Below are 57,122 nucleotides of genomic sequence, written 5' to 3' on the forward strand. Positions count from 1 at the left end.
CTAATTGTTTCTGCTGTTCGCGCACTAGTGCTTCGTCCCTCAAGCGAAGTTCTCTCAACTTTTTTAGGAAGGCCACCTCAGTTCGAAGACGTTCATTTTCCTCTTGAAGGCGCTCTAATTCCGTCATTTCTTCCCAGGTTTTCTTGCGTTTACGTCCCATCTTGCTCGGTCTCCCTCTTGTTTTTTCAAGAATAGTATACCCGTTTTTCTTGTATTGTGCTATCCAATTGGGAAGCATTCCTCGATTTGGCAAGGCATAGTCAAGGGAAACTGAGAATTGAGAACACCCATGAATCAAGACCTTATCCATTATTTCTTGCTTTAGTTCAGGTGAATAATACCTATTTTTACTTTTTTTAACGATTTCCACGCCATATCGATCCATGAGTTTTATCATGTAGGTGAGATTGGCAATAGTGACCTTGTATATCTGGCTAAGGTTGACCCACGACACGCCACTCTTTCTTAGCTCATATATTTCTAGTTTATCTTCATAACTTAATTTCATAAGAAAAACACCCCAATCGTTAGATTTTGTGTCTAACTTTTGGGGTGCAGTTCACAGCAAGCTCCTCTTTTTCTTGATTGTGTCCATCTTGGCCATGATTACCTACGATACGCGTCTGATTATTTTCATCGCCCTCTTTTCCCTCAGTCTTTTCAAGCTATCGGGCATTGATTACAGGAAGGTGTCTTTCGTTCTGATTTTCACGACCATTTTTGCCCTCCTGAATGCGACCATGGTCTATGTCTTTGCGCCTAAGTATGGGGTAGAACTCTATGGGGCGGAGACTGTCCTTTTCAAAGGTTTGGGGCAATACTCCGTGACTAGCCAGCAATTGTTTTACTTGCTGAATTTGTTGCTCAAGTACTTTTGTACAGTCCCCCTGGCCATTATCTTTTTGATGACAACCCACCCTAGTCAATTTGCCTCCAGCTTGAATATAATCGGGGTGCCCTATAAGGTTGCCTACGCTGTTAGTCTGACCATGCGCTACATACCAGATATTCAGGAAGAATTTTATGCCATTCGCATGTCTCAAGAGGCGCGTGGCCTGGAATTGTCCAAGAAAGCCAAATTGATGGACCGGATCAAGGGCAATCTGGCCTTGGTTATCCCTTTGATTTTCAGCTCACTTGGCCGGATTGATACCATTTCAACTGCCATGGAATTGCGCCGTTTCGGAAAAAATAAAAAGCGGACCTGGTATACCTACCAGCCCCTGAAAAAAATGGACTATCTGGTCCTATTCATCATCGCTCTACTGGTTCTAGTAACGATTAGCCTATTCTTTATCAATGATGGTAGGTTTTACAACCCTTGGGCATAAGATAAGAAAAAACGAGTTTCGATTGCGGAACTCGTTTTTGAAATTATATTCACAAGTAAGGTACATGTAGACAAGTGCTCAGGCACCGAGCTGTGAATGCCGGTTCTTATAGTGGTCGTTTATTGGGCATGCCTGCCTTGCGTGGAAACTTGTTTGGGGTTTCCTTTTTCTTTTCGACAATGGTTAGGGTACGCGGGTCGCCATTGGGCAGCTCATAATCATGATTCTCCAAGACCTTTGCGAACAAGAGGTTGAGAGCATTTTTGGCCTGGGCCAATTCGTCCTCGGCACTGGATGCTTTGAGGGCAATCAGCTTGCCATTGAGCTTGAGATAGGGGATGGTCAATTCTGATAGGATTTGCATGCGGGCTACTGCGCGAGCGGTCACGATATCAAATTGGGCACGGAATTGCTTGTCCTGGGCAAAATCCTCTGCTCGTCCATGGTAGAAATGGACCTTGTCCAAGCCCAGCTCCTCAGCCAGAAGGTTCAGGAAATTGATTCGTTTGTTGAGGGAGTCAATGATGGTGACTTCCAGTTCAGGATAGATAATTTTCATGGGCAGGCTAGGAAAACCTGCACCAGCCCCGATGTCCAAGAGTTTGAGTGTTTGATTTTGAATATGACCCTGCAGGATTGGTGCAATAGAATCATAAAAGTGCTTGAGATAAACGTCCTCTTCCTGGGTAATAGCTGTCAGGTTGATTTTTTCGTTCCATTCTACTAGGAGTTCAAAATAGCGGTGGAATTGGTTTTTCTGCTGTTCTGTTAATTGAATTCCTTGGTCTGCCAAGGTCTTATAAAATACTTCAGGTTTCATAGTCCTATCTTATCATAATTTTCAACAAAAGAAAAACCTTGGAAGGCGATAGTTGCCTTTCAAGGTTGAGTCTTACTGACCTTGTGAGTCAGCAGATGGAGTGGTTGGTTGTTCAGAAGAATTGCCTGTTTCGGAACCAGTTTCTGTTGATTGAGCATCGCTAGAATTTTCAGTACTCGTATCCTCACTAGTTGTAGGTTCCGTTGAGGACTCTTCGCTCGTCTCACTGGTTGTCCTGCTATAGCTATAGTAGTTATAAACTGGACCAGTATAGCCGTTTATGTAGACGTTGTTTCCATAACGGTAGAGACCGTCAGGTATTTCCCAATCTGCAGTTCCAACAGGATTTAGATAAGTCATCATATTCCGATAGACATCGGTTGCGACACGCATGCCACTATCCAATACTGGAATCTTACGATTGCTGTATCCTGTCCAGACAGCCATAGAGTATTTAGTAGAGAAGCCAACGAAGTTCTCGTCAGGAACAACTATACTACTATAACTTGCTCCAGGAGTAGAGGCAATGATTTCCTCCATCTCATCGTCTGGGTAGTTGGAAGTACCGGTTTTACCAGCTTGAGGAATGCCATAGATGGCAGCATTAGTACCTGGGCCAGATGTCAATACGCTCTTCAACATATCGACCATCATGTAGGCTGTTTCAGGGCTCATTGCACGACTGCCTTCAGGTTCAAACTCAGTAGTTGTTCCGTCGGTGTAGACAATCTTGTTGACATACTGTGGTTTGTAGTAGGTACCACCGTTAGCAAAGGCAGCAAAGGCTGCGGCCATTTTTTCACTACTAGCACCGTATTTTTTATCAGGATTGGTTGTGTTGCTGGAAATAGCATTAGAATAGAACATTTCTGGGTAGTCGATACCGAGCTTGTTCAAGAATTTTAATGAATTTTCAAAACCAACAGCCTGTAGTGCCTTGATGGCAGTGGTATTACGAGAAGATTGGATGGCTGTTTTGAGGGTCACATTGCCGAAGTAAGCATTATCCCAGTTATTGACTGGAGTAGTAGTGCCGGGATAATTATAAGGCGCATCCAATATAGTATCAGCAGTCGATTTATAAATACCCTCTTCAATAGCAGGTGCGTAGTCTGTAATTGGCTTCATGGTAGAACCAAAGTCGCGGTTGGTTTCAACGGCTTGGTTGGTACCGAATGAAGAATTACTGTTTTGATTACGCCCGCCGAGCTGGGCAACGACGTGTCCGTTGGTAACATCGATAACAGTTGAAGCTACCTGGAAGGTTGGATCTGGATAGGCCACGTACATGTCTGTGTTATAGATATTCCAGAGCTGTTGTTGGGCAGCTGAGTCAACGTTGGTGTAGACCTCCATACCTGTGGTTAAGAGATTGTAGCCGGTTTTTTCTTCGACTTCATTGATAACCTCTTTCAGGTAGTTGTCCATGTAGGCTGGATAGGCGGGTGCATTTGACAGGGGCTGGAGACCGTCTGTCACCGGTGATAGGACTGCCTGCTCGTGCTGTTCAGCCGTAATGTATTTTTCTTCTAACATTTCTCCTAGAACCAAGTCCCGACGTGCTTTTGCAGTTTCTGGCTGAGTGTAGGGGTCGTATTGGTTAGGAGCCTGGGGCATACCTGCCAGTAGAGCCAATTGAGGAAGGGTCAATTGATTGAGTTCTTTTCCGTAGAAGGTCTTGGCAGCCGTCTTCATACCATAGTTTCCGTTTGACATATACACTTTATTGATGTAGTACGTCAAAATTTCCTGCTTGGTATTTCGTCTTTCCAACTGTAGAGCCATCCAGGCTTCTTGGATTTTCCGCTTAATATTTTGGTCCTGGGCAGATGTTGAGAAGTAGGTCAACTTAATCAACTGCTGATCCAGTGTCGACCCCCCTTGAAGACGTCCTCCTCGTAGATTATTGAGGAAGGAGCCAGCGATACGAATGACGTCTACACCGCGGTGGTTGAAGTAACGCTGGTCTTCAATGGCTATGATAGCGTTGACCAAGTCGGTCGGAATTTCAGCAGTAGTAGCATTGGAACGTTTTTCTGCCCCCAAGTCCGCAATTAGAGCCCCGTCCTTGTCATAAATCTTACTCGACACGGTCGCAGTAAGAGAGTCTTCTGTCAGTTTAGGAGCTGTAAAGATAAAGAATAGGGTCACAAGACCACCGATAATTACCGTTGTTAAGAATGCGATAATTCCGATGTTTGTGATAAGCAAGAGTGCTTTCTTAAGGGTTGGATTTTTCAACTGAGTCACCACCTAATAGTTTTTCTTCGACAATGGTCAGATAGGGGACGCTGGGATGGGTCCCTAACTGAAAGGCATAGCCATGCTCGCGAACATAGTGCAAGGGCATGGATTTATTGCCCTGAACAGCTTGATAGTAATCTATCAGCTCTTTTGCCGGGAGTAAGTAAGATTCTTTTAATTCTGAAAAGTGTAGAAGGACAAAGCAGATACCGCCTTGCTTGACAACTTCCTGCATATGTTCCAACTGGTGGGCATGAAAGTTTTTCATGGGCATGGAGGTCTTCTGACGGGTTTCCTTGGCTTCAAAGTCAATGTAATGTCCCTTGAAAACGCCGGAATAGTCCGTTGTTGAGGCCTGTCTGAAATAAGCTTCGACAATTTTGGCCCGACTTCGTTTTGGGTAGTCTACCTTGACAATCTGGACAGGTGTTGGTTTCTTATGAATGACCGCAATTCCATGTGAAAGGTAGTAAGCATTGCTCTCATTGATAGCAGCTTCAAAGGACATCCCACGATTGGCAAAATTAACCGTTTCCTTTGCAGAATCTTTTTTTGTTCTAGTGATTTTCCTATTTATCTGATGAGGATAATTGACCATAGAACTCCTTACTGATAAAATAATATCAGCATATTATACCATAATTAGGGAAAAGAGTACAAGAAATGCACATCAAGAGCCTTTTAGTAACAGGCTATCGTCATACTGATTTGGGAATTTTTTCAGATAAGGATACAAAATTAGTCATCATCAAAGAGGCTATTCGCAGAGACCTGATCAAGTTTTTAGAAAATGATGGGGTAGAGTGGTTTATTCTGACTGGAAATCTGGGCTTTGAGTATTGGTGTTTGGAAGTTTTGTTGGATTTGAGGCAGGAAGGCTATGACTTTCAGATAGCTACCATTTTTTCCTTTGAAAGCCATGGAGAGAATTGGAACGAAGCTAACCAAGTCAAGCTAGCCCGATTTAAGCAGGTCGATTTTGTTAAATACCTCTATGTTCGCTATGAAAATCCTGGGCAATTTAAGCTGATTAACCAGTTCTTGTTGGACCATACGGAGGGAGGCTATTTATTCTATGATCCTGAAAATGAAACAAACTTGAAATATCTCTATACTTCAATCGTAAACAAAGAAGATTATACTGTTAAGGTACTGAGTTTTGATGATTTAAATGAAGTAGCGGAAAATTTTTCTAATTCTGAGTGATTTGGCTTGATTTTTCCTTATTTTTTTTAATATAATAGAAGTAGTGATGTTTAAAGAAAAGGATGAGACAGATGGCGAGTATTAAGTTGACGACAAAGGATATCTTTGAGCAGGATTTTAAGATTGGTTTTCGTGGTTATGATCAAGACGAGGTCAATGATTTTCTTGATGAAATCATGAAGGATTACGATGCCTATGAAGCCATTGTAAAGGAATTGAAGGGCGAGATCGCTAGGCTTAAAGCCCAGCTGGCAAATACTTCTCGTCAACCAGCCCCTGTTGCAGAGGAGCCAGAAGCTTTCCGTGCAGAGCGGATGAGTTCAGCCACAAACTTTGATATTCTCCGTCGCATCAATCGTCTGGAGAAAGAAGTCTTTGGTAAACAGATTGCCCAAGAGTAGTAGATAGACATGTGTAATTTTCGGATAATCGCGTGGTAGTAATCTACCATGAGGAAAGTCCATGCTAGCACCAGCTGCAATGCTGGTAGTGTTTGTGCTAGGCGAACCAATAAGCCTAGGGACGTCTTTGACGTTACGGCGGTTAAAATGGCTACGTCCTTGGATATGCCAGAGTAGGCCTGAAAGTGCCACAGTGACGAAGTTTTTATGGAAACGTAAAAAATGGAACGCGGTAAACCCCTCAAGCTAGCAACCCAAACTTTGGTCGGGGCATGGGATGGATGGAACGGTACTCCCAGAGTAGAACAGAAATCCTGACTGCGTAAGCGGTAGACAGATGATTATCGAAGGTGGTAGGACCTAGTACCACTGGAACAAAACATGGCTTATAGAAAATTGCATAATAGGTAGCTAGCTTTGCTAGCTTTTATTATAGAGGAAAAAGATGAAAAAACAATTTGAATTGATTGCGACAGCGGCGGCTGGTTTAGAGGCGGTCGTTGGTCGTGAAATTCGAGAACTGGGCTACGACTGTCAGGTTGAAAATGGGCGCGTGCGTTTCCAAGGTGATGTCAAATCTATCATTGAAACCAACCTTTGGTTGCGTTCGGCAGACCGGATTAAAATTATCGTGGGGAGTTTTCCCGCACGCACCTTTGAGGAACTCTTCCAGGGGGTCTTTGCCTTGGACTGGGAAAACTATCTACCCTTGGGCAGTAAATTTCCTATTTCAAAAGCCAAATGTGTCAAATCCAAGCTCCACAATGAGCCGAGTGTACAGGCCATTTCTAAAAAGGCTGTCGTGAAAAAGTTGCAAAAGCATTTTTCGCGTCCAGAAGGCGTTCCCTTGCAGGAAGTTGGGGCAGAGTTTAAGATTGAAGTCTCCATCCTGAAAGATGTGGCCACGGTATTGATTGACACGACGGGTTCCAGCCTCTTCAAACGTGGCTACCGCGTTGAAAAAGGTGGCGCGCCCATTAAGGAAAATATGGCGGCAGCCATTTTACAGCTGTCTAACTGGTACCCAGACAAGCCTTTGATTGATCCGACTTGTGGTTCGGGCACTTTCTGTATTGAGGCGGCCATGTTGGCTAAGAATATGGCTCCGGGGCTCAAACGCAGTTTTGCCTTTGAAGAATGGCCTTGGGTTGATGAGGAGCTGGTTGCACAAGCTCGCAAAAATGCGCAGGCAGCGGTCAAATCTGACCTAGTCTTGGACATTGCCGGTTCAGACATCGATGCCCGTATGGTCGAAATGGCCAAGAAAAATGCCTTTGCGGCCGAAGTAGACCAAGATATTGTCTTTAAACAAATGCGCCTGCAGGACTTGCATACAGACAAGATAAATGGTGTTATTATTTCAAACCCACCTTACGGTGAGCGTTTGTTGGATGATGAGGCCATTATCAAGCTCTACCAAGAAATGGGGCAGACCTTTGAGCCTTTGAAAACATGGTCTAAATTTATCTTGACCAGCGACGAGCAATTTGAACAGCGGTTTGGAAAACAAGCAGATAAAAAACGGAAATTATACAATGGTACGCTGAAGGTTGACTTGTATCAATTCTTTGGTCAACGAGTAAAACGTTCATAAAATAAAGTGAGGTAGATATGTCAAAGAAACATGAGAAGGCACAAGCAGAGCCAGTTAAGGACGAGCAGATTCTAGACTTTGAAGCAGCAAAAGATATGACCATCGGTCAGGCAGCACAAAAACAGCAGGAAATTGAGGCTGGCATTACCGATACGGATGGCCTTTTAGACCGCTACATCAAGCAACACCGAGATGAGATTGAATCTCAAAAATTTGAGACAAGAACAATCCCTGTCATCAAGGATTCGACTGTTATTCCGGTGGTTGAATCAGCTAGCTTGACTTCGGATGAGTTGGAAACGGCAGCTGCAGCTGTGGCAGCACATTCACAAGAAGAACCGAAGCCAGTTGAGTCAAGCCCTGTTGTTGAGCCTCTAAAAACTCCTGCAGAAGAAGTCGCTTATTTTGATTTGACAGATGGATCCGAAGAAAAGCCCAAGAAAAAAGGATTCTGGATTTTTGGAACCCTCTTGGCGGCATTGATTGCTATTTTGGCTTCCCTCTTTTTCTGGATGAACCAAAATAATGCAGGTCAGACAGCTTCTAGCACTTCGTCATCAAGTTCGACCAAACAGTCTTCTAGTACAACCTCATCAAGCTCAACTCCATCCGAGTTTACAGACTTTACCAAGCTGTACGAGAGCTTCTTTACGGATTCGAGCTTGTCTAAATTGAAGAATTCAGAATTTGGTAAATTAGAGGAATTAAAGGCACTCTTGGACAAGATTGATCCAGACAGTGATGCTTATAAGGAAGCCAAGGCCAACTATGATAAATTAGAAAAAGCTATCGCAGCTGTCAACGGCATCAATGAACAATTTGATAAGCCGATTCTTGTTGATGGCGAATTGGATACCACGGCGACTGTTAAGGCTGGAGCAACTCTAGAAGCGGTTGCGACTGGAATCAGCGGTGTTGATGCGACGATCACTTCAGCTGTTAACTTTGCTCGATCACAAGAGGAAAACCAACAGGCTGTTGCTGGATCGGTCGCACCGGCTGAACAAGCAGCGCCAGCTGCCCAGGCTGGAACCCAAGCACCAGCTCCCGCAGAATCAAATGCAGCATCAGCGCTTGCCAGCGCGTCAACAAGTCCTGCCGAAGTGCAAAATGCAGCATCCCAATTCGGGATTCCAGTTCCTCCTGGTGTGACCTTGCAACGTCACTTGAGCCGCGTGCCTTATAACCAAGCCATGATTGATGACGTTAACAATCCTGCTTGGACCTTTAACCCAGGTATTTTGGAAAAAATTGTCGAAACATCTCAAAAACGTGGCTATATCACAGGTAATCAGTATATCTTGGAGAAGGTCAATATCATCAATGGTAATGGCTACTACAATATGTTTAAACCAGATGGCACCTATCTCTTTTCTATCAATGCTAAGACCGGTTACTTTGTCGGAAATGCGCGTGGAAATGCGGATGCCTTAGATTATTAGGAACATAATAAAAAAGCGGGAGACCGCTTTTTTTGATGTTATGGTGTGGTTTCAATTTCATCTACAGACAAAACTGCCTGGCTGGAATGGACGAGATAGGTCGTTCCGTCTTCAAAGCGAATTTGCAATTGGTCGCCATCGCTGTAATCAGTCCACTCTTTGACCTTACCAATCTTGACGCTTCCATCGGGAAGTTTGACCTGGGCGTAATTGAAGGTGTAGTTGGTGTCAAAAACTGTCTTGTTACCGCAAGCTGACAGCATCATCAGGCTAGCCAGTGCCAGAGCAACAAGAAGGATTTTCTTCATACCAAGCTCCTTAAATGGGTTTTCGTTCAAAGGCATCTATCGAAATGCCCTGAGAAAGGATTAGTTTGGCCCATTCTTTGGCAGAATGGAGGCTGTGGTCCTTGTAGTTACCACAAGACTCGATGGTTGTCCCAGGAACATCTTCCCAGCTAATGCCGTCTGCGATTTCTTCCAAACTAGATTTAATGACTTCAGCGATTTGGACAGAATCTTGCTTGCCCCACATAATCATGTGAAAACCGGTTCGGCAACCGAAAGGTGAGCAGTCGATGAGTCCGTCAATCCGTTGGCGAATCAGCTTAGCCAGCAGGTGTTCAATGGTGTGCAACCCCGCTGTATCCATGGCGTTTTCATTGGGTTGGATGAGGCGAATATCAAAGTTGGTGATGACATCACCCTTTGGTCCAATTTCCTCAGAAATCAAGCGGATATACGGGGCTTTGACGATAGTGTGGTCCAGTTCAAAACTTTCTACAATAACTTCTTTGGTCATAATTTCCTCCATTTGGGTTGATGAAAACATTATACCATATTTGTCAATTTGCAATTGTGAAATCGTTTAAATTATGGTAAAATAGATTCAGATTTTGTGTAATGCAAAATAAAATTGAAAGAGGTAGGAAGATGGATATCATTACACTTGTAGTGACCTTGATTTCTGCTCTCATTGGTTTAGTAATTGGTTACTTTGCCATTTCTTTGAAGATGAAAGCTGCAAAAGAAACTGCAGAATTGACACTTTTGAATGCTGAACAAGAAGCAAGTAATGTTCGTGGTCGTGCGGAAGATCAAGCTGAAGCTATTTTAAAAACAGCTGAGCGTGATCGCCAAACCTTGAAAAAAGAATTACTCTTGGAGGCCAAGGAAGAGGCTCGTAAATATCGAGAAGAAGTAGCAAATGAATTTAAGTCAGAACGACAAGAATTAAAGCAAATTGAGTCACGATTGACTGAACGTGCTAGTAGCTTAGATCGTAAAGATGATAATTTAACAAACAAAGAGAAGGCTTTGGAGCAAAAAGAACAAAGCCTGACAGATAAAACTAAACATATTGATGAGCGTGAGCAAGAAGTCGCGAAATTAGAAGAGCAGAAAGCTCTTGAGTTGGAACGCGTTGCTTCGCTGAGCCAGGAAGAAGCCAAAGAGCAGATTCTTGCAGCGACTCGTGATAAATTGACCCACGAGATTGCAACCCGTATCAAGGAGGCTGAGCGAGAGGTCAAAGAGCGGTCTGATAAGATGGCCAAAGACCTTCTAGCGCAGGCCATGCAGCGAATTTCGGGTGAATATGTTGCGGAACAAACTATTACCTCGGTTCATCTGCCGGATGATGCCATGAAGGGCCGAATTATCGGTCGCGAAGGTCGCAACATCCGTACCTTTGAAAGCTTGACAGGGATTGACGTTATCATTGATGATACGCCTGAGGTAGTTGTCCTTTCCGGTTTTGACCCGATTCGCCGGGAGATCGCGCGGATGACCATGGAGACCCTGCTTCAGGACGGTCGTATCCACCCGGCTCGTATCGAGGAGTTGGTGGAGAAATACCGTGTTGAGATGGATAACCGCATCCGTGAATATGGTGAAGCGGCTGCCTATGAAGTAGGCGCTCCTAACCTGCATCCTGACTTGATTAAGATTATGGGACGTCTGCATTTCCGTACCTCCTACGGTCAGAATGTGCTCCGTCACTCGATTGAGGTGGCCAAGTTGTCAGGTATTTTGGCTGCAGAGTTGGGTGAGAATGTTAATTTGGCCCGCCGTGCTGGATTCTTGCATGACGTCGGTAAGGCGATTGACCGCGAGGTGGACGGTAGCCACGTTGAGATTGGTACAGAATTGACCAAGAAATACAAGGAAAATCCAGTGGTTGTCAATACGGTTGCCAGCCACCACGGTGATGTGGAAGCAACTAGCACTATTGCTGTGATTGTTGCAGCAGCGGATGCCTTGAGTGCAGCTCGTCCAGGTTCACGTCGTGAATCGATGGAGGCCTATATCAAGCGTCTCCAAGACCTGGAAGAAATTGCTAATAGCTTTGACGGCATCAAGCAGGCTTATGCCATCCAGGCAGGTCGTGAGATTCGGATTATCGTTCATCCAAATAGAATCAGTGATGATAAGATTACGATTCTGGCTCATGATGTCCGTGAGAAAATTGAAAATAATCTGGATTATCCAGGAAATATCAAGATTACGGTCATCCGTGAAACACGAGCAACTGACATTGCAAAATAAGACAGAAGGAGCTTCGGCTCTTTTTGTTGTTCTTCAAGAGCCGGAAAAATCTGGTTTCCAGATTTAAAATCAGTTGATATTTGCTGAGAATTTTGCTACACTAGAATGAAAGATTTAAAGGAGATAACATGCAGGAAAGAGGCTTACTCATCGTATTTTCCGGTCCTTCTGGTGTAGGGAAAGGAACAGTTCGGCAGGAAATTTTTAGCCATCCAGGTAATAAATTTGAGTATTCGGTGTCTATGACGACCCGGGCTCAGCGTCCAGGTGAGGTGGACGGGGTTGATTATCATTTCCGGAGCCGAGAGGAGTTTGAGGAGTTGATTCGTCAGGGACAAATGCTGGAATACGCTGAGTATGTTGGCAACTACTACGGTACACCCTTGACCTATGTCAATGAAACCCTGGACAAGGGAATCGATGTCTTTCTTGAGATTGAGGTCCAGGGTGCCCTCCAGGTCAAGAAAAAAGTGCCAGATGCAGTTTTTATTTTCCTAACTCCGCCAGATTTGGAAGAGCTCAAAGACCGTTTGGTCGGTCGTGGGACAGACTCGGAAGAGGTTATTGCCAAGCGGATTGAGCGTGCCAAGGAAGAGATTGCTCTCATGCGTGAGTATGACTATGCCATTGTCAATGATGAGGTGCCAAAGGCAGCGGAATTGGTCAAGCGCGCGATTGAGGCGGAACATTTCCGTGTGGACCGTGTGATTGGCAAGTACAACGACATGATTAAAAATATTTAAGTTAGAAAAGAGAATAAGTCCTATGATGTTAAAACCGTCTATTGATACCTTGTTGGACAAGGTACCATCTAAGTATTCATTGGTTATTTTGGAGGCTAAGCGTGCTCACGAATTGGAGGCAGGCGCTAAGCCAACGCAAGAATTTACTTCTGTAAAATCAACCCTCCGTGCCTTGGAAGAAATCGAGGCAGGCAATGTGGTCATCCATCCAGACCCAGAAGCGAAACGTGAGGCTGTTCGTCGCAAGGCTGAAGAAGCAAAACGCTTGGCTGAAGAAGAAGAGCGCAAAATCAAAGAACAAATCGCCAAAGAAAAAGAAGACGGCGAGAAAATCTAAATTCAAAACTCGGCTGGGGGACCATCCGGGTTTCTTTTCCATTTGATAGTCTTTTGAAGTATTTATTGAACCATTGATAAAAGAGTGAAACCTATCCAAACCATCACGAAAGGAGGATCTATGTACGCACAGATTATCGTAGACGTGCCGCTCATGCAGACGGACCAAGCCTATACCTATCTAGTGTCTGAAGAATTTGAGGCGGGAATTGTACCTGGTATCCGAGTCCATGTGCCCTTTGGAAAGGGTAATCGGCTGATTCAGGGCATCGTGGTCGGCTTGACTGAGGAATTGCCAGAGGGGACCCAGGACATCAAGCCCATTGTGGAAGTGCTGGACTATTCGCCAGTCCTCAACAAGGAGCAATTTTGGCTGGCAGACCAGATGCGCAAGACGGTATTCGCCTACAAAATCACCCTGCTCAAGGCCATGCTACCCAGCCTCCTCAACTCAACCTATGACAAAATTCTCCGTCCTGGGCTTGGTTTGGAAATAGCAGAGCAGGAAAGCCTGTTTGGCGGTAGGGACCAGGTCCGTTTTTCAGACCTGGATGTGTCTGAGCAGGCCCGCATCATGCGGCTTGCCCAGGCAGGCAAAATCTTGGTCGACTATGTGGCCAAGGACAAAAAGCAAATCAAGACTGAAAAATGGTACCGGGTAAATCGGGACCAGCTCATGCAAGCAGAGATACCCGCCCGTGCCAAGAAACGGCTGGCTTTGAAGGCCTACTTACTGGAACATTCTGATGAACAGCCTCTAGCCAGCTTGAAAAAGGACTTTTCAGCTGATACGCTCCGCTATTTCCAAGAAAATGCCTATATAGAAGTCTGGGAGGAGGAGGTCTCGCGGACCCAAGCTCTCTTTGATAAGGTAGGGGTCAGCCAGGCGCTTTCCCTCAATCCAGAGCAGGCCATAGCGGTCAAGGAAATCCTGTCCAAGGTCGGCCAGGAGAGCCAGACCTATCTGCTGCAGGGGGTGACAGGCTCTGGCAAGACAGAGGTCTATCTGCAGGTCATTGACCAGGTCCTCAAGATGGGTAAGACGGCTATCATGCTGGTGCCGGAGATTTCGCTGACGCCCCAGATGACCAATCGTTTTATCGCGCGTTTCGGCCAGCAGGTGGCCATCCTGCACTCAGGCCTGTCAGACGGGGAGAAGTACGACGAGTGGCGTAAGATTGAGCGGGGGGAGGCCCAGGTGGTGGTCGGTGCCAGGTCGGCGATTTTTGCTCCCTTAAAAAATCTAGGAGCCATTATCATCGATGAGGAGCATGAGGCGACCTATAAGCAGGACTCCAATCCTCGCTACCATGCCAGAGACGTGGCAAAGCTGCGGGCGGACTACAACCAGGCTGTCCTGGTTTTGGGGTCGGCTACGCCAAGCCTAGAAACTCGTGCCCGTGCCAGTCGCGGTCTTTACGGTAGGCTGGTCCTCAATCAGCGGGCCAATCCGCAGGCCAGGATACCAGAGGTCCAGGTCATTGATTTCAGAGATTATATCGGCCAGCATGAGGCTAGTAATTTTACGCCGGTTTTGATAGAAAAAATCCAGGAAAAGCTGGCTCGTAAGGAGCAGGTGGTCCTCATGCTCAATCGCCGTGGCTATTCTTCCTTTGTCATGTGTCGGGATTGTGGGACGGTGGACCAGTGTCCAAACTGTGATATTTCTTTGACCCTGCACATGGACAGCCGGTCTATGAATTGCCACTATTGCAATTTTCAAAAGCCCATTCCCCAGGTCTGTCCTAACTGTCAGAGTCGGGCCATTCGCTACTACGGTACGGGGACCCAGAAGGCCTATGATGAGTTGCAGGAATTGCTGCCGAATGCTCGTATCCTTCGGATGGATGTGGACACGACCAAGAAAAAAGGTGCCCATGAGGCCCTTTTGGAGAAATTTGGTCGACAGGAGGCAGATATCTTGCTGGGGACCCAGATGATTGCCAAGGGACTGGACTTTCCAAATGTGACCTTGGTAGGGGTGCTCAATGCGGATACGGCGCTGAATTTGCCAGACTTCAGGTCATCCGAGCGGACCTTCCAATTATTGACCCAGGTGGCTGGTCGAGCAGGTCGGGCAGACAAGGAGGGGGAGGTCATTATCCAGACCTATAATCCCAATCATTATGCCATTGCCTTTGCCAAGAACCAGGACTACGAGGGCTTCTATCAGTATGAGATGGGCATTCGGAAAAGTCTGGGCTATCCGCCTTACTATTTCACGGTGGGCTTGACCTTTTCTCATAAGTCGGAGGATCTTGTCATCAAAAAGGCCTATGAGACGGTGCAGCTCTTGCGGGAGAACTTGACGGAGCAGATTCAGATTTTGGGGCCGACGCCCAAGCCTATCGCCCGTACCCATAATCTTTACCATTATCAAATCATTCTCAAGTACCGGCGGGAGGAGCAGCTGGAGCAGGTCCTCAATCGGATTTTGGACTGGACCCAGGAGCGGGACAACCAGGACTTGCGCTTGGTGATTGATAATGAACCGCAAAATATGATGTGATACTCTTTGAACATCGACAGTATCCGTTCTTGAGTTACAATATATGAGGTTGGACAGGTGTGTCCAGCCTTTTTGCTATCTAGATTTCAAGTCCCAGTTAAGGCAATTATCCATAAAAATGGTATAATTAAGGGATACTAAATAGAGGATGAAGGAGCAGAGATGACAAAATTGATTTTTATGGGAACGCCTGAGTTTTCAGCGACTGTTTTGAAAGGTATTTTGGCAGAGGGCTCCTATGAGGTTTTGGCTGTGGTGACCCAGCCTGACCGAGCGGTTGGGCGCAAGAAAACCATCCAAATGACACCGGTCAAGCAGGTGGCCTTGGAGTACGACTTGCCTGTTTACCAGCCGGAAAAATTATCAGGCAGCCAGGAAATGGCGGACATTATGGAATTGGGAGCGGACGGAATTGTGACAGCGGCCTTTGGTCAATTTTTACCGATCAAGCTGCTGGACTCTGTTGACTTTGCGGTCAATGTCCATGCCTCGCTCTTGCCCAAGTACCGCGGTGGTGCGCCCATTCATTATGCCCTTATCAACGGAGATGAGCGAGTCGGAGTGACTATTATGGAAATGGTCAAGGAAATGGATGCGGGCGATATGATTTCAAGCGACAGCATTGCCATTGAAGAGACAGATAATGTCGGCACCCTTTTTGAAAAACTAGCGGTAGTCGGTCGTGACCTGCTATTGAAAACCTTGCCGGGTTATATGGCTGGCGACATCAAGCCGGTGGCACAAGACCCTGAACAGGTGACCTTCTCGCCCAATATTCAGCCTGAGGAGGAAGTTTTGGACTGGGCCAAGTCTGCGCGCCAGATTTTTAATCAGATTCGTGGTATGTATCCTTGGCCGGTTGCCCATACCTATTGGCAGGGAGGGCGCTTTAAAATTCAGGAGGCTTTGGAAGTGGAAGGGTCTGGCAGACCAGGTCAGGTCATTGAAAAGACTAAGAAAACACTGGTCATCGCCTGTGGCAGCTCTGCTATTTCCCTAAAAACCGTTCAGCCAGCGGGCAAGCCTAAGATGACTATTGCGGACTTTTTGAATGGGGCTGGCCGTGAGATTGAGGTAGGAGATGTCTTTGGTGAACAATAAGCAAACAGCGCGTGGACTGGCTCTGGAGGTCTTGACAGAGGTCTTTGAACAGGGAGCCTACTCCAATATCGCCCTCAACAAGGCCTTGGAAGGAACCAACCTGTCAGCCCAGGACAAGGGGCTGGCTACGGAATTGGTCTATGGTACGGTATCACGAAAAATTACGCTGGAATGGTATCTGGCCCACTTTATCGATGACCGGGACAAGCTGGACAACTGGGTTTATTACTTGCTCATGCTGAGCTTGTACCAGCTGCTTTACTTGGACAAATTGCCTGTCCATGCCGTGGTCAATGAGGCGGTAGAGTTAGCCAAGCGTAGCAAGGGAACGGACAAATTTGTCAATGCCATCTTGCGGAAAATCAGCCAGGCGGACCTGCCTGACCCAGCTAGTATTAAGCGGAAGAACAAGCGTTTGTCAGTTCAATATTCTGTCCCAGTCTGGCTGGTTCAGACCTTGGTTGCGGAATATGGTGATGAGAGGGCGGAGAAGATTTTTGCCAGCCTGCACCAGCGTAATAAGGCTAGTGTCCGTGTGACAGATACTAGCTGTCTGGATGATTTGCAGGCAGCATTGGGAGCGGAGCGGTCGCACTTGTCTCCTGTTGGCCTAGTCAAGTCCCATGGACATTTTGCTGGGACGGAGGCTTTCAAGTCCGGTCTTTTGACCATTCAGGACGAGACCAGCCAGCTGGTGGCTCCGACCTTGCAACTTGAGGGCCATGAAGTCGTACTGGATGCTTGTGCGGCACCTGGTGGTAAGACCTGCCACATGGCGTTTTACATGGATAGTGGGAAAGTGGTGGCCTTGGATCTATATGACCACAAGCTGGCTCTTATCCAGGAAAATGCGGACCGCCTGGGTCTTTCAGATAAGATTGAAACTCAAAAATTAGATGCCAGTCGGGTGCATGAAGTCTTTGGTCCAGATAGTTTTGACAAGATTTTGGTGGATGCTCCCTGCTCCGGCATCGGGCTTATCCGTCGTAAGCCAGACATTCGTTATAATAAAGCTGGTCAGGATTTTGAAGCATTGAAAAAAATCCAGCTGCAGATACTGGACAGCGTTTGCCAAACCATTAAAAAAGGTGGTATAATAACCTATAGCACATGTACCATTATTGCAAAAGAAAATCAGGAAGTTCTTCGAGAATTTTTAGACAGTCATCCTGATTTTGAACAAGTTGCATTAACACATCCAGAATCATCAATTGTGACAGAAGGAATGATACTGATTACCCCTGAACTTTTTCAGACAGATGGCTTTTTCATTGGTCAGCTGAGAAGACGATTCTAGAAAAGGAGGCTGTTGCTTAGCAACAAGAAACTTATGGAAATTGCATTACTTACAGATGTTGGACAAAAACGATCAAATAACCAGGATTATGTCAATCGTTATGTCAACCGAGCAGGAATTGATTTGATTATTCTAGCAGATGGACTAGGAGGTCATCGAGCAGGCCATATTGCTAGTGAAATGACAGCCACAGACCTTGGTGCTGCCTGGGTAGATACTCAAATTATGACCCTCAACGAAGTCCGTGAATGGATGGTTGACATCATTGAGCAGGAAAATCAAAAGATTTATCAATTGGGTCAGACCGAAGAATACAAGGGCATGGGAACAACTTTAGAAGCGGTTGTGGTTATTGACAATCAGATGATTTATGCCCATATCGGGGACTCTAGAATCGGTATCGTTCATAATGAAGAATATGAACGCTTGACCAGTGACCATTCCTTGGTTGGAGCTCTTATGCGAGCGGGTCAATTGACAGAAGAAGAGGCGCAGAACCATCCTCAGAAGAATATTGTGACCCAGTCCATTGGTCAGGCGGACCCGGTTGAACCAGATATTGCTTTGAAGACCTTGGAAGTTGGGGATTACGTGTTAATCAACAGTGATGGCTTGACCAATATGGTCTCGACAGAGGATATTCGCGATATCCTCTTGAGTGATGTTTCGCTGGAAAGCAAGGCAGAGACCCTGGTTCGTTTTGCTAATAATGCTGGCGGTTTGGACAATATCACGGTTGCCATCCTTCATATCACGGAGGAGGCTAACTAATGATCCAAATCGGTAAGATTTTTGCCGGTCGGTATCGGGTCATTCGGCAGATAGGCCGAGGAGGAATGGCTGATGTCTACCTGGCAAAGGATCTGATTTTGGATGGTGAGGAGGTTGCTGTAAAAGTTCTCCGGACCAATTACCAGACAGATCAAATTGCTGTTCAACGTTTTCAGCGTGAAGCCAGAGCTATGGCTGATCTCAATCACCCAAATATCGTACGGATTACGGATATTGGTGAGGAAGATGGTCAGCAATACCTGGCCATGGAATATGTTAATGGCCTGGACTTGAAGCGCTATATCCAGGAAAATTCACCCTTGGATAATGATGATGCGGTCCGTATCATGGGGCAAATCTTGCTAGCTATACGTATGGCTCACACCCGCGGTATTATCCACAGGGATTTGAAACCTCAGAACGTCCTTCTAACGCAAGATGGCGTGGCCAAGGTAACGGATTTCGGGATTGCGGTTGCCTTTGCAGAGACCAGTTTGACCCAGACAAATTCGATGTTGGGCTCGGTTCACTATCTCTCGCCAGAACAGGCGCGGGGGTCCAAGGCTACAGTGCAAAGCGATATTTATGCCATGGGGGTCATTCTCTTTGAGATGTTGACAGGACGAATTCCTTTTGATGGCGATAGCGCTGTAACCATTGCTCTCCAGCATTTTCAAAAGCCCATGCCATCTGTCCGCGAGGCCAATCCAAACGTACCGCAGGCTCTGGAAAATGTTGTCTTAAAAGCAACAGCCAAGAAATTGACAGACCGCTACAAGTCCATTGCGGAAATGTACACGGATATGGCTTCAGCCTTGTCCTACAATCGCCGCAATGAGCAGCGGGTGGTGTTGGATGAAAACAAGGTGGATTCAAAAACCCTGCCTAAATTATCCCAGGTTGCTTCAGAGAAAAAAGTAGATACACCAGTGGAGTCTTCACCAGCTCCAGTAGCAGTTGCTCCAAAAACTAAGCCGACGTCATCAGCCAAGAAGCCCAAGGCAAAAAAGAGGATTCGTACCCGCTATAAGGTGTTGATGATTGCTATTGGCCTTCTCTTGGCGGCCTTCTTCGCCATTCTTTTTAACACTCCAGCCACAGTGACAGTGCCGAATGTTGTGGGGCAAACCTTGGAAGTTGCGACGGAGGAGATTGAGACAGCCGGATTGCGCGTGGGTACGGTGACCAATGAAGCTTCGACGGAAGTCGCAGAAGGTCAAGTTATTCGGACAACACCTGCTGCTAATTCCAAGCGCAAAGAAGGTTCCCGTGTCAATATTGTCATTGCCATGGAAGAAGGTGTCAACATTCCTGATTTGTCTGGTGATGAATTGGCAAAAGCCCAGGAAAAACTAGAGGCTCTTGGCTTCAAAGTGGAAGTGGAAGAAGAGTATAGCGAGAAGGTTAAACAGGGCCGGGTGATTCGGACCAAGCCAGAATGGGAGACCAGTCAGCCAAAAGGTTCAACCGTTGTCTTGGTTGTTTCCAGAGGGGCTGAGCCAGTTGATGTACCGGATGTATCTGGACGTAGTGTGAATGATGCTACCCATGCCCTAGAAGCTGTCGGTTTGAAGGTTTCTTCGACCAAGGAAGAATACAGCGACTACTTAGAAGCTGGTCAGGTAATCGGAACAGACCCTGCAGCCAATACCAGTGTTTCTAAGGGTTCTAGCCTGGTTCTCATTGTTTCAAAAGGTCAACGACCACTCATGCCAGATTTTGGTATCTTGACGACTTCCTACTCAGATGCTAGAAAACAGCTGGAAGCTTTGGGAATTAAAAGTATTGAGCGCGTGGAAGATTCGAGTTATTCGACTAGTGAGCGAAATCTGGTCGTAGGACAAAGTCCTCTGCCAGGTCAACCTATTACTGACTCTGTCACAATTTATGTATCCATTCCTACTGTGACACCAGAGTCCAGCAGTAGCAGCACTAGCAGCACTAGCTCGACAGAAGAATCAACGACGACTAGTACGTCTTCATCAAATAATTCAGACTAAGAGGGGCATTGTCCTCTCTTTTTTCTTAAAATTCCTACCCGGGTAGGAGACAAATCCTGCTAAAATCTGTTAGAATATTGGGAGAGGATCCTTACATGAAAAAAATCCAATTTTTTATACTGATAGAGAGTATTTTGTTTACGCTGGCCTTTTTTGATACCCTAGCCAGTGAGACGGCACGGACTCTTCTCCTAATCGCAGTGATACTAATTCTATTCTGGTATATCACAGGCAGAAAGGGGCTTAATGCCCTACTAACAACGGCCCTTTCTCTCATATTTTTAGTCTTTTTCCTCAATATTTATTTCATTATCGGTGTTTTGCTGATGGTGGTCTATATTTTGGTTAATTTCTTTTCACGCTATGAGAAGCAGTACCAGTATTCCCAGATAGTTCTGGGGGATCAGCATATTCAATCCCAGCATCAAAAGTCCCAGTGGTTTGGTCATAAAGATCATTCCCAGGACCAGTATGGTTTTGAGGATATCAATATTATCCGCCTGTTTGGCAATGACGTTGTTGACCTGGATCAGACGGTTCTAATTGGTCGGGATAATGTGGTTGTTATCCGTAAGACTTTTGGTAAGACTAAAATTATCATTCCTATTGATGTCGAGCTATCCCTTTCTGCCTCTAGTCTGTATGGACGTGTCTATTTTTTAGGCGATGCACATTGGGATTTGCGAAATGAGAGTTTTTCGATTGCGACCCCTGACTATTCTTCTGCCAATAAGCGGGTCAAGGTTGTTATCAATAGCCTCTATGGCGATGTGGAGGTCGTGCGGGTATGATGAAGAAAGGAACGCTATTTTTTCTCATTTGGTATGCCGGGCTGATTGTTATCGTCATCCTTGCCTCAGTCCTTCCCTTGTTGGGCTATTCCTTATTTGACATGTCCTTTTGGACGGCCAATGACCAGCTCTATGTGACCTTGATTTCGCTCCTGGTACTCTTGACAATCTTTCTATCTATCTTGGTTCAGACGGTCAGTTTCCTATCCACGCAGACCATGAGAATGAAGATTAAGCAAATTAGCAATCACCAGCCCATTAGGGTTGATAGCGACGAGGACCAATTGCTCCTACACCTATCTGAGAAAATGCGCAGTTTGACCAGGCAGGTCCAATTGATTGACAACCAGGACCTAGTCAAACGGGAAGCAATTGTCGAGGGGGAGCGCAAGCGAATTGCCCGTGACCTGCATGATACGGTCAGCCAGGAACTCTTTGCGACCAGCATGATTTTATCAGGTCTGGCATCAAATCTGTCCACCATACCGAAAGAAACCCTGCAAGAGCAGCTGGTCTTGGTCAAGGACATGATTGAGTCGGCCCAGCGGGATTTGCGGATTTTGCTCCTGCACTTACGACCTAGTGAGCTGGAAGGTAAGACCCTGGTTGAAGGTTTTGATGTGATTCTGCGGGAAGTCAGCGACAAGAGTAGTATCCAGGTCCACTTCCAGCATGAAGTGGAAGAATTGCCTAAGCTGATAGAAGAGCACCTCTTCCGCATTGCCCAGGAGATTATTTCCAATACCTTGCGCCATGCCAAGGCCAAGCAACTGGATGTCTACTTGATTCAGAAGGAGACAGAATTACAGCTTAAAATGACAGATGATGGCATTGGTTTCCAGCAGGAAGATGATGGGGAGCTCAGCTATGGCCTCCAAAACATCCGCGAGCGGGTGGAAGATATGGCAGGGACTATCAAGATTCGGACGGCTCCCAACAAGGGGGTTGCCATTGATATTCGTATCCCACTACTGAAAGGAAAAGAAGATGAAGACGATTCGAGTGATGCTGGTTGATGACCACGAGATGGTCCGACTAGGATTGAAAAGTTATTTAAATTTACAGGCTGATGTGGAGGTTGTCGCAGAAGCCAGCGATGGCGAGGAAGGCTTGGCTAAGGCACTGGATTTGCGTCCAGATGTGGTTGTTATGGACCTGGTCATGCCCAAGATGACAGGGGTAGAGGCGACTCTGGCCCTCTTGAAGGAATGGTCGGATGTCAAGATTGTGATTTTGACTTCTTATTTGGACAATGAAAAAATCTATCCAGTTCTTGAGGCTGGTGCCAAGGGCTATATGCTTAAAACCTCTAGTGCAGACGAGATTCTCTCTGCCATTCGCAAGGTGGCGCGTGGGGAATTTGCCATTGAAACAGAAGTGGAGAAGAAGGTCGAGCACCACAAGCGTTATCCAGACCTGCATGATGATTTGACCGTACGTGAACGGGAGATTTTGGCCCTGCTTGCCAAGGGCTATGATAACCAGCGGATTGCGGATGAATCCTTCATTTCCCTCAAAACGGTGAAAACCCATGTTTCCAATATCCTGTCTAAACTAGCTGTCAGCGACCGGACCCAGGCTGTCGTCTATGCCTTTCAACATGGACTGGTGGCACAGGATGAAGATTAGTGATATAATGGTAGGCAGTCATACTCAATGAAAAACAAAAGTGGGGGAGAATAGATGGACGCAAAATTAAAATACAAGGCCAAGAAGATTAAGTTGGTATTTTTCGATATTGATGATACCTTGCGCTTGGTGGAGACTGGATTTATTCCGGACACTATTCCGACGGTCTTTGCATCACTGAAAGCAAAAGGCATCTTGATAGGGATTGCCTCTGGTCGGGCCAAATATGGTGTTGTGCCAGAAATCCAGGCCTTGCAGCCGGATTACTTTGCTATGATAAACGGCTCTTATGTAGAAGATGCCAAAGGCAATGTCATTCGTAAGGCTCCGATTGCACCGGATTTGATTGAGAAATATATTGCTTGGACCAAGCAAGTGGGGATTGACTATGGGGTTATGAGCGCCGAAAAAGCCACTCTGTCCTTCCGTGACCAGCGGATTAGTCAGGCCATTGACCCCATTTATGATAATCTGGAGACAGACCCTGATTTTTACAAGGGCCAGGATATTTACCAAATGTGGACCTTTGAGCAGGAAGGTCAGGAAGTGGTCTTACCGGAGGAATTGCAGAGTGACTTACGCAGTGTCCGTTGGCATGCCATTTCATCAGACATTGTCCTCAAGTCTGCCTCTAAGGCAGCAGGGGTAGCCGCAATCGTTGAAAAGCTTGGTCTCAAACCAGAAAATGTCTTGGTCTTTGGCGATGGTCTTAATGACATCGAGCTCTTCCAATATGCTGGCATCAGTATTGCCATGGGGCATTCCCACCCAGAACTGCAAAAACATGCAGATTATATTACAAAAACAGTAGAAGAAGACGGCATTTTTGATGCTTTGGAGAAATTAGGTTTGGTAGAAAAAGAAAAATACTTCCCACAATTAGACTTGGAAAATGTAGAGGGACCAGTTGCCCGCATCAAGACCAATCACGGTAGCATGACCATCAAGCTCTTCCCAGAAATTGCACCAAAAACAGTGGCGAACTTTGTTGCCCTGTCAAAAGATGGTTACTATGACGGCATTATTTTCCATCGTATTATCGAGGATTTCATGATTCAAGGTGGCGACCCGACTGGTACAGGTATGGGCGGTGAGTCTATCTACGGTGAGTCCTTTGAGGATGAATTTTCTATGGAGGCCTTCAACCTGCGTGGTGCTCTTTCTATGGCCAATGCAGGTCCCAATACCAACGGCAGTCAATTTTTCATCGTGCAGAACCAGAATTTCCCTTACAATGCCAAGGAATTGGAGCGCGGTGGTTGGCCTAAGGAAATTGCGGCTCTTTATGCTGAAAATGGTGGAACACCGCACCTGGATCAACGCCACACGGTCTTTGGACATTTGATGGACCAAGAATCTTATAGGGTATTGGATACCATTGCGGCTGTAGAGACAGATGGTTCAGACCGTCCGCATGAAGATGTTGTCATCGAAAGTATTGAAATCGAGGACTAAGATGAATATTGGTGATAAAGTCAAAGGGAAAGTGACGGGTATTCAGCCCTACGGTGCCTTTGTTGAATTAGAGAACGGTCAGATTGGGCTTATCCATATTTCTGAAATCAAGACAGGCTTTGTTGATAATATCCACCATTTTATTAAAATGGGCCAGGAAGTTCTGGTCCAAGTCGTTGACTATGATGAATATTCGCACAAGGCTAGTCTATCTATGCGGACCTTGGAAGAAGAACGCCAAAAAATCCCAAGACACCACCGCTTTACCAACGACCGCTATAAGATTGGCTTTGAGCCTCTGGCCAAGGCTCTCCCAACCTGGATTGCCGAATCCAAGGAGTATTTGAAGGAAATGAAAGAAGGAAAGGTCTAGACTAGTTGCTAGTCTAGCTTTCCAATAGTAAAAAGAGCTTGGAAATCCAGGCTCTTTTGGTATATTAGTTTTCAAACTCATAGAGGGTAGTTGACAGATAGCGTTCACCGTTGTCAGCCAGGATAGCCAAGACTTTTTTGCCAGCTCCTAGTTCCTTAGCGACTTCAATCGCAGCATGAATAGCAGCGCCAGAAGAAATACCGACCAGGAAACCTTCCTGTCCGCCGATAGCGCGGCCGGTTGTCAGAGCATCATCTGATTTGACGCGGACAATGCTATCGTAGGCAGCGGTATCCAGGGTGTCTGGGATGAAGCCAGCTGAAATTCCTTGAATCTTGTGCGGACCAGGTGCTTCACCAGAGAGGACGGCAGACTCATCTGCTTCCACAGCGTAAATTTTTACATCGGGATTGGCTGCCTTAAGGACATGAGAGACACCGCTGACGGTACCACCAGTACCCACGCCTGACACAAATGCATCCAGACCAGTTGGTCCAAAGTCCTCCAAAATTTCTTGTCCTGTTGTATCTTCATGAACTTTTGGATTGGACGGGTTGGCAAATTGGAAAGGTACCCAGCCATTTTGTGCTTCAGCGATTTCATTGGCCTTGGCAATGGCACCCTTCATCCCCTCGCTACCTGGTGTGAGAACTAGCTCAGCTCCGTAGGCTTGGATAATTTTACGACGCTCAATGCTCATGGTTTCAGGCATGACGATGATGACCTTGTAACCTTTTGCAGCTCCAACCCAAGCCAAACCGATACCAGTATTTCCGCTTGTAGGCTCAACAATCGTATCACCAGGCTTGATAGTGCCGGCCTTTTCAGCATCTTCAATCATTGCCAGAGCAATGCGGTCTTTGACAGAAGAACCAGGGTTGAAGGCCTCCAGTTTGACATAGACATCCGCAGCACCTTCAGGGACAATGTTATTGAGTTTGATAATCGGTGTTTTTCCGACAAGTTCTGTAATCGATTGATAAATAGCCATTGCTAATACCTCCAAATATAGTTACTTCTAGTATATATCAAGTCCCAGCCAATGTATAATATAAAAAAACTATCGTCATGATAGCTTTTTTTAATGAACAGGAACTTCGACAATTCTTGGCTCAGTCTCTTGGCTTGTGACCTTGCCATGGTAAAATTCGGTCAGACTGGTCAGAGTCGGCGCAACCAGTTCCTTGTCAACATAGATCATGGTTTGAACTTCCGTTGTAAATTGGGTATCGTGTTCTTCCAGTCCCAACTCAGCCCGCCAGTTGGCAAATTCCTGGTACTGGGCATAGGAAAGGGTGATAGAAATGCCTTTTTGCTCCTTGACTTCAACAACGCCGATTTCCTTGACGGCCTTGGACACGGCTCCAGCATAAGCCCGAATCAGCCCACCGGCACCCAATTTGATACCTCCAAAATAGCGGGTCACAACCGCTGCGACATTGGTCAGTTCATGATTTTCCAGCACTGTCAGCATGGGAACACCCGCTGTACCAGAAGGCTCGCCGTCGTCCGATGATCGCTTGATTTCCATATTTTCGCCAAGGATAAAGGCAGAGCAGTTATGGTTGGCCTTGTAGTGCTCTTTCTTAATACCGTTGATAAATTCCCTGGCCTCTTCCTCGGTTGTCACCCGTTTCATAAAGCAAATAAAGCGGGATTTCTTAATCTCTTCTTCGACAATACCGTCTTCTTTAATGGTCTTAAATTCTTTCATACCAAAATTATACACGTTTTTCCAAAAACTGACAAAAATTTCCGAATAAATAAGTGATGAAAGAACTAGAAAATTATTATGGACGACTGTTTACCAAGTATCAATTGACGGCTGAAGAGCGCCAAGCAGCTCAGACCTTACCTAGCATGACAGAGGGGGGCGCTTGTTTTCGTTGTTCGACTGCATTTTCGGACCGCCATCGTTTACCAAACGGGGCCTACTATTGCCGAGAATGTATCCTGCTAGGCAGGGTGCGGTCAGATGAGGAACTCTATTATTTTCCCCAGCAGGATTTCCCAGAAAATGCCTGTCTCAAGTGGTCTGGTCAGCTGACTGATTGGCAGCAGAAGATTTCAAACGGGCTCTGTGCCAATATTGAAAAAAGGCGGCCGACCTTGGTTCATGCCGTGACGGGGGCTGGAAAGACGGAGATGATTTACCATGCAGTAGCGCAAGTCATTGACCAGGGCGGAGCAGTTTGTCTGGCCAGTCCCAGAATTGATGTCTGTATCGAGCTTTATAAGCGGCTGCAACAAGATTTCGCTGTTCCCATCAGTCTCCTTCATGGCCAGTCGGATCCTTATTTTCGGACGCCGCTTGTGGTCGCTACCACCCACCAGTTGCTCAAGTTCTACCAGGCCTTTGATTTGGTCTTAATCGATGAGGTGGATGCCTTTCCCTATGCGGACAATCCCATGCTCTACCGGGCAGTAGACAATGCCGTCAAAGCAGACGGGCTCCAGGTTTTCCTGACAGCGACCTCGACGGATGAGCTGGATAGGAAGGTAAAATCCGGCCAATTAGAACGGCTCAGTTTGCCCAAACGCTTTCACGGCAATCCCTTGATTGTGCCAGAAAAGGTCTGGTTCAGCCAATTTGACCAGAGCCTGAAAAAGGACAAGCTGGTTGTCAAGCTCAAGAAAGCTATCAGAAACCAGCGAAAAACAAGTTTTCCCTTGCTGATTTTTCTGCCAGAAATTTCCAAAGGCCAGGAATTTGTAGCGATTTTGGAGCGAGAATTTCCTGATGAGAAAATCGGTTTTGTTTCTAGTCAGACGGAAAATCGACTGGAGATTGTTCAAGGTTTTCGCGACCGCACCATTACCATCCTGGTTTCAACAACGATTCTGGAGCGAGGTGTGACCTTTCCCATGGTTGATGTCATGGTAGTCCAGGCCAACCACTATCTCTATACATCGTCCAGTTTGGTGCAGATTGGAGGTCGAGTCGGACGGTCCATGGATCGTCCAACAGGCTTGCTCCTCTTTTTTCACGAGGGTTCGACCCGTGCCATTGAAAAAGCAATCGCTGAAATCAAATTTATGAACAAGGAGGCCGGCTATGTCTAACTGCCTACTCTGTGTGGAGAGCCTGCGAACCCGCACCACATTTAGCTCTATCCTCTTTTTCCAGCAGGAAAAACTAGGGATTTGTTCCAGCTGTCAGGCTTCTTTTAAGGAAATAGCAGAGCTCCACTGTCCGTCTTGTTATAAGTCAGGAACTTCCGATATCTGCAGTGATTGTCGGCACTGGCAGGCCAGGGGCAAACGCATTGACCACAGGGCCATTTTCCAATACAATCCAGCCATGGCAGATTATTTCAGCAAGTACAAGTTTCAAGGGGACTATCTGCTCAGACAGGTCTTTTCCCAGCAAATCAAGGCAGCCCTGTTAGCTTATTCGGACTATACCTTGGTTCCCATTCCCCTTAGTCCAGAGAGGTTGGAGGAGCGAGGCTTCAATCAGGTGACTGGGCTACTTGATGCGGCTGGTCTTCCATATAAAGAGCTCTTAGGCAAAATTGATAGCCGAAAACAGTCTTCAAAAAGTCGGGAGGAGCGTCTTGATGCGGAACAGGTCTTTTATTTGTTGGAGGAAGATGAGCTTCCAGAAAAAATAATTTTAGTTGACGATATTTACACAACAGGTGCCACAATCCAGCTTGCCGTGGGACTTTTCATGAAAACTGGTCAGAAAGAAATCAAAACATTTTCACTTTCACGTTGAGAAAACGGTTGCAATATTTTATAAATATGTTATAATGATAGTGAAGAAAGGCGAAAGCCAAGAAAGAGGTACTAATATGATTAAATTCAGTATTCGTGGAGAAAACCTTGAAGTTACAGATGCACTCCGTGCCTATGTAGAAGAGAAAGTTGCTAAGATTGAGAAGTACTTTAGTGCAGACCAAGAGTTGAATGCCAAGGTAAACTTGAAGGTTTACCGTGATAAGCGTGCTAAGGTTGAAGTGACCATCCCTGTTGGTGGTGTAACCCTACGTGCAGAAGACATTTCACAAGAAATGTATGGCTCAATCGACCTTGTCGTAGACAAGATTGAACGTCAAATCCGTCGTAACAAGACAAAAATCGAGCGCAAACACCGTCAAAAAGTGGCTACTGGTCAAGTCTTTACAGACGAGTTGGTAGAGCAAGCTGAAGAAGAAGTAAAAGTAGTTCGTACTAAGCAGGTAGACTTGAAACCGATGGATATGGAAGAGGCCGTTCTTCAGTTGGAATTGCTTGGACATGACTTCTTTATCTACACAGATGCCAATGATGGTACTACCAATGTCCTTTACAAACGTGAAGATGGCGATTTGGGACTCTTGGAAGTGCGTCAGTAATTCTCAGAACCTGTATTCACAGTTCAGTATCTTGAGCTAAGGCTAGTTTTCTGCCACTCATCGTTCGTTTTTCTCGAAATACAGTCAGTATTCCATCAAAAAACGGTCTTGATTTGCAAAAAAACTATCTCTCATCTAAATCTACCTTACTTATAAATACTGTTTCTTATATAAACGAATAGGAGAGGAGGGCAACCTTCTCTCTTTTGCCATGACGGGTGACGAAAGGACTAGCTATGCAGTTTTTAGCAGAATTAATTGGAGGGTGGCTCTTGGAATTGCCAGTTTTTGAGCCAGAAAAACAGGCGCCCTTTGGCAGTCGTTACTGGTTGGGCTGGCTCGGAATCTTGTTTCATCTGGTCCTGGTCGGCTTGCTTGCTTTTATCAGTTTCTTTAGCCTAGCTAAGCTGCTGAAAGACTTTCATCTGGGCCATATGATTCTTGCTACCTTCCTCCTTGGGCTTGCGCTCTTTTCGCTTTGGCGACTTGGCAAATACCTGGTCAGGATGTGTCGCGCAACCAACTATTATTGGAAGAGGAAATAGAAAGCATCAGCTTGAGCTGGTGTTTTTTTGATGCCTGGGGAGGGAAATTCGGTTTCAATTATGCTATAATAGAGAGATAATATTTGTTAGGAATGAATGTTGAATAGGAGCATGGATGAGTAGGATGATGCCGGGGCGGACTCGCCAGGAAGGAATTGATTTATACGAATCGGGTCAGTTGAGAGTCGTTGAGAGCGAGCTGGGAAAGATGACGCTGGAAATTGCCGGGGAGTTGTTTTCCTATAGCGATGACGATAGTGAGCTTAATTGTAGCTGTCTGCTATTTCAAAATAAGGGCTACTGCCAGCATTTGGCTGCTACGGAGTATTTTTTGAAGAATGATAAGGCTGGTCAGACCCTCAAGGAGGAGGGCAGCCATCAGAAGGAGACCGCTAGGCGAACCTACTTTGGCGGCTTGTTTTTGGATGAAATTTTACCGCTTCCGCTTGATTTGGGTATCCAATACCAACTAGCGGTGGAGGGGCAGTTATTGGCCTATGACCGCCAGATTGACTGGACCCTCAAAATCGGTCGTTTGCCAGACCAGCGTTACTATATTATTCGCGATATTGGGGCCTTTTTGAAGGTGGTCAAAACCAATGGCCAGTATCAAATCGGTAAAAAATACTTTGAGCATGTGTCCTTTGATCATTTTGACCCGGCAAGTCAGGCTCTTCTGGAATTTTTATGGGTCCTGGTGCCTGAAAAAGCCCGCCTGGACTCGGAAGTCTTGGTTCATTTCGGTCGTCATTTTCGCCTACCCAAGTCTCACTTTGAGGAGGGGCTGGAATTGCTGGGGGACTTGGATGAATTTCAACTGACCCACCAGCAGACCAGCTACTCACAGTTGACCATTAAACACCTAACGCCAGAAGACGGTCTCTTTTGTTTTGAAGTAACGGTTCATATGGATATGATTGAAATGGTGATTCATGAAGAGCCTGTCCGCCAGCTCTTTTATGGAAGTTACCTGCTCAAACATGGTATTATCTATAGCCTGAATCGCCAGCAGGAAAATCTGCTGATGCGGATCAATGATCTGGTTCCGACTGAATCAGGCCTACGCAAAGTTCAAGTGGATTTTCAAGATCAGGGCAAATTGGCCCTCAGTTTATTGGAACTGCAAAAATTGGGGAAAGTCAAGGCACCCAAACGCTTTGCCATTGAGGATTTTCAGCCGGAATTCCATCTGGGCATGGAGGCAAGTGGTCGCTTGACCCTGCAGCTGGTCTTGGATTTTTCAGGTCGCAAGGTTGCCTCGCAAGAGGAGCTGGACTTACTACCTTTTACAAGTCATTTTCAACATCTGGAAGCTGTCCACCAGGCGATCAAGCTAGCAGGCTTTCATGGGAAATTCCTGGCCTACCGCCAGCCCTTGGTCCAGACCGAATGGTATACCTTCTACAAGGAACAACTAGCCCTGTTGGAAAAAATGGGTAAGGTTTACCTGGACCAGCAGTTAGAAAATAATCTTATTCAGGCCAAGCCAAGTCTTGAAATCGTGAAAAATGGTTCCTTGTTGGACATTTCCTTTGACTTGACAGGCATTGATCAATCTGAGGTGGATCAGGCCATCCAGGCCCTCTTAAACCAGGAGGACCACTATACCAGCCCAAGTGGCAAGTTGCTGGTCTTCGACGAAGAGGCCTTGCGCATCAGCCAGACTCTGACCAATCTCCGAGCTAAATTTGGAAAGGGGCAGACCCTTCATTTGGATGCCTTGAATGGTTTCCGATTGGCTCAGCAATTGTCAGGCTTGGACCAGGTTCATTTTTCGGAAGAATTTCAAACCATGGCGGCTCATTTGGCGGCACCAGATACCTTTCCTCTTCCCCAACAGCCCCTTAATCAGCAACTACGGGATTACCAAGAGACAGGCGTCAAATGGCTTTCCATGCTCAACCATTATGGTTTCGGGGGCATTCTGGCAGATGATATGGGTCTAGGGAAGACCCTGCAAACTATTGCCTTCCTGTCAGGCCATCTGAAGTCAAGTTCCAAGGTTTTGATTTTGGCTCCATCTAGTTTGATTTATAACTGGCAGGAAGAATGTGCCAAATTTGCGCCGGACTTGGAAGTGGCAGTGGTCTATGGCAATAAGGACCACCGGGAAAAGCTTATCAATGAGGACCATCAGGTCTATGTGACTTCCTACCCATCCTTCAGACAGGATTTTGACCTCTATAAAGAAGAGCAATTTGATTATTTGATTTTGGATGAAGCCCAGGTCATGAAAAATTCCCAGTCAAAAATTGCCCAGCTTCTGAGAGAGTTTGAGGTAGGGAATTGTTTTGCCCTGTCTGGTACGCCTATTGAAAATCACCTGACTGAGCTTTGGTCTATTTTCCAGATTGTCCTACCAGGCCTCCTGCCAGGTAAGCAGGAATTTAGCAAGATGACTTCCCAGGAAATTGCCCGTATGATCCAGCCCTTTGTCCTCAGACGGCATAAGGAAGAGGTTCTGGATGAATTGCCAGATTTGATTGAGGTCAATGTCCTAAATGAATTGACAGATGAGCAAAAGGTCATCTATCTGGGGCAACTCCAGCAAATGCAGTCCAAGGTGTTGGGAGCAGATGATGCCCAGATTAACCGCAATAAGATTGAAATCCTATCAGGCATTACCCGTCTCCGCCAAATTTGTGACACTCCCAGCCTGTTTATGGATGATTTCACCGGAGAAAGTGGTAAGCTCAATAGCCTGAGCGAGCTCCTACAACAGCTTAAAGAGGGTGAGCATCGGGTATTGATTTTTTCACAGTTTAGAACAATGCTGGATAAGATTGAGCAGCAGCTGGATGAGTTGGGCCTGACCTCTTACAAATTGACCGGCTCGACCCCTGCTAGTCAGCGCCAAGAAATGACCCAAGCCTTTAACGCAGGTAGCCGAGATGCCTTCCTCATTTCCCTCAAGGCAGGTGGCGTGGGGCTCAACCTGACCGGTGCCGATACAGTCATTTTGGTTGACCTCTGGTGGAATCCTGCGGTGGAATCCCAGGCCATTAGTCGGGCCCACCGAATGGGGCAGACAGAAACGGTCGAATGCTATCGATTGATTACCAGGGGAACGATTGAAGAAAAAATCCTTGCCCTGCAGGAAAGTAAGAAAAATCTGGTCAAGACGGTGCTGGACGGCGAAGAAAGTCGTTCAAGTCTGACGGTTGAAGATATTCGTGACATTCTTGGTATCACAGAATAAGGCTGACAATCTGAAGCAGACTTCCTCTTGTGTGGTAAAACCCTGTGCCTTTATGATATAATGAGTAGTTGAAAGGAATGTGCTATGATAAGAGAAGATACTCGATTTCCCATCATTTCAGACAATGAGCCTCTGATTGAGGCCAGCCCTCAGATGCTTCTCTATGAGGAGAGCGATTTGATTTCAAATATTAAGGGACCTTATCAGGACAAGGTGTTTGAAGCCAGTGGCAGTCAGGAACCAGCGGTGAAACCTGTTCCAGAGCAGACGGAAGACGAGCTCTTGCCCCCTTTATTTGCTACCAAGAGGTCGCATTATTCCAGACGGGACCGAAATCTTCACAGACCGGTCCAGCATGCGGAGCGGAAGACCCAGGGGCAGTTAGCCAGGGAAGTAGCCAAAGAAGATATTAAAAAGAAACGTTCAGCTAGCTATTTGAAGGATGATTTTATCGGAAGCAAGCCTAAAAAAGTTCCAACTGTCCAGCCTACTCCTCGCAAGGAAGCGACTGGCAATCTTCTGGCCAATCTAGCTGACCGTTTGCGCCAAGAAAGCTATATTTTAGCAGATCTGCCAGAAGTCTATTCTTTGAAAAAAGAGGAGCGGGTGCAGGAAAAAACATCAAGCAACCAGTCCTTTGATTTCCTCAAGAGAAGTCAGGTCTACAATTATCCGGAAAGGCGTGCCTTTCGTGATAAGCAGGTTGCTCAAGAACTCAATTTGACACATATAGAAGAGGATTAAGATGACAAAAAACTATCATTTTATTGGTATTAAGGGTTCGGGCATGAGTGCGCTGGCTCTTATGCTCCACCAAATGGGCCACAAAGTTCAAGGAAGTGACGTAGATAAGTATTACTTTACCCAGCGTGGGCTGGAGCAAGCTGGAATTCCTATCCTGCCCTTCGATGAAAAAAATATTACTGCCGATGTGGAGCTGATTGCTGGTAATGCCTTCCGTCCAGACAATAACGTGGAAATCGCCTATGCGGATGCGAAAGGCTACAGCTACAAGCGTTACCACGAGTTCCTGGGTCAATTCATGAAGGAATTTACTAGCCTAGGTGTGGCTGGTGCCCACGGTAAGACGTCAACTACAGGTCTCTTGGCCCATGTTATGTGCAATATCACGGATACCTCATTCTTAATCGGTGATGGTACAGGTCGTGGTTCTGCCAATGCCCAATACTTTGTTTTTGAGTCAGATGAGTATGAGCGTCATTTTGCTCCATATTACCCAGAGTACAGCATTATCACCAACATTGACTTTGACCATCCGGACTATTTCACTAGCCTTGAGGATGTCTTCAATGCCTTCAATGACTATGCCAAGCAGGTTAAAAAAGGTCTTTTCCTCTATGGTGAGGATGAGGAATTGCGTAAGATTACAGCCAATGCGCCGATTTACTACTATGGTTTCGGTGATGAGAATGACTTTGTAGCCTATGATTTGCGTCCGTCAACCACAGGTTCGCAGTTCAAGGTGCGCTACAAGGACCAGGAATTGGGTGAATTTCAAATTCCAACCTTCGGTAAGCACAATGTTATGAATGCGACAGCGGTTATTGCCAATCTCCATATTGCTGGTTTTGATTTGAGCTTGGTAGCTCAACACCTCAAGACCTTTGATGGTGTCAAGCGTCGTTTTACGGAGAAAATTGTCAACGATACGGTTATCATTGATGACTTCGCCCATCATCCAACGGAAATCATTGCGACCATTGATGCGGCCCGTCAGAAGTACCCAAGCAAGGAATTGGTGGCTATTTTCCAACCGCACACCTTTACGCGGACCATTGCCCTTTTGGATGAATTTGCGGAGGCCTTGAATGGGGCGGATGCGGTTTATCTGGCACAGATTTACGGATCAGCGCGTGAGACAGATAACGGTGAGGTCAAGGTAGAGGATTTGGCGGCTAAAATCACGAAAAAAGGTGGGCTGGTGACGGTTGAAAATACTTCTCCACTCTTGGACCATGACAATGCGGTCTATGTCTTCATGGGGGCAGGGGATATTCAGTCCTATGAATATTCATTTGAGCGTCTCTTGTCAAATTTGACACATAATGTACAATAAGAAAAGGGACTGCGGTCCCTTTTCAGATACTGGGGGAAATAATATGGAAATTCGTTTTGCGCAGCCGGGTGACTTGCCTGGTATTTTGCGGCTGGAGCAGGAAAATTTTATTCCTGAGGAGCAGATTTCAGATCCTGTTTTGGCAGCTTATGCTGCAAATAGTAGCCAGTCCAGTCTCGTTATGATTCACGAGGGAGAAGTAGTAGCCTATTTGTTAGCCTGTCCTGCAGAAGAGAAGTTGGTGACGGATGCTATTTTTGAGCTGACAAGCTCTGCTGACTTAAAAGGACGATACTTGCACATTGCTAGCCTGTCAGTGGACAATGCCTACAAGGGTCAGGGGCTTGGTACCCTACTCACGGCTGCCTTGAAAGAAGTCGCAAGGTCAAGAAATATGGAGGGGATTGCTTTAACTTGTAAGGAATATTTGCTCAACTATTATGAGCGTAATGGCTTTGAGGATATGGGACCATCCCAGTCACAGTTTGGCGGCGGCCAGTGGTTTGACATGTATTGGTCTGTGCCATAACAGGGGGGGATCCAATGCAACTTTGGCATCAAGACTTAATTTCGGTACTTCCGCGCCAGCAATTGTTGGGACAGCATAGAAAATGTTGTGCCTTACGAGGTGCAGGTTGGGGACGTCCTCATGCGACGGTCAACTATGTCTTTACCCATTCTCCGATAAAATTGTTTCAATATTATAAGATGATCATGCAGGAGATGGAGAAAAGAGGTTACAAGGTGTCGGCCGAATGGTAGGAGTCGACCTATCGTGGGAAGAAGGAAGCGTCTTATAGTGAGGTTGAAGAAATTCCACTGACCAGTCCTATTTATCCAGAGCACGACGCATTTTACTTGGAAGAATGTCTGGTCAATTTGCGGGACAAGGGGATTTTTCTGTAAATCATCCGTTAAACACAAAAAATCAGCCCAGAGGACTGACTTTTAGGAGATTTATGAAAAATTTTAGGATACACTTATAGTATAAAGGAATTTTCAGAATTTTCATCGGTCCTAGGACCGATTTGTATTATTTTTTTGAAGGAGGAAAAAGATGATTAGACCAGCTCAGTTACAAGACATTCCAGCACTGGAAAGCCTGCTTGAGGAGATTTTACAGTTTCATCATGTGGGGAGACCTGATATTTTTAGGGAAAGTGGGCAAAAATATTCGCAGGCAGACTTGACTTCCATGATTGGAAATCCAGACCAGCTAATTTTTGTCTATGAAACGGCGGGACAGGTAGTTGGGCATCTCTTTTGCCAAATTCAAGAGGCCCAGAGTCAGGTATTACAGCCTGTAAAAACGCTCTTCATCGATGATTTGTGTGTGTCATCGCAGGTTCGCGGTCAGGGAATTGGCAAGGAACTCTATGCTTTTGCTCTTTCTTATGCCAAGGAAAGTGGTTGCTACAATATAACGTTGGATGTTTGGGCGGATAATACGAAGGCAGTCGCATTTTATGAGCAACTAGGGTTGAAACCGCAGAAGATACGGATGGAGGAAGTATTATAAAAGAACTCAACTATTTCAGTCGAGTTCTTTTATAAATTCTCCGATTTTTTTAACGATTTCTGTTACTAAGGCATTACCCATGAAAAACATTCGCATTTTATCAGAAACGTTAACAATAGTTCCGTCAGAAAGTTTTTTCTTAGCTGTTCAATCGTCTGGAAAGTCTTGCAGTCGTTCTGCTTCAATAGGTGTAATGAGGCGGTAACGCCCATTGACTTTTAAGAAGTGGGTAGAGCGATTGACAGTCCCCTCTGATGTTAGTATAAAAAATACCCTGATTAGTCAGGGTGTAAAAATCGCACATGCAACCTTGGAACAATATCTGAACAGCCTTACAGATAGCCTGCTCTTTTACGCAGTTCCTCGGTTTGATGTAAAAGGGTGTAGTCTCTTACAGCGTCTAGAAAAATACTACACAGTAGACCTTGGTTTTAGAAACCTATTGCTCCCAGATCATCAGGAAGATATTGGAAATATGATTGAAAATATTGTATTTCTGGAGCTATGTCGACGTTATAGCAAGGTCTATGTTGGCAATGTCGATAAGTACGAGGTGGATTTCATTGCCGTCACGGAGCAGGGGCATTTTGCCTACTACCAAGTCAGTGAAACAACTCTTGCGCCTGAAATACTTGAAAGGGAATTGCGTCCGCTGCAGAAGATTTCAGACAACTACCCCAAGTATATACTGACTATGGATACTATTCAACCCTATGCAAATTATGGCGGTATCGAGAAGATGAGCCTGCTAGACTGGTTAGTGGAGGCTAAAAAAAGAGTCACCCCTCTTTTTTTAGTTTCTTCTCATTTCTTCTAACAATTTCTGTGCTGTCTCCAGATTGCTGTGTTTTTTTTGGCGCAGGAGGTGGGCTAGGTGGTCGACCTCCTTTTCGTGGGCGCCGGCTAGCAGGGCCAGGGATTTGGCATGAAGTTTCATGTGTCCCTGTTGGATACCAGTTGTGACCAAGGCGCGCAGAGCAGCGAAGTTCTGGCTGAGACCGACAGCGGCTATGATAGAAGCTAGTTGCCGCGCCTGTGGATGTCCCAAAATAGCAAAAGCTGCTTGAACCTTAGGATTGAGGCCAATTGAACCACCGACGGTAGCGATAGGCAGGGGCAGTGTGATGGAACCCACCAGCTCCTCGCCTTGGATTGTCCATGTCGAAAGACCGCGATATTGTCCGTCGCGACTGGCATAGGCGTGAGCGCCTGCCTCAACCGCCCGCCAGTCATTTCCCGTCGCAAGTACAAGGGCGTCAAGGCCGTTAAAAATCCCCTTATTGTGGGTGGCTGCCCGATAAGGGTCCACCTGAGCCAGTTTGCTGGCAAGGCTTATTTTTTTTGCCGTTTCTTGGGCAATGGCAGAGCTGATTGCTAGACTTGAGATGGCTATCCGACATTCTGCGGTCACTAGGGACTCCGTTGCATAGTTGGACAGAATCCCCATCAAGGCCTGACCTTGCGATAGAGTTTCCAAATGTTCTTTTATCCCTTCCAACATATTATTTAACATATTGGCGCCCATGGCCTCTTGGACGTCGGCCTGCAAGTAAACAATCAGAAATTCATCCTTTTGCTCGACGGTAATCTTTCTAGCGCCACCGCCTCGTTTGACAATAGATGGATGTGCGTCGTTGGCTAGTTGGAGCAGTTCTTCTTCCGCCTGACCAATGAGCTGACTAGCTCTGTTCATGTCAGGAACGTCGTAGAGTGCGACTTGACCAATCATAAGGCGGTTGTGGACGGTAGTGTTGAAACCACCCGACTTGGCAATCATTTTTCCACCTAGCGAGCAAGCGGCAACGACAGAGGGTTCTTCCGTGACCATGGGAATACTGTAGCTGATACCGTCAACCAGCAATTCTGGTACGACCGAGAAGGGCAAGGAGAAGGTTCCAAGGTGGTTCTCAGCCATTTTTCCTGCAACGGTTTCTGGGAGATTATCATCTTGCTGGAGAATGGCAATGGTTTTCTCATCTAGCTGATGAGCTTGACCTAGTAAGTCAATGCGTTCAAGCCGCGTTTTTTTGTAATATCCTGAGAAATGGGACATGATTTCCTCTTTCTATATGAGAAAAGCACCCTGGCTTGGCCAAGGGTGCCAGTTACTGACTAGTTTTTGATATAGATTCGTCTGTGGTCTTGGATTTTAGCTAGAGCAAATGGACTTTGGTCAGCAGGCAAGTCAGCAGAAGTGCCTGTTTCGTCCAATTCAATTTCTTCAAAGAAGATTTGTTCGTATTGGTCCATGCTCAAGCGTGTCCGCTGGTTGAGCTTGTCTAGGCGGTCCATTTCCAAGTGCTCTTGGTAGCCTTCGACTAGGCGGCCGCTAAAGATTTCACAGACAGCTCCGCTACCATAGCTATAAAAGAGGACTTGGTCATCTGCCTTGAGCGCTCTGCTATTTTCCAAAAGGGAAAGGAGAGAAAGGAAAATCGAGCCAGTATAGATGTTGCCGACCACCTTATTGTAAACGATGGCCTCTCGGAAGCGGTCAGAGAGGCGGGTCAGGGTTTCCTCATCCTTGGCAATGGCTTGGAGGCCCTTGAGCCCCTGCTTTGAGAATGGGATATGGAGGCACATAGCCGCGAAGTCGCTGAGCTGTTGTCCAGTTTTCTCTTGGTAGTGGTCGAAGGTAGTAGTCAAGCAATCAGTGTATTGTTCGGTTGAAAATTTGCCGTCAACACGCGGATATTTATCATAGTTGGGACGCCAGAAGTCGTAGATGTCGCGGGTTTGGCAGACATTGTCATTGTTGAGGACCATGATGCGTGGGTCAGCAGTGACCAGCATGGCAACAGCACCCGCACCTTGAGTTGGTTCACCGCCTGATGCGATACCGTATTTGGCAATATCACTAGCGATGACCAGAACTTTGGAGTCAGGGAATTGGTTGATGTGGCTTTTGGCTAGGCTGAGTCCGGCAGTTGCACCGTAGCAGGCCTCTTTCATTTCGATAGACCGTGCAAAGGGTTGAATACCGAGGAGTCCATGAATAGCCACGGCTGCAGCCTTACTCTGGTCAACACTTGATTCGGTACCAACGATGACCATGTCAATAGTTGCTTTATCTTCTTCGGTCAAGATGCTAGCCGCAGCCTGTGCTCCCAAGGTCACGATGTCTTGAGTCACAGGAGCCACAGCCATTTCAGACTGGAGTAATCCGATTTTAAATTTATTAGGATCAACAGAGCGGGCTTGGGCTAAGTCAGCCAAATCTAATACAAAATCAGGTGCCGCAAAACCGATTTTATCAATACCAATATTCATAAAAATTCCTTTGTTTACAAGTGATTTATCTTGTGGTCGCCTTGGAAATGATGAGGGAAATTCCCTGACCGCCTCCGATACAGAGTGAGCAGAGGCCTAGTTTTCCATTGCGTTTTTCTAGTTCGTGGATCAGCGTCACCAGGATGCGGCTACCGCTGGCACCGATAGGGTGTCCGAGTGCGATTGCACCTCCGTTGACGTTGACCTTATCTGCTGGGATGCCCAATTCCTTGACAACAGGAATGGACTGGGCAGCGAAGGCCTCATTGATTTCAAACAAATCAATGTCGTCCACTGTTTTTCCGAGTTTTTGTAGAGCTTTCTGGCTAGCTGGAATTGGTCCCAAGCCCATGTAGGCTGGGTCCAATCCGCTAGTCGCATAGGCCTCGATGAAGGCTAGAGGCTGGACATTCAACTCCTTAGCCTTCTCTTCTGACATGAGAACGAGAACTGCACAGCCGTCATTGATACCTGAGGCATTGGCAGCAGTCACCGTACCATCTTTTTTGAAAGAAGGGCGGAGTGTTGCTAATTTATCAAGTGGGGTCAATCGTGGGTATTCATCTGTGTCAAATATGACTTCTCCCTTGCGGGTTTGTAGGCTAATTGGGACAATTTCATCTACGAATGTGCCTTGGGCAATAGCCTGAGCAGCTTTTTCTTGGCTGGCAAAGGCGAAGGCGTCCTGTTCTTCACGAGTGACCTGATACCGCTCTGCAACATTCTCAGCGGTAATGCCCATGTGGTAGCCCTCAAAAGCATCCGTCAGACCGTCGGTCAGCATAGAATCTTCTAATTCCAAGTGTCCGAATTTAGCACCGAATCGGCTGTGCTTCGACAGGTAGGGTGCTTGGCTCATGATTTCAATACCACCTGCAACGACGACGTCATTGTCGCCTAGCATGATAGACTGGGTTGCGAGCAAGACGGATTTGAGACCGGAACCGCAGATCTTATTAACCGAATAAGCAGAAGTTTCTTGAGGAAGTCCTGCTTTGACAGCAATTTGGCGGGCAATATTTTGCCCCTGACCAGCAGAAAGGACATTGCCAAAGATGACCTCGCCAATGCTCTCAGCTGGGATATTCTTTTTCTCTAGCGCCTGCTTGAGAACCTGGGCTCCCAAGTCGGCGATTTCTATATCTTTTAGACTACCTCCGAAACTGCCAATTGCAGAGCGGTAGGCAGACACGATAGCTACTTTATTCATGAGTACTCCGTGTTCATTATTATTGTTCAGTTCGCAAAGGATAAAAAAGTCCGACATTTCTAGAGTGCGGAATCTCCTCTTGGATCTGTCGTGTTCAGCCTAACTATTATATCATGTTTTTGGCATAATGGATAAGAAGAAGGATAGGTCTGAGGGCTGAATTTTCAAGAAAAAATAATGAAAGCGTAAACAGCTTGTGGAAAAACTAGCATTTTTTACGCAATTCGTGTAAAATAGAGAAGTATAAGAGGGAAACCTCAAAATAAAAAGGAGAATCCATATAATGGTAAAATTGGTTTTTGCTCGCCATGGTGAGTCTGAATGGAACAAAGCTAACCTTTTCACTGGTTGGGCTGATGTTGATTTGTCTGACAAAGGTACACAACAAGCAATCGACGCTGGTAAATTGATCAAAGAAGCTGGTATCGAGTTTGACTTGGCCTTCACTTCAGTATTGAAACGTGCGATCAAGACAACAAACTTGGCTCTTGAAGCTGCAGATCAATTGTGGGTACCAGTTGAAAAATCATGGCGTTTGAACGAGCGTCACTACGGTGGTTTAACAGGTAAAAACAAGGCTGAAGCTGCTGCTGAATATGGTGATGAGCAAGTACACATCTGGCGTCGTTCATACGATGTATTGCCACCAGAAATGGCAAAAGACGATGAGCATTCAGCACACACTGACCGTCGTTATGCTCACCTTGATGGCTCAGTTATCCCAGATGCTGAAAACTTAAAAGTAACGCTTGAGCGCGCTCTTCCATTCTGGGAAGACAAGATTGCTCCAGCCTTGAAAGATGGCAAAAATGTCTTCGTAGGTGCACACGGTAACTCTATCCGTGCCCTTGTAAAACACATCAAGCAACTGTCTGACGATGAAATCATGGATGTGGAAATCCCTAACTTCCCACCACTTGTGTTCGAATTGGACGAAAACCTCAACATCGTGAAAGAGTACTACTTGGAAGCGTAATTGGTTGGACACCTGGACTTCGGTCTAGGTGTTTTTTGATGCTCGGATAGAATTATCACAACTTATAACTATGTTTGTATGACAACTGAATTCGTATATCAATAAATTATCAAGTGGATATATCCACAAAATGCTTGTGATTAAAATCATTCAATGAAAGACTCTTTTTGTAAGCGTTCCAATATGGATGATGTAGGTTTAGGAGGATGCATCAAAAGTGAACACAATATAATTAATATAATAAAAAAGAGAGGTCTATGTTAAATGAATAAATTTCAAAGCAACTATTTGATAAGCGGCAACGTTTTTCTATTCGACGTTTTACTGTCGGTATGGCTTCGGTTGCGATTGGTCGGACAGAAAATGCTCACTTTGATGTGCACAGTCTTTTGCCAACTACAAGTTATCGATTCCGTGTGACAGCCCGTAATCCACTAGGTTCTTCAGAAGCATCTGAGGTTCTCGAAACCGATACAATTGCTAAAGAGCCAAGCTTGAAAGTAGCAATTGTCAATGCAACTGCAAGCACGGCAGAACAAGCAAATGAACCATTAACCAATCTTTACGATGATGATGATAATACACTTTACCATAGTGATTGGAACAATAATCGTGCTGTTCCGTCAAGTCTAGTTATTGATTTGGGAGAAAGTACAGCTGTCGATCACCTAATTTATCGTCCTTGTGATAACGCTGGTAATGGAAATATTACTGGATTGAGCCTTGAAATTAGTCAAGATGGATTCAGCAATGAAGCAGAACTTCTAGTAGGTACAGACTATGCAGATCCAGCTTCTTACCCAATTGCTGAAGACGAATTGGTAACGGAAAAAGGGAACCAGCTTATCACTATCTGCCAGCCTTTGAGTTCAAAGTACCAGCTGCGCCTGTTACTACTTCAACAGTAGCTAGTCCAGAACCGGTTTCAACTTCTGAACTCCCAGTTCCAACTGGGTCAGTAAGCCCAGCTTCAGCAACTCAATCAGAATCTGCTAGCTTGCCAAATACCGGAGATAGTCAATCAGGCCTTGCTCTTATTGGTCTGACAGGTCTGGGTCTTCTAGGATTTGTAGCTCGCAAAAGAAAACATAGTTGATAGGGAGTGTTCATGACCATTGGTCTCAGGGGCAATAGGAATTGAGCATCAACTATATAAGGTGGACCGTCCTTGTGATGGTCCACTTTTCATATCAGATATCAGATTTTTCATGTATTTTATGATAGAATTTAAGTATCAAATAAAAGGAGTCTAACATGGCAAGTAAAAAAATGTTGCACGCTTGTTTGCGTGTTGAAAACTTAGAAGCTTCTCAAAAGTTCTACGAAGAAGCCTTTGGATTTAAAGAAACCCGTCGTAAGGATTATCCGGACCACAAGTTTACCTTGGTGTATTTGGCACTTCCAGGTGATGAGTTTGAGATTGAATTGACTTATAATTACGATCATGGTCCTTATGTGGTTGGGGATGGTTTTTCACACCTGGCTCTCTCTTCAGATGATTTGGAAGGGGACAATGCTAAGCACAAGGCGCTTGGCTATCCAACGACAGACCTCAGTGGACTACCAGGCAATCCAGGACGATACTATTTTGTAACGGATCCAGATGGCTACCGTGTGGAAGTTATCCGCGCAGACTAAGAGATGAAAAGGAGTCGAAAAAGTTCGGCTCTTTTTTATTTTATGTAACTGTTTTCAGAAACCGAATATTGATTGAAAAAAAGTCGTTTTTATACTATGATAGTTATATATATCTATGAAAGAGATTTACTTGTATGAGAAAACAAAATGTTGCGCTGTTGGTTGTCAATAGCATTCTTTTTTTAGTGTGCCTTGGCATGTTGGTCTTTGCTTATGGAAAATACCAGGAACAGGCCTTGAGAGATGACGTCAAACAGCTAAAATTAAACTATTCCAAGGAAAGCAATGTCTATCGTCAGGCTGGGAAAATCGGTTCAGAATTTGTTCAAGTTGCCATTCCAGAAGATGAAGCTGGGAATCCGATTTCGGTGATTCAGAAGGAGGTCCTAGGACTGGTGAAAAAGCAATTCGGCCAGGAAGGGCCTCAATCTAGAACGACAGGACTGCATTTTTTCAGTGTGGATAAGGAAAACTCTGAGTACAAAGACATCATAGCTTATCGGATTCGAACAAGGCCTTACAAGGTACGGGGAACCAAGTTGGTTTCTCAGAAAAAACAGGATGTGGAGCAAATTTTACTGACAGCGGAGCAAGAGGTCTTTAGTTTGAAACATTTGGTTGAGGACCAGGGAGTTTTTCGTGCCATTGTCTCATCTCACCTGCAGAGAGAATTGGCTAGTCAAGGCATGGAGCAGGCAGAAATCGACCAGCTTCTCCAGAAATTTGGCCAGGAAGAGGTGGAAAATCTATCCTTCAGCTACCGAGAGAGTCAGTTTCTGTTAAACCTGCCAGAAGGCTATCAAGTGGAGACCCTAGCCATTTCCATCTCAGAGCTCTATGATTGCTTGTCCGGCCAGCATTTGACAGTCACAGATCAGGAAAACTACGACAAGTACCAAAAGGAAAAAGAAGAATTGGCCAATCAAAAACGGATTGCTCTGACCTTTGACGACGGTCCCAACCGCCAGACGACACCAAAGATTTTGGATATTTTGAAGAAATACAATGTTAAGGCAACATTCTTTATTTTAGGAAAAAATATTGCTGGTAATGAGGATATTATCCAGCGAATGGTGGCAGAAGGTCATGAAATTGGTAACCATACCTGGAACCATCCGAAGTTAACAGGCATCAGTCCAGAGGCTGTTCAGTCAGAAGTTGGTGACACCCAGGCTGCTCTGGAAAAGATTCTGGGCTACAAGCCCAAGCTCATGCGGCCGCCGTACGGAGCAGTCAATCAAGCGACCATGAATATCATTAATATGCCCATTATCTATTGGTCAGTGGATTCCAATGACTGGTCCAGCCGGAATCCTGCGGTCATTCTGGAAACCATTAAGGCCAATACGATTCCTGGATCTATCGTTTTGCTCCACGATATCCATCCTACCAGTGTAGAAAGTGTCGAACCAACGCTCCAGTATTTTGCGAGCCAAGGCTTCAAGTTGGTGACTTCTAGTGAATTACTGGGGCAAGAACTAAATCCTCAATTGATTTATTACAATCAATTTGATGCCGGACCCGGCGCTTAAATAAGATCATATCTAACCTATGTTCACCATGATATACTCCCCATATAGTGGACAGTGAAAAAACAAAAATTTTCACTAGAAACTATAAGGGGAGTTTTATTATGTCCAAAAAAAAGTCCAAAATCTGTATCTGAGAAACTAGAAATTGTTTTACTCCACTTGGAAGCTGGGAAATCACTTAGCTGGTTAGCTAGGCACCATGGTGTGTTTAAAGACACCCTATCGAACTGGGTTCGGAAGTACAAAGAAACTGGTATTGAGGGGCTAGAGGAAAGCCGTCGCTGGATGAAGTATAGTAAGGAACTAAAGGAACAAGCTGTTTCCGACTATCTTGATGGTTTGGGAAGTCTCAAAGATCTGACCAAAAAATATGGAATTTCTGACCCTCGTGTTCTCAGATCATGGATAAAAAGTTATACTAGTGGTAAAGAATTGAAAGCTACTAGTAGAGGAATGAGTCGCATGAAACAAGGACGCAAGACAACATTTGACGAACGGGTTGAGATTGTCAATTTTACCCTTGCCCACGAGAAAGATTACCAAGGGGCTGTTGAGAAGTATGGGGTTTCCTACCAACAGGTCTATTCGTGGGTCAGAAAGTTTGAGAAGGACGGTTCTAACGGCCTCCTCGACCGTCGTGGAAAAGGTTTGGAAAGCAAGCCTAATCTGACTTCGGAAGAAGAGTTACGTCTAAAAATCAAGCAACAGGAAGAACGGATTAAGTATCTTGAAATGGAGAACGGCCTGCTAAAAAAGTTAGAAGAAATCAAGCGACGAAACCAATGGTAAGACTAGGTCGCCACCTGGAATCCTTCCAAGCGATTAAAGAATATGCGGATGAACAGGAAGAGGCTTCTATCAGCCACTTGTGCCGTATTCTAAAGGTATCTCGCTCAGGCTACAATAAGTGGTTACAACATCAGGAAACAGCTTCTGAACAGGAAAATTTAGGATTGATGAATGTCATCAAGGAACTTCATAGCCAACATAATGGTATTCTTGGTTATCGTCGTATGACGCTATTTGTCAATCGCAAGCTTGGAACCAGCTACAACAAGAAACGTATTCGACGATTGATGCACATTTTAGGCATTCGTTCCATTATCAGAAGAGCTAAGGGCTACTGTACCAAGACCAGTTTTGTCAATGTAGAAGACAACATTCTCAATCGTGATTTTACAGCTACTGCCCCCAACCAGAAATGGTGTACAGATGTGACTTTCTTGAAGTACGGTATCAGTTGTAAGGCCTATTTGAGTGCTATTAAGGACCTCTACGACGGCTCAATTGTCGCTTATGTGGTCGGTCAGTTTAATGATATAGTTAATTGAAACAAGAACAGGACAAAAATACCTCAGAAAAGTATCGCAATTTGGCAATACTTTTCTGAGGTATTTTTTCATTTGAGCCCATGTTTTCTCAATGGGATTATACTCAGGTGAGTAAGGAGGAAGTGGTAAAAGTCTATGCCCCTGCTCCTTGCATAACTCTTTTAGCTTACTCATCCTATGAAACCTTGCATTGTCCATAATGATAAGAGATGGTCTATCTAAAGTGGGTAGTAAGAATGTTTTAAACCAAGCTTCGAAAAAGTCACTAGTCATGGTTTCTTTGTAGGTCATTGGGGCTATAATCTCACCGTTTATAAGACCTGCGACTAAAGATATCCGCTGGAATCTTCTTCCAGCGACCTGACCTGTGATTAACTGACCTTTCAAAGAGCGACCATATTCTCGATGAAAATATGTTTCAAACCCTGTCTCATCAATATAAACAGGTGTCAGGTGACTTAAGTTATTAAATTCTTTAAGGAACTGATTTACTTTCTCAGGGTCTTGTTCATAGTAGGTACAGCTCTTTTTTTCGAGTATATCCCATAGCTTTGAGAGCGTAATGAATAGCTGTTGGATGACAGCCAAATTCAGAAGCTATTTCAGTCAAAAAAGCATCTGGATGAGCTTCAAGATAGTTCTTTAATTTTTCTCTATCAATTTTTCTAGGTTTGGTTCCCTTAACTTGGTGATGAAGCTCGCCAGTAGTCTCCATTAATTTTAGCCATTGATAGATGGTGTTGCGTGAAATATCGAAAACAACAGATGCTTCAGTAATACTGCCGGTTTTCTCACAGTATGCGAGAACTTTTTTACGAAAATCTAATGAATATGCCATAAATACATTATACCACAAATGTACTACTTTTGTTTCATTTTATTATAATGAATTTGTATTAGAAACACTTCGTAAAGCCCGAAAAGCTAATACTGAAGCGACACCATTGATTCACAGCGACCGAGGTTCGCAGTATACTTCGAAAGATTATTACCGTTTAACTACCCAGTATCAGATGTCCCGCTCCATATCTCGTGTTGGTAAGTGTATTGACAATGCACCAATTGAGAGTTTCTTTGGGCACTTTAAGACGGAGTGCATGATTTGAAGAAATATAAGACTTTTGAGGAGCTAGTTTCAGATATTGATGCCTACATCTATTTTTACAATCATCAACGTGTTCAAGAGCGCAACAACGGCCTTGGCCCTCTTGAAATGAGGAACAAGGCCGTCGCCTAATCTTTTATTATTTCATTGTCCACTATATGGGGAGTAAATCAAATCTGGCTAGGGAGTATCTGTTTATTATAGCTTAGTTCTTAGACCTTATACAATTCCTGTTGTTTCAGGATGACTTCTTGCACTTGGGCGTATTTTTTCAACTGTTTGAGCTCGCTTGGGCTGGATACCAGGGTGATAACCAAACCCTCCTTGCCCATACGACCGGTACGACCTGCTCGGTGGGTATAGGCCTCCTGGTCAAAGGGAACCTCGAAGTTGAGGACGCATTCCAGATTATCGATGTCAATCCCACGCGCTACCATATCTGTAGCCAGCAAGAGGTTGATTTCATGGTTTTTGAACCGCTTGATGATAACCTTGCGGAACTTGACGTTGATATCAGATGCCAGCGAAACAGCATTGGCACCGATGTAGAGCAACTTATCCTCGCTAGCACCCAGGTCCGATAGGCTGTTGAAGAAGGCAAGGGCTCGGAAATCAGGGATATTGGCAAACTTGCGAAGGACTTCCAGACGATTTCGCTTGTCCACCATCATGTAGCAATGCTGGATATTGTCCAATTTCTTCTCGGACAGGTCCAAGGTCAGCACATCAGGACCAATCTTTTCCCGGTTAAACTTGGCTGTCGCACTCATATAGACCAACTGGTGGTCCCGAGGGACGTAGTTGATAATTTTTTCCACGAAATGGTACTGGGAATCACTAAAAAGCTGGTCAAATTCATCCAGGATAATGGTGTTAACATTCATTAACTTGATTTTTTTCAGCTTGATGAGCTCAAAAATCCGACCGGGCGTTCCGATAAGGATTTCAGGTCCTTTTTTCAGTCGCTCAATCTGGCGCTTTTGACTGGAGCCAGACAAAAAGAGCTGGGCAGTGAGGCCGATCGTCTCCGACCAGGTCTTGCAGACATCAAAAATTTGTCCAGCTAGTTCTGTATTTGGTGCTAAAATCAGCAATTGTTGGGCTTTCTTGGGCGTCAAGACCAGCAAACTAGGCCAGAGATAGGCCAGGGTCTTGCCGGTGCCTGTTGGGCTGATAGCCAGCAGGGACTGTCCATTTTTGATAGGCTCGAAAGCCTGGGTTTGAACCGGAGTGAAGTCTTCAAATCCGGCCTGTGTCAGCTGGTCCAGCCAGCTAGTTGGGAAGTTAGTTTTCATATCGTATCCGCCTTAAAGGTGATTCCTGCGTCCTTGCGCATGGTGTAAAGAGTTTGGTGGACGGCCTGGGCCACATCCAGCCACTGGTCCGCCAGTTCATGGTTTTGCTCCCGGATGACCCGAGCAAAGTTGACCGCCTCCTCCAGCATGGGGTGCGGAGCTACTTGGACAGGTAGGGCAATTTGGCTACCATCGTGTTTTTTGAAAATAGCAGAGCTGATCCGTTGGCAACCATCCAGGACCAAGGTACCATCCGCTGTATAGATTTCGCTTGGCAGGTCACTGGTCACATTTTTTCCAGCCTGAATGGTCACGAAGAAGTCATCATAAATGAGTTGTCCACTACCGTTCAAATCCAAGCTGGACGGCAATTGCTGGGCTGTGTAGCGAGCAGACTTGGGAGTGCCAATCAAGCCGATAGCCGCATAGAGAGTATAGACACCCAAATCCATGAGGGCCCCACCTGAAAAATCTGTCGAGAAGATATTGGGTGTCTGGCCCGCCAGCAACTCAGGCATTTTTGATGAATACTTGGCATAGCCAAAGTAGCCACCCAAAATAGTCTGATCAGCCAGGAAGTCACGAATAATGGCAAATGCCTCTTCCTGGTAATTACGGGCCGCTTCAAAGAGAAAGATACCTTTTTCCTTGGCTATTTGTCTCAGCCTAGCCAATTCATCAGGCCGTGATACCATGGTTTTTTCGACAATGGCATGTTTACCAGCCTCCAGCACGGCCTTGGCCTGTTCAAAATGAAGGGAATTGGGGCTGGCGATATAAACCAGGTCCAAGTCCGATGCCAGAAACTCTTGTATACCTGTGTATAAAATTACATTTTCATAAGGAGCAGAAAAATTTCTGGCGGTCTCGATATTTCTAGACAGGACGGCGCTTAGTTGATAGGCTTGACTTTTTTGAGCCGCTTTAATAAATTCATGAGAAATGGATGAAGTTCCAATAATTCCAAATTTAAGCATAAAATCTCATTTCTTTATGTGTTATTCTTTTCATTATAGCACGTTTCGTGTTAAAATAGTATTGATAAGAGAAGGAGTTGATATGACACAGAAACCGATTATTATTGGCGTAACAGGTGGATCGGGCGGCGGCAAGACCAGTGTGTCTCGCGCGATCTTGGATAATTTTCCTGATGCACGAATTTCAATGATTGAACATGATTCTTACTATAAGAATCAATCTCACCTGACATTTGAAGAACGTATCTTAACCAATTACGACCATCCACTGGCTTTTGACACAGATCTCATGATTTATCATATAGGAGAACTGTTAGCAGGTCGAGCAGTGGACATTCCGATTTATGACTATACCCAACACACTCGTTCTGACAAAACCTATCGTCAAGACCCTCAAGATGTCTTTATTGTAGAAGGAATCTTGGTGCTTGAGGATCAGCGTCTTCGCGATTTGATGGATATTAAAATTTTTGTGGATACAGACGATGACATTCGTATTATTCGTCGGATCAAGAGAGACATGTTAGAACGCGGGCGGAGTTTGGATAGTATTATTGACCAATACACCTCGGTAGTGAAACCTATGTATCACCAATTTATCGAGCCAACCAAACGTTATGCGGACATTGTCATCCCTGAGGGGGTTTCCAATGTCGTGGCTATTGACTTGATAAATACCAAGGTGGAGAGTATTTTGAGAGAGCGTGGTTAAGATGCCGAAGCAGAGAGTGTTGCCCAATATCATTTTGGGGATTATGGCTTCCAGTGATAGTATGGTAACAGGAAAACAAATAACAGAGTTCGTCCAGCGTGATTTGGGAGAATTTTGGCAAGTAGCCCATAGTCAAGTCTATCCAGAGTTGAAGCGGATGACCAGCGACCAATGGATTACCTGTCATCCAGTACCTGGTAACGATAAGGAAAAGCAGTATGCGATGACCGAAGAGGGAATGAAAATCTTAGATGAGTGGTTGTCTGTCCCAAATGAAGACACACCACAGCAGAAAGATATTTTCTCCTTGAAATTGTTCTTCATTCGCAACCGCAATGATAAACGGATTCCAGTTTTATTGGAAGGCCAGATTGAGCTGGTTGACAAGCATTTGCGCCATCTAGAAGATCGGAAAAATCACCTGTTTTCTGATAAGGAAGCGATTCGCGAGAATTTCGGAAGATACTTGATTCTAAATCGAGCAATTGCTCGAAATCGTGCCCAACTGAATTGGTTGCAGGATACTTTAGACGATATCTAAAAGACGGTTCAGATTTTCTGAATCGTTTTTTTTCTTGTCTCTATCAGTATAGTATGGTAAAGTTGAAGTAGCAATGCTCTGTGAAAATCATCTTCGATGTCAATTCCAACTCGATGAATAAGAGCTTGGGCAGGGTTGACCGTCGGCCAGATTGAATTTTATTGAGCGAAAGTAGAAAGAGAGAAAAATGGACAGTAAACAAGTTGTGGCCATGCTGTTGTTAGTATGGAACCTGGTGGTCTTTCTGACTTACGGTATGGACAAGGGCAAGGCCAGAAAGGGTGCCTATCGGATTTCTGAAAAGACTCTGCTCTTGATGTCTTACCTGGGCGGTGGTCTGGGTGCTTGGGCAGGTGGCAATCGTTTCCGTCACAAGACCCAAAAATGGTATTTTAAATTGGCTTGGACAGTTGGGGTCCTGATTGACCTGGCTATCCTCTTGTGGGTGATGAAGTAGGCGCAAGCCTTTTTCTTTTTTACTTGGAACTATAAATGTTCTTCATTCTGTGCTATAATAATTCTATGAAAAATCAAGAAAAAATCGCACAGTATCAACTCTTGCTGGCTCAATTGGAAGCCCTCCTCGACGGAGAAACCAATGCGCTAGCTAATTTGTCCAATGCCTCGGCTCTGCTCAATCAAGCTTTGCCTCAATCTGTCTTTACAGGTTTTTACTTGTATGATGGGCAGGAATTGATTTTGGGGCCATTTCAGGGTGGCGTATCCTGCGTTCACATTGCCCTTGGAAAGGGTGTCTGTGGGGAATCGGCAGAGAAACGTCAGACCATTATCGTAGACGATGTCCGGACCCACGCTAACTACATCTCCTGCGATGCGGCAGCCATGTCCGAAATCGTGGTGCCTATGGTGAAAAACAGTCAGCTCTTGGGCGTTTTGGACTTGGATTCCAGACTGGTTGCGGATTATGATGCCATTGACCAAGAATACCTTGAGAAATTTGTCGCCCTCCTAGTGGACAAGACAAATTGGAATTTTGCTATGTTTGGAGAAAAGCGCTAATGTATCAAGCCTTATATCGGAAATACCGGAGCCAGACCTTTGAGGAAATGGTTGGGCAGGAAGTTGTGGCGACCACGCTCAAGCAGGCCATCGAACAGGAAAAAATCAGCCATGCCTACCTTTTCTCAGGCCCTCGGGGAACAGGAAAAACCTCCGCTGCTAAAATTTTTGCCAAGGCCATGAACTGTCCCAACCAAGTCAATGGCGAGCCCTGCAATGACTGCTATATCTGTCGGGCCATTACCGAAGGAAGTCTGGAGGATGTGATTGAGATTGACGCGGCATCCAATAATGGTGTCGATGAAATTCGTGATATTCGGGACAAATCGACCTACGCACCTAGCCTTGCGACCTATAAGGTCTATATTATCGACGAGGTGCACATGCTGTCGACTGGGGCCTTTAATGCCCTCTTGAAAACCTTGGAAGAACCGACCGAAAATGTGGTCTTTATCCTTGCAACGACGGAGTTGCACAAAATTCCAGCGACCATTTTGTCCCGGGTTCAACGGTTTGAATTTAAGTCTATCAAGGTGACCGACATTCAGGCGCATCTGGCGGCAATTTTGACCAAGGAAGGTCTTGCCTTTGACAGCCAAGCTCTGACTGTCATTGCCCGTCGGGCAGAAGGTGGGATGCGGGATGCCCTGTCAATCCTCGATCAGGCTCTCAGTCTCAGTCCCAATCAAGAAATCACCCTGGCTATCGCTGAGGAAATCACAGGCTCTATCAGTTTGAAGGCGCTGGATGACTATGTGACCAGCCTTCGTCAAGCAGATAGCCTAGAGGCCCTCAGTCACTTACAGACCTTGTTCGACCAAGGCAAGAGCATGAGCCGGTTTGCGACGGACTTGCTCCATTATCTGCGGGACATGCTCGTGGTTCAGACCGGTGGCGAGGATACGCACTTAACCGTAGGTTTTACGGAAAATTTGGCCCTGCCTCAAGCGCGGATTTTTGCAATGATTGAGCAGGTGACTAAGGGCTTGAGCGACATTAAGACCAGTCCCCAGCCCAAGATTTACGCAGAGATGATGACCATTCGCTTGGCTGAGGATAGTTCGTCTTTTTGGGAAATGGCAGAGCTACCAGACGATTTGGCCCAGCAATTGACCAAGCTCCAGCAGCAGGTGGCAGACTTGCAGCAACAATTGGCTAATTTATCTAGTCAGCCTGTCCAAGTCAAGCCGGTTTCCCGCAAGCCACAGGCACCTAAGAAATACAAATTAGACACCAGTAAGGTTCATGCTATTTTGCAAGAGGCCATGGAAAATCCAGCTCAGGCGCGTGAAAATTTGACCCGCCTACAAAATGCTTGGGGCGAGATTATCGAGAGTTTGTCTGGTGCAGACCGTGCCTTGCTAGTCGGTTCACAGCCGGTTGCTGCCAATGAAAATCACGCAATTTTAGCCTTTGAGTCCCCGCTTAATGCTGAACAAACCATGAAACGGGACAATCTCAATACCATGTTTGGCAATATTCTCAGCAAGGCTGCCGGATTTTCACCGCAAATCTTGGCCATCGCCCACGAAGATTGGTTGTCCATTCGGGCGGAATTTTCAGCCAAGGCCAAAGGAGCCAAGGCGCAAACTGTTGAGAAAGAAGAAAGCCCCGTGCCAGAGGAATTTGGATTTTTGGCAGACACAGTGGAAATTGTGGAGGATTAGAACTTCTCTGCTATATAAAAAAAATCAATCAAGGCAGTCTATCATTTTGTTGCCGTGATTGATTTTTGTTTCTTCTTACGATTTGGTTTTTACAAGTTTATCGTTTTCCATGATAAAGAGCTGAGCAGTTTCTTGGTTGTATAATTAATTGAAACAAGAACAGGACAAAAATACCTCAGAAAAGTATCGCAATTTGGCAATACTTTTCTGAGGTATTTTTTAATTTGAGCCCATGTTTTCTCAATGGGATTATACTCAGGTGAGTAAGGAGGAAGTGGTAAAAGTCTATGACCCTGCTCCTTGCATAACTCTTTTAGCTTACTCATCCGATGAAACCTTGCATTGTCCATAATGATAACAGATGGTCTATCTAAAGTGGGCAGTAAGAATGTTTTAAACCAAGCTTCGAAAAAGTCACTAGTCATGGTTTCTTTGTAGGTCATTGGGGCTATAATCTCACCGTTTATAAGACCTGCGACTAAAGATATCCGCTGGAATCTTCTTCCAGAGACCTGACCAGTGATCAACTGACCTTTCAAAGATCGACCATATTCTCGATGAAAATATATCTCAAACCCTGTCTCGTCAATATAAACAGGTGTCAAGTGACTTAAGTTATTAAATTCTTTAAGGAACTGATTTACTTTCTCAGGATCTTGTTCATAGTAGGTACAGCTCTTTTTTTTCGAGTATAACCCATAGCTTTGAGAGCGTAATGAATAGCTGTTGGATGACAACCAAATTCAGAAGCTATTTCAGTCAAAAAAGCATCTGGATGAGCTTCAAGATAGTTCTTTAATTTTTCTCTATCAACTTTTCTTGGTTTGGTTCCCTTAACTTGGTGATGAAGCTCGCCAGTAGTCTCCATTAATTTTAGCCATTGATAGATGGTGTTGCGTGAAATATCGAAAACAACAGATGCTTCAGTAATACTGCCTGTTTTCTCACAGTATGCGAGAACTTTTTTACGAAAATCTAATGAATATGCCATAAATACATTATACCACAAATGTACTGTTTTTGTTTCATTGTGCTATAAAAATTCAATGTCGGGCTGTGCAAATTGGAGATTTTTGACATGAAAGATGTTTGTGACACAAAAATCAGCCATTGTCTGAATTTTTTGCTATAATCTATTGTATGAAACTATCACATTTTCTATTTTTAGCATTGACTACGATTTTAGCGACTTATTTTATGAATGCCTCGATTTTGGCTGGGGATTTTTTGATTGCGGGCATCTATGCCTTTATCGTCATCCGCAACCTTCATTTTGCCTATAAGGTTACGCAATTCATACGCCTCTTTAATGGTCCGTCCAAGAAGAAAGGCTGATTTCTCCGCTAGAAATCATTTTGGCCTTGCCATTGTCCAGTTGAATGACCAGGTTTCCAGTATCGGTAACGGCGATGGCTGTGCCCTTGAAAGTCACATTATTTTCGACAAAGCTCACTTGTTGGCCAACGACAAGTGATTTTTCTTTATAGAGGGCAATCAATTCCCGCTCATCTGTGTGGAAGAAGGCCTGCCAGATGGCTGTGATGAGTTGATTGCGGGTAAAGGGGGGGTGGTCCTCAAAGAGATTTCCTGCTGTTTCTTTCAACTCTTTTGGAAAATCATCAATATGCACGTTGATGCCAACGCCGATGATGACGTCTGTAATGGTCTGACTTTCCATGGAAGAAATGGCTTCGGTCAGGATGCCAGCGACTTTTTTCTTGCCCAGATAAATATCATTGACCCACTTGATTTGCACGTCCAAGTCGCTCAATTCTTGGATAGCTTTCACAACCGCGGCTGCCACCAAGATGGTGTAGGGCTTGAATTCCAAGAAGGGAACATTGGGTGATAGTCTGAGAGACATATAGATGCCACCGGATTTTGAGGCGTAAAATGGGCGCCCGAACCGCCCCTTGGCCTTGTTTTGATGGGGAGCCAGATAGAGGGCAGGGCTGGGGTGACCGCTTTCGATACCTTGTTTGGCATCTAATTGGGTAGAGTCGCTATCGCCCTTGATGTAGACAGGAATCTGCAAGGCCTCAGCAATCACATCGGGCAAGAGCAAATCGCCTTCCACCAGCTTGTAACCTCGATTGCGGGCAGCCTCGATGGTCAATCCATGCATTTCCAGCTGGCGAATAGCTTTCCAAACCGAAGTCCGAGAGACCCCCAATTCTTGAGCAATTTCTTCACCGCTGATATAATCCTGTCGCTCGACCAAAAGAAGATAAATTTTTTGATAGGTTTTCATGCTTTCATTATAGCAAAATAAATGGCTAAAAGTGGTATAATAGTCTTACAAACAGGAGGTTTCCATGCAAACAGTAGATTATATTGTAAAATTAACCAATACACCGTCGCCAACGGGCTTTACGACGGACATTATGAACTATATCAAGAGCGAGGTCGAGTCCTTCGGCTATCAGGCGACCAAGACTGCTAAAGGCGGCATTCTGGTTTCGGTGCTGGGGGAAAGTGACCAACAACACCGCATTGTCACTGCTCATCTAGACACACTCGGAGCAATGGTTCGGGCCATTAAACCAGACGGTCGGATTAAAATGGATTTGGTGGGAGGATTTGGCTACCCTTCTATTGAAGGTGAAAACTGCCTGATTCACTGTGCGAAAAACGGCAAGGTCTTTACGGGGACCATTCTCATGCACCAGACTTCTGTCCATGTCTACCACGATGCTAATACCGCTGAGCGCAATCAGACCAATATGGAAATCCGACTGGACGAAAAAGTAAGCTCTGCGGATGAGACGCGCGCTTTGGGTATTGAAGTCGGAGATTTCATTTCCTTCGATCCGCGTACGGTAGTTACAGAGACTGGCTTTATCAAGAGCCGCCATTTGGATGACAAGGTTTCGGCAGCCATTCTCATCAACCTGCTCAAGACCTACAAGGAAGAGGGTATCACCCTGCCTTATACCACCCATTTTTATTTTTCAAACAATGAAGAAATCGGCTACGGTGCCAATTCTAGCCTGCCAGATAAGGTTGTAGAGTACCTAGCGGTTGATATGGGAGCGATGGGAGACGACCAGCAGACGGATGAATATACGGTTTCTATCTGTGTCAAAGATGGCTCCGGTCCTTATCATTATGAATTGCGTCAGCACCTCGTTTCCTTGGCTGAGAAGGAAAACATTCCTTACAAATTAGACATTTATCCTTACTATGGTTCAGATGCTTCTGCGGCTATGCGAGCAGGTGCAGATGTTAAACACGCCCTGCTGGGTGCAGGAATTGAGTCCAGCCATTCCTACGAGCGTACCCATTTGGACTCTGTGCGGGCGACTGAGCGTATGGTCGATGCCTATCTCAAATCGCACATGGTAGATTAACATGAGTGAAACACGTTTTTTACAGCTCTTTAATGACTTGGATAAAATCTTGCGCAAGGTCTGCAAGGTTCCAGATGGTGAATACGCCGACGTAGCATCCATGCTTGCCAAGGCCAAGGAACTCAGCCCTCACAACCCAGTCGAGGCCAACTGGGACAAGCTCTATGTAGCTCGTCAGCTCCGTAATCTCTTGGTCCATGAAAATCGCACCAATTTGCAGGAGGTGGCC

General features: G+C 45.4%; 52 protein-coding genes, 1 other RNA gene and 9 pseudogenes (1 of these 62 running past the window's edge). 45 read left to right on the plus strand and 17 right to left on the minus strand.

Translation table 11 applies throughout. The features are described from left to right. A pseudogene (locus ACVC7T_RS04645) lies at positions 1-508 on the minus strand (transposase); the annotation flags it as partial. 55 nt (positions 509-563) lie between these two features. Between ACVC7T_RS04645 and ACVC7T_RS04650 the strand changes: the two are divergent. Next, positions 564-1,331: pseudogene (locus tag ACVC7T_RS04650) on the plus strand (energy-coupling factor transporter transmembrane component T family protein); the annotation flags it as partial. A 106-nt stretch (positions 1,332-1,437) separates the two neighbouring features. On the opposite strand, the gene rsmG reads toward ACVC7T_RS04650, so the two are convergent. From rsmG to recU, 3 genes are all read right to left on the minus strand, one after another. Next, positions 1,438-2,151 (minus strand): 16S rRNA (guanine(527)-N(7))-methyltransferase RsmG, encoded by a 714-nt coding sequence (rsmG, locus tag ACVC7T_RS04655; protein ID WP_447262557.1) that lies wholly within the window; start codon positions 2,149-2,151, stop codon positions 1,438-1,440. Between the two features lie 72 nt (positions 2,152-2,223). Then, positions 2,224-4,347, minus strand: a complete 2,124-nt coding sequence (gene pbp1a, locus ACVC7T_RS04660) for a penicillin-binding protein PBP1A (protein WP_447262569.1) — start codon at positions 4,345-4,347, stop codon at positions 2,224-2,226. 25 nt (positions 4,348-4,372) lie between these two features. Then, positions 4,373-4,993, minus strand: coding sequence for a Holliday junction resolvase RecU (gene recU, locus ACVC7T_RS04665; RefSeq protein WP_105111215.1), 621 nt, complete (start codon positions 4,991-4,993; stop codon positions 4,373-4,375). A gap of 71 nt (positions 4,994-5,064) precedes the next feature. On the opposite strand from recU, the gene ACVC7T_RS04670 reads away from it, so the two are divergent. The 5 genes from ACVC7T_RS04670 to ACVC7T_RS04690 all read left to right on the plus strand — a co-directional run bounded on the left by ACVC7T_RS04670 (position 5,065) and on the right by ACVC7T_RS04690 (position 9,038). After that, positions 5,065-5,601, plus strand: a complete 537-nt coding sequence (locus tag ACVC7T_RS04670; RefSeq protein ID WP_185741491.1) for a DUF1273 domain-containing protein — start codon at positions 5,065-5,067, stop codon at positions 5,599-5,601. A 71-nt stretch (positions 5,602-5,672) separates the two neighbouring features. Then, entirely contained in the window at positions 5,673-6,002 is a 330-nt protein-coding gene (gene gpsB / locus ACVC7T_RS04675; protein ID WP_172022718.1) for a cell division regulator GpsB, read from the plus strand. Between the two features lie 16 nt (positions 6,003-6,018). After that, an RNA gene (gene rnpB / locus ACVC7T_RS04680) (RNase P RNA component class B) lies at positions 6,019-6,396 on the plus strand. Between the two features lie 51 nt (positions 6,397-6,447). Continuing rightward, entirely contained in the window at positions 6,448-7,596 is a 1,149-nt protein-coding gene (locus tag ACVC7T_RS04685) for a THUMP domain-containing class I SAM-dependent RNA methyltransferase (RefSeq protein WP_105123444.1), read from the plus strand. A 17-nt stretch (positions 7,597-7,613) separates the two neighbouring features. After that, the gene (locus ACVC7T_RS04690) at positions 7,614-9,038 is read left to right on the plus strand and encodes a cell division site-positioning protein MapZ family protein (RefSeq protein ID WP_105161259.1); all 1,425 of its coding nucleotides are present in this window, start codon (positions 7,614-7,616) and stop codon (positions 9,036-9,038) included. Between the two features lie 38 nt (positions 9,039-9,076). Here ACVC7T_RS04690 and ACVC7T_RS04695 read toward each other — a convergent pair whose 3' ends face one another. Both ACVC7T_RS04695 and ACVC7T_RS04700 read right to left on the minus strand, forming a co-directional pair. Next, positions 9,077-9,346, minus strand: a complete 270-nt coding sequence (locus tag ACVC7T_RS04695) for a hypothetical protein (RefSeq protein WP_105111220.1) — start codon at positions 9,344-9,346, stop codon at positions 9,077-9,079. A 10-nt stretch (positions 9,347-9,356) separates the two neighbouring features. Then, positions 9,357-9,839: an S-ribosylhomocysteine lyase gene (locus ACVC7T_RS04700; protein WP_105111221.1), complete on the minus strand. Its 483-nt coding sequence runs from the start codon at positions 9,837-9,839 to the stop codon at positions 9,357-9,359. A 131-nt stretch (positions 9,840-9,970) separates the two neighbouring features. Between ACVC7T_RS04700 and ACVC7T_RS04705 the strand changes: the two genes are divergently transcribed. From ACVC7T_RS04705 to ACVC7T_RS04765, 13 genes are all read left to right on the plus strand, one after another. Continuing rightward, a complete protein-coding gene (locus tag ACVC7T_RS04705; RefSeq protein ID WP_105111222.1) occupies positions 9,971-11,584 on the plus strand; it encodes a ribonuclease Y in 1,614 nt (537 codons plus the stop codon). A 128-nt stretch (positions 11,585-11,712) separates the two neighbouring features. Further along, entirely contained in the window at positions 11,713-12,327 is a 615-nt protein-coding gene (gene gmk / locus ACVC7T_RS04710) for a guanylate kinase (RefSeq protein ID WP_447262558.1), read from the plus strand. A 22-nt stretch (positions 12,328-12,349) separates the two neighbouring features. Next, on the plus strand, positions 12,350-12,664 hold the full coding sequence (gene rpoZ / locus ACVC7T_RS04715) for a DNA-directed RNA polymerase subunit omega (protein ID WP_105111224.1): 315 nt from the start codon (positions 12,350-12,352) through the stop codon (positions 12,662-12,664). 120 nt (positions 12,665-12,784) lie between these two features. Continuing rightward, entirely contained in the window at positions 12,785-15,172 is a 2,388-nt protein-coding gene (locus ACVC7T_RS04720; protein WP_172022730.1) for a primosomal protein N', read from the plus strand. 162 nt (positions 15,173-15,334) lie between these two features. Then, positions 15,335-16,273, plus strand: coding sequence for a methionyl-tRNA formyltransferase (gene fmt, locus ACVC7T_RS04725; RefSeq protein ID WP_105161261.1), 939 nt, complete (start codon positions 15,335-15,337; stop codon positions 16,271-16,273). Next, positions 16,254-17,570, plus strand: coding sequence for a 16S rRNA (cytosine(967)-C(5))-methyltransferase RsmB (rsmB, locus tag ACVC7T_RS04730; protein ID WP_447262559.1), 1,317 nt, complete (start codon positions 16,254-16,256; stop codon positions 17,568-17,570). Before fmt ends, rsmB begins: the two co-directional genes overlap by 20 nt. Before the next feature lie 33 nt (positions 17,571-17,603). Beyond that, on the plus strand, positions 17,604-18,341 hold the full coding sequence (locus tag ACVC7T_RS04735) for a Stp1/IreP family PP2C-type Ser/Thr phosphatase (protein ID WP_105111228.1): 738 nt from the start codon (positions 17,604-17,606) through the stop codon (positions 18,339-18,341). Further along, positions 18,341-20,341, plus strand: a complete 2,001-nt coding sequence (gene pknB, locus ACVC7T_RS04740; RefSeq protein WP_172009474.1) for a Stk1 family PASTA domain-containing Ser/Thr kinase — start codon at positions 18,341-18,343, stop codon at positions 20,339-20,341. Before ACVC7T_RS04735 ends, pknB begins: the two co-directional genes overlap by 1 nt. Before the next feature lie 95 nt (positions 20,342-20,436). Next, complete coding sequence (liaF, locus tag ACVC7T_RS04745) at positions 20,437-21,132, plus strand: cell wall-active antibiotics response protein LiaF (protein ID WP_105123453.1); 696 nt, start codon at positions 20,437-20,439, stop codon at positions 21,130-21,132. Then, positions 21,132-22,148, plus strand: a complete 1,017-nt coding sequence (locus ACVC7T_RS04750) for a sensor histidine kinase (protein WP_125265442.1) — start codon at positions 21,132-21,134, stop codon at positions 22,146-22,148. Before liaF ends, ACVC7T_RS04750 begins: the two co-directional genes overlap by 1 nt. Further along, the gene (locus ACVC7T_RS04755; protein WP_105111231.1) at positions 22,120-22,761 is read left to right on the plus strand and encodes a response regulator transcription factor; all 642 of its coding nucleotides are present in this window, start codon (positions 22,120-22,122) and stop codon (positions 22,759-22,761) included. Before ACVC7T_RS04750 ends, ACVC7T_RS04755 begins: the two co-directional genes overlap by 29 nt. A 54-nt stretch (positions 22,762-22,815) precedes the next feature. After that, positions 22,816-24,216, plus strand: coding sequence for a Cof-type HAD-IIB family hydrolase (locus ACVC7T_RS04760; protein WP_172022738.1), 1,401 nt, complete (start codon positions 22,816-22,818; stop codon positions 24,214-24,216). A 1-nt stretch (position 24,217) separates the two neighbouring features. After that, positions 24,218-24,589 carry a S1 RNA-binding domain-containing protein gene (locus tag ACVC7T_RS04765; protein WP_105111233.1) on the plus strand — a complete coding sequence of 124 codons (372 nt, stop codon included), beginning with the start codon at positions 24,218-24,220 and terminating at the stop codon, positions 24,587-24,589. Between the two features lie 64 nt (positions 24,590-24,653). On the opposite strand, the gene cysK is transcribed toward ACVC7T_RS04765, so the two are convergent. Both cysK and ACVC7T_RS04775 read right to left on the minus strand, forming a co-directional pair. Next, positions 24,654-25,580, minus strand: coding sequence for a cysteine synthase A (cysK, locus tag ACVC7T_RS04770; RefSeq protein ID WP_105111234.1), 927 nt, complete (start codon positions 25,578-25,580; stop codon positions 24,654-24,656). 90 nt (positions 25,581-25,670) lie between these two features. Then, entirely contained in the window at positions 25,671-26,303 is a 633-nt protein-coding gene (locus ACVC7T_RS04775; protein WP_105137391.1) for a YigZ family protein, read from the minus strand. Positions 26,304-26,359: 56 nt separating this feature from the next. Here ACVC7T_RS04775 and ACVC7T_RS04780 point away from each other — a divergent pair, with 56 nt between their 5' ends. The 10 genes and pseudogenes from ACVC7T_RS04780 (at position 26,360) to ACVC7T_RS04825 (ending at position 36,269) form a co-directional block, all read left to right on the plus strand. After that, positions 26,360-27,652, plus strand: coding sequence for a DEAD/DEAH box helicase (locus ACVC7T_RS04780; protein WP_447262560.1), 1,293 nt, complete (start codon positions 26,360-26,362; stop codon positions 27,650-27,652). Beyond that, the gene (locus ACVC7T_RS04785) at positions 27,645-28,310 is read left to right on the plus strand and encodes a ComF family protein (protein WP_105161268.1); all 666 of its coding nucleotides are present in this window, start codon (positions 27,645-27,647) and stop codon (positions 28,308-28,310) included. Before ACVC7T_RS04780 ends, ACVC7T_RS04785 begins: the two co-directional genes overlap by 8 nt. Positions 28,311-28,386: 76 nt before the next feature. Further along, the gene (gene hpf / locus ACVC7T_RS04790) at positions 28,387-28,929 is read left to right on the plus strand and encodes a ribosome hibernation-promoting factor, HPF/YfiA family (protein WP_105111237.1); all 543 of its coding nucleotides are present in this window, start codon (positions 28,387-28,389) and stop codon (positions 28,927-28,929) included. Positions 28,930-29,147: 218 nt separating this feature from the next. Then, the gene (locus ACVC7T_RS04795) at positions 29,148-29,474 is read left to right on the plus strand and encodes a hypothetical protein (protein WP_105161269.1); all 327 of its coding nucleotides are present in this window, start codon (positions 29,148-29,150) and stop codon (positions 29,472-29,474) included. Positions 29,475-29,589: 115 nt separating this feature from the next. Beyond that, the gene (locus ACVC7T_RS04800) at positions 29,590-32,673 is read left to right on the plus strand and encodes a DEAD/DEAH box helicase (protein ID WP_105161270.1); all 3,084 of its coding nucleotides are present in this window, start codon (positions 29,590-29,592) and stop codon (positions 32,671-32,673) included. An 84-nt stretch (positions 32,674-32,757) separates the two neighbouring features. After that, on the plus strand, positions 32,758-33,417 hold the full coding sequence (locus tag ACVC7T_RS04805; RefSeq protein WP_105161271.1) for a hypothetical protein: 660 nt from the start codon (positions 32,758-32,760) through the stop codon (positions 33,415-33,417). A gap of 1 nt (position 33,418) precedes the next feature. After that, positions 33,419-34,750 carry a UDP-N-acetylmuramate--L-alanine ligase gene (murC, locus tag ACVC7T_RS04810; protein WP_447262561.1) on the plus strand — a complete coding sequence of 444 codons (1,332 nt, stop codon included), beginning with the start codon at positions 33,419-33,421 and terminating at the stop codon, positions 34,748-34,750. A gap of 43 nt (positions 34,751-34,793) precedes the next feature. Continuing rightward, positions 34,794-35,279 carry a GNAT family N-acetyltransferase gene (locus ACVC7T_RS04815; protein WP_105111242.1) on the plus strand — a complete coding sequence of 162 codons (486 nt, stop codon included), beginning with the start codon at positions 34,794-34,796 and terminating at the stop codon, positions 35,277-35,279. Between the two features lie 14 nt (positions 35,280-35,293). Continuing rightward, positions 35,294-35,656, plus strand: a pseudogene (locus tag ACVC7T_RS04820) (TIGR02328 family protein). Between the two features lie 151 nt (positions 35,657-35,807). Continuing rightward, on the plus strand, positions 35,808-36,269 hold the full coding sequence (locus tag ACVC7T_RS04825; RefSeq protein WP_105161272.1) for a GNAT family N-acetyltransferase: 462 nt from the start codon (positions 35,808-35,810) through the stop codon (positions 36,267-36,269). Between the two features lie 15 nt (positions 36,270-36,284). On the opposite strand, the pseudogene ACVC7T_RS04830 reads toward ACVC7T_RS04825, so the two are convergent. After that, positions 36,285-36,533, minus strand: a pseudogene (locus ACVC7T_RS04830) (DNA cytosine methyltransferase); the annotation flags it as partial. Here ACVC7T_RS04830 and ACVC7T_RS04835 point away from each other — a divergent pair. Continuing rightward, a pseudogene (locus ACVC7T_RS04835) lies at positions 36,532-37,086 on the plus strand (DUF4143 domain-containing protein); the annotation flags it as partial. The pseudogenes ACVC7T_RS04830 and ACVC7T_RS04835 sit on opposite strands and share 2 nt — an antisense overlap. Here ACVC7T_RS04835 and ACVC7T_RS04840 read toward each other — a convergent pair. The 3 genes from ACVC7T_RS04840 to ACVC7T_RS04850 are packed head-to-tail and all read right to left on the minus strand — an operon-like array spanning position 37,063 to position 40,749. After that, positions 37,063-38,322: a hydroxymethylglutaryl-CoA reductase, degradative gene (locus ACVC7T_RS04840; RefSeq protein ID WP_125265368.1), complete on the minus strand. Its 1,260-nt coding sequence runs from the start codon at positions 38,320-38,322 to the stop codon at positions 37,063-37,065. The pseudogene ACVC7T_RS04835 and the gene ACVC7T_RS04840 overlap by 24 nt on opposite strands. 59 nt (positions 38,323-38,381) lie before the next feature. Beyond that, a complete protein-coding gene (locus tag ACVC7T_RS04845) occupies positions 38,382-39,539 on the minus strand; it encodes a hydroxymethylglutaryl-CoA synthase (RefSeq protein WP_105123461.1) in 1,158 nt (385 codons plus the stop codon). A 25-nt stretch (positions 39,540-39,564) separates the two neighbouring features. After that, positions 39,565-40,749 (minus strand): acetyl-CoA C-acetyltransferase, encoded by a 1,185-nt coding sequence (locus ACVC7T_RS04850; protein ID WP_447262562.1) that lies wholly within the window; start codon positions 40,747-40,749, stop codon positions 39,565-39,567. A gap of 283 nt (positions 40,750-41,032) precedes the next feature. Here ACVC7T_RS04850 and ACVC7T_RS04855 point away from each other — a divergent pair, with 283 nt between their 5' ends. The 6 genes and pseudogenes from ACVC7T_RS04855 to ACVC7T_RS04880 all read left to right on the plus strand — a co-directional run. After that, positions 41,033-41,725 (plus strand): phosphoglycerate mutase, encoded by a 693-nt coding sequence (locus ACVC7T_RS04855; protein ID WP_105161274.1) that lies wholly within the window; start codon positions 41,033-41,035, stop codon positions 41,723-41,725. A 272-nt stretch (positions 41,726-41,997) separates the two neighbouring features. After that, positions 41,998-42,633 (plus strand): discoidin domain-containing protein, encoded by a 636-nt coding sequence (locus tag ACVC7T_RS04860; protein WP_269089479.1) that lies wholly within the window; start codon positions 41,998-42,000, stop codon positions 42,631-42,633. Next, positions 42,579-42,821, plus strand: a complete 243-nt coding sequence (locus ACVC7T_RS04865; protein WP_394732090.1) for an LPXTG cell wall anchor domain-containing protein — start codon at positions 42,579-42,581, stop codon at positions 42,819-42,821. The genes ACVC7T_RS04860 and ACVC7T_RS04865 overlap by 55 nt, the downstream gene beginning before the upstream one ends. Positions 42,822-42,979: 158 nt before the next feature. Next, on the plus strand, positions 42,980-43,363 hold the full coding sequence (gloA, locus tag ACVC7T_RS04870; protein ID WP_105111248.1) for a lactoylglutathione lyase: 384 nt from the start codon (positions 42,980-42,982) through the stop codon (positions 43,361-43,363). A 134-nt stretch (positions 43,364-43,497) separates the two neighbouring features. Beyond that, positions 43,498-44,895 carry a polysaccharide deacetylase family protein gene (locus ACVC7T_RS04875; RefSeq protein WP_105161276.1) on the plus strand — a complete coding sequence of 466 codons (1,398 nt, stop codon included), beginning with the start codon at positions 43,498-43,500 and terminating at the stop codon, positions 44,893-44,895. Positions 44,896-44,979: 84 nt separating this feature from the next. Then, positions 44,980-46,214, plus strand: a pseudogene (locus tag ACVC7T_RS04880) (IS3 family transposase); the annotation flags it as partial. A gap of 4 nt (positions 46,215-46,218) precedes the next feature. Here ACVC7T_RS04880 and ACVC7T_RS04885 read toward each other — a convergent pair. Continuing rightward, positions 46,219-47,064: pseudogene (locus tag ACVC7T_RS04885) on the minus strand (IS630 family transposase). 37 nt (positions 47,065-47,101) lie between these two features. Here ACVC7T_RS04885 and ACVC7T_RS04890 point away from each other — a divergent pair. Beyond that, positions 47,102-47,463 (plus strand): annotated as a pseudogene (locus ACVC7T_RS04890) (transposase); the annotation flags it as partial. Positions 47,464-47,543: 80 nt separating this feature from the next. On the opposite strand, the gene ACVC7T_RS04895 reads toward ACVC7T_RS04890, so the two are convergent. Together ACVC7T_RS04895 and ACVC7T_RS04900 are read right to left on the minus strand one after the other, a co-directional pair. Continuing rightward, on the minus strand, positions 47,544-48,626 hold the full coding sequence (locus ACVC7T_RS04895) for a DEAD/DEAH box helicase (RefSeq protein WP_394732086.1): 1,083 nt from the start codon (positions 48,624-48,626) through the stop codon (positions 47,544-47,546). Further along, positions 48,623-49,603, minus strand: coding sequence for a Gfo/Idh/MocA family protein (locus tag ACVC7T_RS04900; protein WP_447262563.1), 981 nt, complete (start codon positions 49,601-49,603; stop codon positions 48,623-48,625). The genes ACVC7T_RS04895 and ACVC7T_RS04900 overlap by 4 nt, the downstream gene beginning before the upstream one ends. A gap of 82 nt (positions 49,604-49,685) precedes the next feature. On the opposite strand from ACVC7T_RS04900, the gene udk reads away from it, so the two are divergent. The 5 genes from udk (at position 49,686) to dnaX (ending at position 53,543) form a co-directional block, all read left to right on the plus strand. Next, a complete protein-coding gene (gene udk / locus ACVC7T_RS04905; protein ID WP_105123473.1) occupies positions 49,686-50,315 on the plus strand; it encodes a uridine kinase in 630 nt (209 codons plus the stop codon). 1 nt (position 50,316) lies between these two features. Continuing rightward, positions 50,317-50,856 carry a PadR family transcriptional regulator gene (locus ACVC7T_RS04910; protein WP_105111261.1) on the plus strand — a complete coding sequence of 180 codons (540 nt, stop codon included), beginning with the start codon at positions 50,317-50,319 and terminating at the stop codon, positions 50,854-50,856. 187 nt (positions 50,857-51,043) lie between these two features. Then, entirely contained in the window at positions 51,044-51,313 is a 270-nt protein-coding gene (locus tag ACVC7T_RS04915; RefSeq protein WP_105111262.1) for a DUF1294 domain-containing protein, read from the plus strand. Between the two features lie 65 nt (positions 51,314-51,378). Beyond that, entirely contained in the window at positions 51,379-51,876 is a 498-nt protein-coding gene (locus ACVC7T_RS04920) for a GAF domain-containing protein (RefSeq protein ID WP_105123559.1), read from the plus strand. Next, positions 51,876-53,543 (plus strand): DNA polymerase III subunit gamma/tau, encoded by a 1,668-nt coding sequence (dnaX, locus tag ACVC7T_RS04925; RefSeq protein WP_105137415.1) that lies wholly within the window; start codon positions 51,876-51,878, stop codon positions 53,541-53,543. The genes ACVC7T_RS04920 and dnaX overlap by 1 nt, the downstream gene beginning before the upstream one ends. A gap of 144 nt (positions 53,544-53,687) precedes the next feature. Here the strand turns inward: dnaX and ACVC7T_RS04930 are convergent. Next, positions 53,688-54,534, minus strand: a pseudogene (locus ACVC7T_RS04930) (IS630 family transposase). Positions 54,535-54,683: 149 nt separating this feature from the next. Between ACVC7T_RS04930 and ACVC7T_RS04935 the strand changes: the two are divergent. Further along, positions 54,684-54,878: a DUF3272 family protein gene (locus ACVC7T_RS04935; RefSeq protein WP_105123476.1), complete on the plus strand. Its 195-nt coding sequence runs from the start codon at positions 54,684-54,686 to the stop codon at positions 54,876-54,878. Here the strand turns inward: ACVC7T_RS04935 and birA are convergent. Then, positions 54,850-55,794: a bifunctional biotin--[acetyl-CoA-carboxylase] ligase/biotin operon repressor BirA gene (gene birA, locus ACVC7T_RS04940; protein ID WP_105161280.1), complete on the minus strand. Its 945-nt coding sequence runs from the start codon at positions 55,792-55,794 to the stop codon at positions 54,850-54,852. The two genes, ACVC7T_RS04935 and birA, sit on opposite strands and share 29 nt — an antisense overlap. Before the next feature lie 64 nt (positions 55,795-55,858). On the opposite strand from birA, the gene ACVC7T_RS04945 reads away from it, so the two are divergent. Together ACVC7T_RS04945 and ACVC7T_RS04950 are read left to right on the plus strand one after the other, a co-directional pair. Further along, on the plus strand, positions 55,859-56,893 hold the full coding sequence (locus ACVC7T_RS04945; RefSeq protein WP_447262564.1) for a M42 family metallopeptidase: 1,035 nt from the start codon (positions 55,859-55,861) through the stop codon (positions 56,891-56,893). Position 56,894: 1 nt separating this feature from the next. Beyond that, a protein-coding gene (locus tag ACVC7T_RS04950) for a CBS domain-containing protein (protein WP_105161281.1) crosses the window boundary here: on the plus strand, positions 56,895-57,122 show its beginning. It continues 513 nt past the right edge of the window; 228 of the gene's 741 nt are visible here — the first part of the coding sequence; its start codon is at positions 56,895-56,897; the stop codon falls past the right edge of the window.

This window comes from Streptococcus sp. P25B114, from assembly GCF_053010325.1.

Coding starts and splice junctions, on each gene's coding strand:
- rsmG (WP_447262557.1), bottom strand. CDS start 2,151: ATGAAACCTGAAGTATTTTATAAGACCTTGGCAGACCAAGGAATTCAA.
- recU (WP_105111215.1), bottom strand. CDS start 4,993: ATGGTCAATTATCCTCATCAGATAAATAGGAAAATCACTAGAACAAAA.
- gpsB (WP_172022718.1), top strand. CDS start 5,673: ATGGCGAGTATTAAGTTGACGACAAAGGATATCTTTGAGCAGGATTTT.
- ACVC7T_RS04685 (WP_105123444.1), top strand. CDS start 6,448: ATGAAAAAACAATTTGAATTGATTGCGACAGCGGCGGCTGGTTTAGAG.
- ACVC7T_RS04690 (WP_105161259.1), top strand. CDS start 7,614: ATGTCAAAGAAACATGAGAAGGCACAAGCAGAGCCAGTTAAGGACGAG.
- ACVC7T_RS04695 (WP_105111220.1), bottom strand. CDS start 9,346: ATGAAGAAAATCCTTCTTGTTGCTCTGGCACTGGCTAGCCTGATGATG.
- ACVC7T_RS04700 (WP_105111221.1), bottom strand. CDS start 9,839: ATGACCAAAGAAGTTATTGTAGAAAGTTTTGAACTGGACCACACTATC.
- ACVC7T_RS04705 (WP_105111222.1), top strand. CDS start 9,971: ATGGATATCATTACACTTGTAGTGACCTTGATTTCTGCTCTCATTGGT.
- gmk (WP_447262558.1), top strand. CDS start 11,713: ATGCAGGAAAGAGGCTTACTCATCGTATTTTCCGGTCCTTCTGGTGTA.
- rpoZ (WP_105111224.1), top strand. CDS start 12,350: ATGATGTTAAAACCGTCTATTGATACCTTGTTGGACAAGGTACCATCT.
- ACVC7T_RS04720 (WP_172022730.1), top strand. CDS start 12,785: ATGTACGCACAGATTATCGTAGACGTGCCGCTCATGCAGACGGACCAA.
- fmt (WP_105161261.1), top strand. CDS start 15,335: ATGACAAAATTGATTTTTATGGGAACGCCTGAGTTTTCAGCGACTGTT.
- rsmB (WP_447262559.1), top strand. CDS start 16,254: ATGTCTTTGGTGAACAATAAGCAAACAGCGCGTGGACTGGCTCTGGAG.
- ACVC7T_RS04735 (WP_105111228.1), top strand. CDS start 17,604: ATGGAAATTGCATTACTTACAGATGTTGGACAAAAACGATCAAATAAC.
- pknB (WP_172009474.1), top strand. CDS start 18,341: ATGATCCAAATCGGTAAGATTTTTGCCGGTCGGTATCGGGTCATTCGG.
- liaF (WP_105123453.1), top strand. CDS start 20,437: ATGAAAAAAATCCAATTTTTTATACTGATAGAGAGTATTTTGTTTACG.
- ACVC7T_RS04750 (WP_125265442.1), top strand. CDS start 21,132: ATGAAGAAAGGAACGCTATTTTTTCTCATTTGGTATGCCGGGCTGATT.
- ACVC7T_RS04755 (WP_105111231.1), top strand. CDS start 22,120: ATGAAGACGATTCGAGTGATGCTGGTTGATGACCACGAGATGGTCCGA.
- ACVC7T_RS04760 (WP_172022738.1), top strand. CDS start 22,816: ATGGACGCAAAATTAAAATACAAGGCCAAGAAGATTAAGTTGGTATTT.
- ACVC7T_RS04765 (WP_105111233.1), top strand. CDS start 24,218: ATGAATATTGGTGATAAAGTCAAAGGGAAAGTGACGGGTATTCAGCCC.
- cysK (WP_105111234.1), bottom strand. CDS start 25,580: ATGGCTATTTATCAATCGATTACAGAACTTGTCGGAAAAACACCGATT.
- ACVC7T_RS04775 (WP_105137391.1), bottom strand. CDS start 26,303: ATGAAAGAATTTAAGACCATTAAAGAAGACGGTATTGTCGAAGAAGAG.
- ACVC7T_RS04780 (WP_447262560.1), top strand. CDS start 26,360: ATGAAAGAACTAGAAAATTATTATGGACGACTGTTTACCAAGTATCAA.
- ACVC7T_RS04785 (WP_105161268.1), top strand. CDS start 27,645: ATGTCTAACTGCCTACTCTGTGTGGAGAGCCTGCGAACCCGCACCACA.
- hpf (WP_105111237.1), top strand. CDS start 28,387: ATGATTAAATTCAGTATTCGTGGAGAAAACCTTGAAGTTACAGATGCA.
- ACVC7T_RS04800 (WP_105161270.1), top strand. CDS start 29,590: ATGAGTAGGATGATGCCGGGGCGGACTCGCCAGGAAGGAATTGATTTA.
- ACVC7T_RS04805 (WP_105161271.1), top strand. CDS start 32,758: ATGATAAGAGAAGATACTCGATTTCCCATCATTTCAGACAATGAGCCT.
- murC (WP_447262561.1), top strand. CDS start 33,419: ATGACAAAAAACTATCATTTTATTGGTATTAAGGGTTCGGGCATGAGT.
- ACVC7T_RS04815 (WP_105111242.1), top strand. CDS start 34,794: ATGGAAATTCGTTTTGCGCAGCCGGGTGACTTGCCTGGTATTTTGCGG.
- ACVC7T_RS04825 (WP_105161272.1), top strand. CDS start 35,808: ATGATTAGACCAGCTCAGTTACAAGACATTCCAGCACTGGAAAGCCTG.
- ACVC7T_RS04840 (WP_125265368.1), bottom strand. CDS start 38,322: ATGTCCCATTTCTCAGGATATTACAAAAAAACGCGGCTTGAACGCATT.
- ACVC7T_RS04845 (WP_105123461.1), bottom strand. CDS start 39,539: ATGAATATTGGTATTGATAAAATCGGTTTTGCGGCACCTGATTTTGTA.
- ACVC7T_RS04850 (WP_447262562.1), bottom strand. CDS start 40,749: ATGAATAAAGTAGCTATCGTGTCTGCCTACCGCTCTGCAATTGGCAGT.
- ACVC7T_RS04855 (WP_105161274.1), top strand. CDS start 41,033: ATGGTAAAATTGGTTTTTGCTCGCCATGGTGAGTCTGAATGGAACAAA.
- gloA (WP_105111248.1), top strand. CDS start 42,980: ATGGCAAGTAAAAAAATGTTGCACGCTTGTTTGCGTGTTGAAAACTTA.
- ACVC7T_RS04875 (WP_105161276.1), top strand. CDS start 43,498: ATGAGAAAACAAAATGTTGCGCTGTTGGTTGTCAATAGCATTCTTTTT.
- ACVC7T_RS04895 (WP_394732086.1), bottom strand. CDS start 48,626: ATGAAAACTAACTTCCCAACTAGCTGGCTGGACCAGCTGACACAGGCC.
- ACVC7T_RS04900 (WP_447262563.1), bottom strand. CDS start 49,603: ATGCTTAAATTTGGAATTATTGGAACTTCATCCATTTCTCATGAATTT.
- udk (WP_105123473.1), top strand. CDS start 49,686: ATGACACAGAAACCGATTATTATTGGCGTAACAGGTGGATCGGGCGGC.
- ACVC7T_RS04910 (WP_105111261.1), top strand. CDS start 50,317: ATGCCGAAGCAGAGAGTGTTGCCCAATATCATTTTGGGGATTATGGCT.
- ACVC7T_RS04915 (WP_105111262.1), top strand. CDS start 51,044: ATGGACAGTAAACAAGTTGTGGCCATGCTGTTGTTAGTATGGAACCTG.
- ACVC7T_RS04920 (WP_105123559.1), top strand. CDS start 51,379: ATGAAAAATCAAGAAAAAATCGCACAGTATCAACTCTTGCTGGCTCAA.
- dnaX (WP_105137415.1), top strand. CDS start 51,876: ATGTATCAAGCCTTATATCGGAAATACCGGAGCCAGACCTTTGAGGAA.
- ACVC7T_RS04935 (WP_105123476.1), top strand. CDS start 54,684: ATGAAACTATCACATTTTCTATTTTTAGCATTGACTACGATTTTAGCG.
- birA (WP_105161280.1), bottom strand. CDS start 55,794: ATGAAAACCTATCAAAAAATTTATCTTCTTTTGGTCGAGCGACAGGAT.
- ACVC7T_RS04945 (WP_447262564.1), top strand. CDS start 55,859: ATGCAAACAGTAGATTATATTGTAAAATTAACCAATACACCGTCGCCA.